This window comes from Thiemannella venezuelensis (genome assembly GCF_014203605.1).
GTDB classification, from domain to species: Bacteria; Actinomycetota; Actinomycetes; order Streptosporangiales; family Streptosporangiaceae; genus Planomonospora_A; species Planomonospora_A venezuelensis.
Window position 1 is genome coordinate 283,773 of sequence record NZ_JACHJJ010000006.1, and the last position, 41,544, is coordinate 325,316.

General features: G+C 72.4%; 28 protein-coding genes. 16 read left to right on the forward strand and 12 right to left on the reverse strand.

Features of this window, described 5'->3' with window-relative positions; genetic code table 11:
* The first annotated feature begins 9 nt into the window (after positions 1-9).
* The 3 genes from FHS22_RS12355 (at position 10) to FHS22_RS12365 (ending at position 2,673) form a co-directional block, all read left to right on the forward strand.
* A complete protein-coding gene (locus FHS22_RS12355; protein ID WP_184941185.1) occupies positions 10-909 on the forward strand; it encodes a universal stress protein in 900 nt (299 codons plus the stop codon).
* 152 nt (positions 910-1,061) lie between these two features.
* Positions 1,062-2,018, forward strand: coding sequence for a TIGR03885 family FMN-dependent LLM class oxidoreductase (locus tag FHS22_RS12360; RefSeq protein WP_184941188.1), 957 nt, complete (start codon positions 1,062-1,064; stop codon positions 2,016-2,018).
* Positions 2,019-2,124: 106 nt separating this feature from the next.
* Positions 2,125-2,673, forward strand: coding sequence for an ATP-binding protein (locus FHS22_RS12365; RefSeq protein ID WP_184941189.1), 549 nt, complete (start codon positions 2,125-2,127; stop codon positions 2,671-2,673).
* A 117-nt stretch (positions 2,674-2,790) separates the two neighbouring features.
* Here FHS22_RS12365 and FHS22_RS12370 read toward each other — a convergent pair whose 3' ends face one another.
* The 4 genes from FHS22_RS12370 to FHS22_RS12385 all read right to left on the reverse strand — a co-directional run bounded on the left by FHS22_RS12370 (position 2,791) and on the right by FHS22_RS12385 (position 7,403).
* The gene (locus FHS22_RS12370; RefSeq protein WP_184941191.1) at positions 2,791-3,606 is read right to left on the reverse strand and encodes a maleylpyruvate isomerase N-terminal domain-containing protein; all 816 of its coding nucleotides are present in this window, start codon (positions 3,604-3,606) and stop codon (positions 2,791-2,793) included.
* A gap of 107 nt (positions 3,607-3,713) precedes the next feature.
* Entirely contained in the window at positions 3,714-5,498 is a 1,785-nt protein-coding gene (locus tag FHS22_RS12375; protein WP_184941193.1) for a hypothetical protein, read from the reverse strand.
* Complete coding sequence (locus FHS22_RS12380; RefSeq protein WP_184941194.1) at positions 5,483-6,238, reverse strand: ABC transporter ATP-binding protein; 756 nt, start codon at positions 6,236-6,238, stop codon at positions 5,483-5,485. The genes FHS22_RS12375 and FHS22_RS12380 overlap by 16 nt, the downstream gene beginning before the upstream one ends.
* 187 nt (positions 6,239-6,425) lie before the next feature.
* The gene (locus FHS22_RS12385; protein WP_184941196.1) at positions 6,426-7,403 is read right to left on the reverse strand and encodes an aldo/keto reductase; all 978 of its coding nucleotides are present in this window, start codon (positions 7,401-7,403) and stop codon (positions 6,426-6,428) included.
* Between the two features lie 162 nt (positions 7,404-7,565).
* On the opposite strand from FHS22_RS12385, the gene FHS22_RS12390 reads away from it, so the two are divergent.
* Complete coding sequence (locus FHS22_RS12390; protein WP_184941198.1) at positions 7,566-8,105, forward strand: hypothetical protein; 540 nt, start codon at positions 7,566-7,568, stop codon at positions 8,103-8,105.
* A gap of 242 nt (positions 8,106-8,347) precedes the next feature.
* Positions 8,348-9,700, forward strand: a complete 1,353-nt coding sequence (locus FHS22_RS12395; RefSeq protein WP_184941200.1) for a PepSY-associated TM helix domain-containing protein — start codon at positions 8,348-8,350, stop codon at positions 9,698-9,700.
* A gap of 86 nt (positions 9,701-9,786) precedes the next feature.
* Here the strand turns inward: FHS22_RS12395 and FHS22_RS12400 are convergent, their stop codons facing one another.
* Positions 9,787-11,298 (reverse strand): golvesin C-terminal-like domain-containing protein, encoded by a 1,512-nt coding sequence (locus FHS22_RS12400; RefSeq protein ID WP_184941202.1) that lies wholly within the window; start codon positions 11,296-11,298, stop codon positions 9,787-9,789.
* A gap of 264 nt (positions 11,299-11,562) precedes the next feature.
* Between FHS22_RS12400 and FHS22_RS12405 the strand changes: the two genes are divergently transcribed.
* A complete protein-coding gene (locus tag FHS22_RS12405) occupies positions 11,563-13,920 on the forward strand; it encodes a hypothetical protein (protein WP_184941203.1) in 2,358 nt (785 codons plus the stop codon).
* 65 nt (positions 13,921-13,985) lie between these two features.
* On the forward strand, positions 13,986-18,158 hold the full coding sequence (pglW, locus tag FHS22_RS12410) for a BREX system serine/threonine kinase PglW (RefSeq protein ID WP_184941205.1): 4,173 nt from the start codon (positions 13,986-13,988) through the stop codon (positions 18,156-18,158).
* A gap of 21 nt (positions 18,159-18,179) precedes the next feature.
* Here the strand turns inward: pglW and FHS22_RS12415 are convergent, their stop codons facing one another.
* Entirely contained in the window at positions 18,180-19,811 is a 1,632-nt protein-coding gene (locus FHS22_RS12415) for an integrase (RefSeq protein WP_184941207.1), read from the reverse strand.
* 305 nt (positions 19,812-20,116) lie between these two features.
* Between FHS22_RS12415 and FHS22_RS12420 the strand changes: the two genes are divergently transcribed.
* On the forward strand, positions 20,117-22,120 hold the full coding sequence (locus FHS22_RS12420) for a DUF6571 family protein (protein WP_184941209.1): 2,004 nt from the start codon (positions 20,117-20,119) through the stop codon (positions 22,118-22,120).
* 91 nt (positions 22,121-22,211) lie between these two features.
* On the opposite strand, the gene FHS22_RS12425 is transcribed toward FHS22_RS12420, so the two are convergent.
* Complete coding sequence (locus FHS22_RS12425) at positions 22,212-22,655, reverse strand: hypothetical protein (RefSeq protein ID WP_184941211.1); 444 nt, start codon at positions 22,653-22,655, stop codon at positions 22,212-22,214.
* 90 nt (positions 22,656-22,745) lie between these two features.
* Here FHS22_RS12425 and FHS22_RS12430 point away from each other — a divergent pair, with 90 nt between their 5' ends.
* Positions 22,746-23,003, forward strand: coding sequence for a hypothetical protein (locus FHS22_RS12430; RefSeq protein WP_184941212.1), 258 nt, complete (start codon positions 22,746-22,748; stop codon positions 23,001-23,003).
* Between the two features lie 59 nt (positions 23,004-23,062).
* Here FHS22_RS12430 and FHS22_RS12435 read toward each other — a convergent pair whose 3' ends face one another.
* The 4 genes from FHS22_RS12435 to FHS22_RS12450 all read right to left on the reverse strand — a co-directional run bounded on the left by FHS22_RS12435 (position 23,063) and on the right by FHS22_RS12450 (position 24,635).
* On the reverse strand, positions 23,063-23,335 hold the full coding sequence (locus FHS22_RS12435) for a type II toxin-antitoxin system RelE family toxin (protein ID WP_184941214.1): 273 nt from the start codon (positions 23,333-23,335) through the stop codon (positions 23,063-23,065).
* A gap of 55 nt (positions 23,336-23,390) precedes the next feature.
* A complete protein-coding gene (locus FHS22_RS12440; protein ID WP_184941216.1) occupies positions 23,391-23,678 on the reverse strand; it encodes a type II toxin-antitoxin system Phd/YefM family antitoxin in 288 nt (95 codons plus the stop codon).
* An 82-nt stretch (positions 23,679-23,760) separates the two neighbouring features.
* On the reverse strand, positions 23,761-24,171 hold the full coding sequence (locus FHS22_RS12445) for an ATP-binding protein (protein WP_184941217.1): 411 nt from the start codon (positions 24,169-24,171) through the stop codon (positions 23,761-23,763).
* On the reverse strand, positions 24,168-24,635 hold the full coding sequence (locus FHS22_RS12450; RefSeq protein ID WP_184941219.1) for a hypothetical protein: 468 nt from the start codon (positions 24,633-24,635) through the stop codon (positions 24,168-24,170). Before FHS22_RS12450 ends, FHS22_RS12445 begins: the two co-directional genes overlap by 4 nt.
* Positions 24,636-24,791: 156 nt before the next feature.
* On the opposite strand from FHS22_RS12450, the gene FHS22_RS12455 reads away from it, so the two are divergent.
* From FHS22_RS12455 to FHS22_RS12485, 7 genes are all read left to right on the forward strand, one after another.
* The gene (locus tag FHS22_RS12455) at positions 24,792-25,688 is read left to right on the forward strand and encodes a helix-turn-helix domain-containing protein (RefSeq protein WP_184941220.1); all 897 of its coding nucleotides are present in this window, start codon (positions 24,792-24,794) and stop codon (positions 25,686-25,688) included.
* A gap of 23 nt (positions 25,689-25,711) precedes the next feature.
* Positions 25,712-26,014: a DUF397 domain-containing protein gene (locus FHS22_RS12460; protein ID WP_184941222.1), complete on the forward strand. Its 303-nt coding sequence runs from the start codon at positions 25,712-25,714 to the stop codon at positions 26,012-26,014.
* A 237-nt stretch (positions 26,015-26,251) separates the two neighbouring features.
* On the forward strand, positions 26,252-29,845 hold the full coding sequence (gene pglX, locus FHS22_RS12465) for a BREX-2 system adenine-specific DNA-methyltransferase PglX (RefSeq protein WP_184941224.1): 3,594 nt from the start codon (positions 26,252-26,254) through the stop codon (positions 29,843-29,845).
* A gap of 4 nt (positions 29,846-29,849) precedes the next feature.
* Positions 29,850-33,581 (forward strand): BREX-2 system ATPase PglY family protein, encoded by a 3,732-nt coding sequence (locus FHS22_RS12470; RefSeq protein ID WP_184941226.1) that lies wholly within the window; start codon positions 29,850-29,852, stop codon positions 33,579-33,581.
* Positions 33,578-36,382 carry a BREX-2 system phosphatase PglZ gene (gene pglZ / locus FHS22_RS12475; RefSeq protein WP_184941228.1) on the forward strand — a complete coding sequence of 935 codons (2,805 nt, stop codon included), beginning with the start codon at positions 33,578-33,580 and terminating at the stop codon, positions 36,380-36,382. Before FHS22_RS12470 ends, pglZ begins: the two co-directional genes overlap by 4 nt.
* Positions 36,379-37,683, forward strand: coding sequence for a BREX system ATP-binding protein BrxD (gene brxD, locus FHS22_RS12480; protein WP_184941230.1), 1,305 nt, complete (start codon positions 36,379-36,381; stop codon positions 37,681-37,683). Before pglZ ends, brxD begins: the two co-directional genes overlap by 4 nt.
* The gene (locus tag FHS22_RS12485; RefSeq protein WP_184941232.1) at positions 37,680-39,944 is read left to right on the forward strand and encodes a DEAD/DEAH box helicase; all 2,265 of its coding nucleotides are present in this window, start codon (positions 37,680-37,682) and stop codon (positions 39,942-39,944) included. The genes brxD and FHS22_RS12485 overlap by 4 nt, the downstream gene beginning before the upstream one ends.
* Before the next feature lie 31 nt (positions 39,945-39,975).
* On the opposite strand, the gene FHS22_RS12490 is transcribed toward FHS22_RS12485, so the two are convergent.
* Positions 39,976-41,373 (reverse strand): DUF2075 domain-containing protein, encoded by a 1,398-nt coding sequence (locus FHS22_RS12490; protein ID WP_184941234.1) that lies wholly within the window; start codon positions 41,371-41,373, stop codon positions 39,976-39,978.
* Positions 41,374-41,544: the final 171 nt, after the last annotated feature.

Consider the following 41,544-nt stretch of genomic DNA (forward strand, 5'->3'; position numbering starts at 1 on the left):
GGCCATCACATGAGACATGTGGTGGTGGGAGTGGACGGGTCCGCCGACAGCCTCCGGGCGGTGGAGTGGGCGGTGCGCGAGGCCGTACGGCGGGGCCTCCCGCTGCGCGTGGTGCACGCCGTGTACGCCTGGCTGCACTCACCGGCGGAGGCGGGGATCGAGGAGGTGCGCCAGTGGCTGCTCAACGGCGGCCGCGAGATCCTCGGCCAGGCCGTGGCGCACGCGCAGGAGTGCGAGCCCGGGGCGGAGGTCGCCGACGCCATCGTGACCGGTGACCCCGTCGGCGTGCTGGTCGCCGAGGCGGAGGACGCCGAGCTGCTCGTGGTCGCCGCGCGGGGCACGGGCCGGATCTCCGGCCTGCTGCTCGGCTCCGTGGCGCTGAAGATCGTCACCCAGTCTCCCTGCCCGGTGGTGGTGGTCCGCGGACCGGTGGAGCCGGAGAAGACGTTCGACGAGGTGGTGGTCGGGGTGGACGGCTCGCCGGCGAGCGCGGGGGCGCTGCGCTTCGCGGCGGCCGAGGCGTCGCTGCGCGGGGCCCGGCTCCGGGCGATCCTGGCGTGGAGCCTGGCCGCCCCGGCGGCCGAGACGATGCCGCCGATGCTCATCGAACTCGGTGAGATCGAGGCCGCCTGGACCCGCGTCCTCGACGAGGCGGTGCGCTCCGTGGAGAAGAGCCATCCGGAGCTCGAGGTCGTCCACCAGGTGGTGACCGGCCATCCGGTGCAGGCGCTCATCGACGCCTCGGAGGCGGCGGACCTGGTCGTGGTCGGCTCCCGGGGGCGGGGCGCGCTCGCCGGTTTCGTGCTCGGCTCGGTGAGTCACGGGGTGCTGCACCACTCCTGCTGCCCGGTGGCCGTGATCGGCTCGCACGTCCTCGCCGTCCGGCTGGAGGACGACCGGGCGGCGTGACCGGCGGGTTCCCGGTCCGGGAGCGGTGCCGGGCCCGCAGGAGCGCGGCTCCCCGGACCGGCGGGAGCCCCTCCGGCCGCCGGGCGCGATCCCGGCGGACGACGGGCGGGGTCCGCCTGTCTGGAGAGCCGTTCCACGGGTACCCGGTGGGTATGGCGATCTACGGTTTCCACTCCTCACACGAGCAGATCCACCCGGCCGAGCTGCTGAAGGCGGTCGTCCGGGCCGAGCAGGCGGGCTTCGCCGCGGCGATGTCCTCCGACCACTTCTCCCCGTGGAGCGCGCGGCAGGGCCACTCCGGGTTCGCCTGGTCCTGGCTGGGCGCGGCGCTGCAGGCCACGGAGCTGCCGTTCGGGGTGGTCAACGCCCCCGGGCAGCGCTACCACCCGGCGATCATCGCCCAGGCGATCGGCACCCTCGGCGCGATGTTCCCCGGCCGGTTCTGGGCCGCCCTCGGCACCGGGGAGGCGAGCAACGAGCACATCACCGGCGGGCGCTGGCCGCGCAAGGCCGTGCGGTCGGCCCGGCTGCGCGAGTGCGTCGACGTCATCCGGGCGCTGCTGGCGGGGGAGGAGGTGAGCCACGACGGCCTGGTGACCGTCGACCGGGCCCGGCTGTGGACCCGTCCGGAGGACCCGCCGGAGCTGATCGGCGCGGCGGTGAGCGCGGAGACCGCCCGGTGGTGCGCGGAGTGGGCCGACGGCCTGATCACCGTGAACGCGCCGGTCGAGACGTTGCGCGAGATCTCCGGGGCCTACCGGGAGGCGGGCGGACGGGGCAGGCTGGCGCTCCAGGTTCACCTCAGCTGGGCCGCCGACGACGAGACGGCCCTGGGGATCGCCTGTGACCAGTGGCGGAGCAACGTCTTCCGGCCGCCGGTCTGCTGGGATCTGGAGACGGCCGAGCTGTTCGACGCGGTCTCGGAGAACGTGCCGCCGTCCGCGGTGGCCGAGGCGGTCAACGTCTCCTCCGATCCCGGGTGGCACGCCGCCCGGCTGCACGAGTACGCCGAGCTGGGCTTCGAGGAGATCTACCTGCACCACGTGGGCCAGGAGCAGGAGGCGTTCGTCGACGTCTTCGGCGCGAAGGTGCTGCCGCAGTTGCGGTGATCCACCGGCTACCGGGAGGAGATGAAAGTTTCACGGGTGGTTCACGTGGTGGGTGGAATGTTCTACATTGGGATGTGGGAGCGCTCCCACGACCGAGGAGAATCCAGTGTCCCTCCAGCACGGCCCGCTCGCGGCCCCGCACCCCGGAACCCACGGGCGTCCCCGCTGCGCCGGGCACCTCGGTCACGCCGGACGCCTCCGGTCCCCCGAGTGCGTCGCCGGGCACGCGGGCCACGCCGCCGAGGGACTGCTGCCCGCCGTCCCGGCGAGCGTGCGCGAGGCCCGGTCACTGGTCCGCCGCAGGCTCGCCGAATGGGGAGCCGAGAGCCTGATAGACGACTGCGTGCTCGTCGTCAGCGAGCTGGTCACCAACGCGATCCGCCACGCGGGAGCCGCCTGCGCGCTCCGGCTGGGCGGTGGCGAGGGGCACGTGCACGGCGAGCTCTTCGACCCGGGCGCGGGCGCCCCCCGGATGCGCGGGGCCGGACCGGAGGCGACCGGAGGCAGGGGGCTGCAGATCGTCGACGCGCTCACCGCCGACTGGGGCGTCACCTGGCCGCCCTCCGGCGGCAAGATCATCTGGTTCGTCCTCGGCGCGGCCGTCCCCCACCAGCGCGTCCACGCCGCTCCCGCCGCCGGGCACGCCCGCCGCTGAGCACGCCCGCCGCGCGGTCCCGGCACCCGGCCGTCCGGGACGGCCTCTCCCGGCGGGGTCCGCCGGGTTCAGCCGATGGCGTCCGCAGGGAGGGGAACCCGTCCGCCCCGTCGGGCCTCAGCTCCAGGTGATCGCGGCCTTCTCCCGCCACAGGGCGAGCACGTCCCGGTCGCCCCGCACATCGAGGCCCTCGGCGTCCGCCCGGTTCCACAGCAGGAGGTACAGCCCGGCGGCGGGGCCCGAGACCACGCAGTCGGCGTCGTGCGCGCCCGGCGTGATCGTCCGGCCGCCGGGCTCCACCCGGATCGTCCAGGCGGTGGGGCGGTCGGTGGCCCGCACGGCCAGGCTGACCGGCGGGTCGGCGACCAGCCGGCCCCGGCGCCTGGCGAGGAAGCCGTCGAAGAGCTCGTCGACGCCGTCGGCGGCGAGGGCGGGGTCGACCGGCGCGCCGCCACCGGCGCCGCCCGGGGCGGTGCGGCCGGGAACGGTACCGCCGGGGGCCCCGGGCGGCAGGACTCCGGCGGCCGCGGACTCGGCGTCGATCCGGTGGACCGTGGTCTCGTGGGCCTGGCGGCGGGCCCAGAACGCCAGGGGAGTCGGCGCCCGGAGGAAGGTCCAGCACGTCACCGAGGGGTCGGCCTCCTCCAGCGTCCGCACCAGCGCGGCGTGGCCCGCACGGAACCAGTCGAGCAGCCCGTCGTCGCCCGGGGCGGTGAAGAACTGCGCCTGCTCGCCGTCCGTGAACGGCTCCGCCCGCGCGGCGGCGACGTGGGCGGCCGCCCAGCGGTGCACGCCGCCGGTGTGTCCGAGCAGGTCCCGCACCCGCCAGCCGGGGCAGGTCGGCACCGGAGCGTCCGGTCCGGCCAGGGCCGCCGCCTCCGCCAGCCGCAGCCCGGCGTCCCGCAGCGCGCTCACATGTTCTCTGATCTCCACGGTCGGATTGTCGCAGCCGCTCCGGCGCGGCGGTCGGCCGGGCGACCGGACCGGCCCCGCCGGAGCGGCCGGGCCGGGCAGAGGCCGCCGCACGCGCGGGGACGGGTTCAGGGCTTGCGGTGGCGGTAGGGGATCCACACCCCCAGGCCGTAGAGGCCGAGGCCGAGCAGGACCATGAAGGCGATCACCGGCCACTGGAACGCCTCGGGCAGGTGGAGCGCGAGGAACCAGCTCTTGCTCTCGACCTCGTTGACCTTGAAGAGGGCCGGGACGACCCCCTGCGGGAAGAGCGGGATCGCCCCGAAGGTCCAGCAGACGGCCATGATGATCCGCTCGCGCTTGGGCAGGTCGTCGAAGCGTGTCCAGCCGCCCGGCTCGGCGGGGGGCCGTTTGCCCGTGCGCATCAGCTGCAGCAGTTCGGGCCCGCGGTCGTGCAGCCGCCGCTGGGCGAGCAGGCCGAGCCCCCAGAGGAACAGCGCGCCGGTCAGCACGCCGACGGCCGCGCCCGCCCAGCCGTACAGCCAGACCGCCGCCGCGGCCGGGGCCCCGGTGAGCGCCACCAGCGCCAGCACGGCGTAGGCCATGCCGGTCATCGCGCCGTCGTCCTCGGTGAAGCGCAGCGGGTTGCCGCCGCGCCGGTGCGGGTCGGTGCCGGGGACGAGCGCGTAGACCGAGACCAGCGGCACGATCCCGGCGCCGCCGCCGAGCAGCGCGGCCGTGAGCGCGAGCACCATGGGGTCGGGGCCGCCCGCCACGGCGGAGAAGGCCAGGGTCAGCGCCACGGCGACCGGCCCGACGACCAGCAGCCAGGCCAGCTGCCTGCCCCGCACGTCGGCCGTGCCCGGGGCGACCAGGGTGAGCCAGAGCGCGGTGCCGTCGACGCCGTACATGTTGGCCGACATGGCGGCGGCCATCAGGACGAAGATCGGCCCGGCCCAGGGCAGCATGCCGTCCACGCCGAGGACGAGCGGGGCGGCGGCGAAGAACACGCCGTAGGCGAGGGCGAAGGTGAGCTGGTGGGTCCGGACCAGGTCACGCGACCAGATGCGCAGTTCCTTGGCGACCACCGCACCCGGCGCGGACGCGGCGGTGATGGGTCGCCGGCCCCGCGCCGACGCCCTGGCCGAGCCCGTGCGCCGGGTGAGCAGGGCCGCCCAGGCGGCCAGCAGCAGGGCGACGAGCAGCGCCAGCGCGCCCAGCGCGAGGCCCGCGCGGCCCCAGGACCCGGTCCCCGCGGCCTCGACCGCGGCCAGCCCCCACCCGGACGGCAGGTAGCGCAGCGCCGCCGAGGCCTCGGGTGTGATCCCACCCGCCTGGCCCAGCGCAACCGCGAAGACCCAGCCCTGGCCGAGGGCGGCCAGGATCGCGCCGTTGACGACGCCGGCGCCGACCGCGCCCACGCGCGAGCGCAGGGCGAGGCCCAGCACGGCCACCGCGACCCGGGAGAGCAGGACGAAGACCGCGAGCTGCAGGAACATCGCGGGAAGCGCCACCACGACGGCCACCGGGCTCTGCCGTACGCCGGCGACCGCGAGCCCGGCCAGGGCGAGCAGGCTGATCGCGGGGGCGACCCCGACGAAGGCCCCGACCAGCAGGCCCGCGGCCAGGCGGCGCGGGGGGAGGCCGAGGAGGGTGAAGTACTCGGGGCGGAGCGTCTCGTCGCCGCCCCCGGAGAAGACCGGGCCGAAGATCCAGCCGAGCATCCAGATCGCGTAGGCCGCGGCGAGCAGGTCGCCGCTCCGGAAGGCGGCGAACAGCGTGCCGCCCGCCAGCGCGAGCCCGAGCACGCCGCCGGTCAGGATGAGACCGGCCTTCTGGCCGCTCATCGAGTTGCGAAGTACGGCCAGCTTCATGCCGGCCATGGTCCCGGGGACGGTCAGCGCGACAGCCACGACAGCCCCTTGACCCCGGCGCCGGGCGTCCCGACGAGCTCGACGAAGGTGTCCTCCAGGGAGCGCTCGCCCCGGACCTCCTCCAGCGTCCCGGCGGCCGCCACCCGGCCGGCGTCGATCACGCCGACGTGGTCGCAGAGCTGCTCGACCAGCGCCATGACGTGGCTGGAGAGCACGATGGACCCGCCCCCGGCCACGAAGCCCCGCAGGATGGTCTTGATCGTGGCGGCCGAGACGGGGTCGACGGCCTCGAAGGGCTCGTCGAGCACGAGCAGCCGCGGGGCGTGCAGCAGCGCGACGGCCAGCCCGATCTTCTTGCGCATGCCCGTGGAGTACTCGATCACGAGGGTCTTCTCCGCCGCGTCGAGCTCCAGCACCGAGAGCAGCTCCTCCGCGCGCTCGGCGACGACCTCCCTGGGCAGGCCGCGCAGCAGGCCGAGGTAGGTCAGCACCTCGCGCCCGGTCAGCCGCTCCGGCATCGCCATGCCGTCGGGGAGCACGCCGACCATCGACAGGGCGCGGGACGGGTCGGACCAGACGTCGGCGCCGAAGATCCGGGCGCTGCCGCCGTCGGGGCGCAGCAGCCCGACGGCCATGGACAGGGTGGTGGTCTTGCCGGCGCCGTTCTGGCCGACCAGCCCGTAGAACGAGCCCTGGGGAACCGCCAGGTCGACGTGGTCGACCGCGATCTTCTCGCCGAAGGTCTTGGACAGGCCGGTGATCTCAAGTGCTGGGGTCACGGGGGTCTCCGGGCCGCGGACGTGCGGGCGTGCCGGGCCGAGTGGGGGGCAACGAGCGGACCAGGAGATTCGATCATGAAAAATGGCGTGCTGTCCATATCCACCCCCGGTGTCCCGGCCGTCCGCTTCCCGGCCGGCGCGCGGACGCCCGTGCCGGAAGCCAGCCGCGGGCACCCGCGCGCCGCCGTCACCAGCGGTGGTGGACCTGCGGGCGGATCAGCTCGTCGTAGACCTCCCGTACGGCGCGCAGCGACTCCTGCGGCAGCGGCTCCGCGGCGGCGGCCGCCGCGTTGGCGCGGGCCTGGCCGGGGTTGCGGGCACCGGGGATGACCACCGAGACGCCGGGCTGGTCGATGATCCAGCGCAGTGCGAACTGCGCCGTGGTCATGCCCTCGGGCACCAGCGGGGCCAGGCGGCGCACCGCTGCCAGGCCGGTGGTGTACTCGACGCCGGAGAAGGTCTCGCCCACGTCGAAGGCCTCGCCGTGCCGGTTGTAGGTGCGGTGGTCGTCGGCGGCGAAGACGGTGGACTCGTCGTACCTTCCGGACAGCAGGCCGCTGGCGAGCGGGACCCGGGCGATGATGCCGACCCCGGCCTCGGCCGCCGCCGGGAGCACCCGCTCCAGCGGCTTGAGCCGGAGGGCGTTGAGGATGATCTGCACGGTGGCCACCCCCGGCCGGGCGATGGCGGTCAGCGCCTCGTCGCAGGTCTCCACGCTCACCCCGTAGGCGGCCACCCGCCGCTCCTGGACCAGGGTGTCCAGGGCGTCGAAGACCGCGCCGGCGGAGTAGACCGGGGTGGGCGGGCAGTGCAGCTGCACCAGGTCGAGGGTGTCCACGCCCAGGTTGGCGCGGGACCGGTCCGTCCAGGCGCGGAAGTTGTCCAGGGTGTAGGCCGACGGCTCCTGGGGGACGCGGCGGCCCATCTTGGTGGCCACGGTCAGGCCGGGCCTGTCCTTGATCAACTGGCCGACGATCCGCTCGCTGCGGCCGTCGCCGTACACGTCGGCGGTGTCGATGAACGTCACGCCGGAGTCCACCGCGGCGGAGAGCACGGCCAGCGCCTCGTCCTCGCCGACCTCGCCCCAGTCGGCGCCCAGCTGCCAGGCGCCGAGTCCCACGACGCCGACCTTCTTACCAGTCCTGCCCAGTTTGCGCTGTTCCACGTGCCCGATCGTAGTCCGGCAGGCCGGACGGGACGGAGGCCGGGTCGATCGCCGGACCCGGCAGCGGACGCCGCCGCGCGGCCGGGCCGTACGGGTGAACCGCCTCCGGCAGGGGGGCTGACGGGTCTGGCGCGGCGGGCGATCTCTGTCATTATGAGGGGCATGTCTGCCCTCCGCCTCATGCGCGCCGCGGTGTTCGCGGTCGTCTGCGTGACGGCGTCGCTGGGCATGCACGTGCTGGCCGGCGGCTCCGCCGTCGACCCGGTGGTCCTGGCCGCCGCCGTGCCGCCGGTCCTGGCCGGGGCGTGCGTGCTGGCCCGGCGCCAGCGGGGCCTGGGCGCCCTGATGGGGGCGGCATTCGCCGCGCAGTACGGCCTGCACCACGCGTTCTCCGCGGCCGCCGCGCAGCCCCCGGTCCCCGGTCACGGACACGGGGGGCTGGCCGCGGACGTAGCCATGCTGCTGGCCCACACCGTGACGGCGCTGCTGTCGGCCTACTGGCTGGAGCGCGGGGAGACCGCGCTGGCCACGCTGCTGCGCCTGCTCGTCGCCTCCGTCCTCACCCTGCTCGTGCGGTGGGCGCCCGCGGCAGGGCGCGTCACCCCGCCGCCCGCCGAGCGGGACGGCCCCTCCTTCCTCTCCCGGCTGCTCGCCGCGGCCGTGTCCCGGCGCGGGCCGCCGGTGGGGTTCTCCGCCGCCTGATCCGGGCCGCCGCACGCGCCGACCGGGGTTCCGCCCCCGCCCGGCCCGAGCCCGCGCGCCCTTTGGCCGCCTTCCGCGCGGCCGCCGTCACCCGCCGCCTTCCGCGCGGCCGCCGCCACCCGCCGCGGTCCGACCGCCGTGCTCCCCGCACCGCCGGTCGCGGCTTTCCCGAACGGACGAACCCCACGCCGGAACGGCGCGTACCTCCTGACGAGTGCGCCGCTCCGTGAACGGAGAACCCCATGACGTCTGACGTCCGGATCCAGCCCGCCGTGGAGCCCTCCCGGCCCTCGACCCGGTCGGCGCTGCGCGCGCTGCTGCTGCGCCTGCACTTCTACGCGGGCATCCTCGTCGCGCCCTTCCTGCTCGTCGCGGCGACGACCGGCCTGCTGTACGCCGCCTCCTTCCAGATCGAGAAGGCCGTCCACTCCCACGAGCTCACCGTCGGCGCCGTGCCGCCCGGGCAGGAGCGGCTCCCGCTGTCGCGGCAGCTCGCCGCCGCCAGGGCCGCGCACCCGCAGGGCACGATCGGCGCCGTACGGCCCGCCGCCGAGCCGGAGGCGACCACCCGCGTCCTGCTGGATGTGCCGGACCTGCCGGAGAGCACCCGGCTGGCGGTCTTCGTCGACCCCTACACCGGCGAGGTCAGGGGAGCCCTGGAGAGCTACGGCAGCTCCGGCGCGCTCCCGGTGCGGGCCTGGATCTCCACCCTCCACCGCCACCTGCAGCTGGGCGAGGCGGGCCGCCTCTACAGCGAGCTGGCCGCCAGCTGGCTGTGGGTGGTCGCGCTCGGCGGGGTGGTGCTCTGGCTGAGCCACCGCCGCCGCGCGCTGAAGCCCGACCTGAAGGCCCGCGGCCTGCGGCGGACCCTGTCCTGGCACGGCTCGGTGGGGCTGTGGACCACGATCGGCCTGCTGTTCCTCTCGGCGACCGGGCTGACCTGGTCGGCGTACGCGGGCGGGAACATCGACAAGATCCAGACCGCGCTGGGCTGGACCACCCCGGCCCTGTCCGCCTCCGCCGGGGACCACTCGAGCCACGCCGGGCACTCCGGTGGCGCTCCCGCCGAGGCCGACGTGGACCGGATCACCCGGGCCGCGGCGGGCGCCGGGCTCTCCGGTCCGCTGGAGATCGCCTGGCCCGCCGAGCCCGGTGCCGCCTTCACGGTCAAGGAGATGGACCGCGAGTGGCCCCAGCGCAACGACCAGGTCGCGGTCGACGCGGCGAGCGGCCAGGTGGTCGGGGAGCTGCGGTTCGACGACTTCCCCCTCGTCGCCAAGCTCATCCGCTGGGGCATCGACGGGCACATGGGCGTGCTGTTCGGCCTGGCCAACCAGATCCTGCTGATGGCGCTGGCACTCGGCCTGATCTTCATGATCGTGTGGGGTTACCGGATGTGGTGGCAGCGCCGTCCGACCCGCGGCTTCGCCGCCCCCTACGAGCGCGGCGGCCTGCGGGCGGTTCCCCTGCCGGTGCTCCTGCCCGTCGGAGCGGCGACGGTCGCGGTCGGCGTGTTCGTCCCGCTGCTCGGCGTCTCCCTGCTCGCCTTCCTGGCCGTCGACGCGGTGCTCGGCAGGGTCAGGGCCTCGCGCTGATCCGGCGCCCCGGGGCCGCCGCGCCCCGGGGCGGCCCCGCCGCGCCCCGCCCGCCCCGGCGTGAGCGGGCGCGGGCCGTACGGGCGTCAGCCGCGGCTGATGCGGACGGCGTCCGCGATGACGTAGCCGGTGCCCGAGGTCTTCCGGCCGACGCCCACGGCGTCGTACGTCCCCGCCTTGAGCGTGAACGTGCCGAGGCTGCGCCAGACCCCGCCGCCCGAGCGCTGGTCGACGTAGACCGTCCTGCCGCCGCCGGAGGTCACGACGGTGTACGGCGCCGCGCTGCTGTATCCCGGATGCGCCGGATAGCGGACCTCGACCCGGTACCTGCCGGTGGCGGGGACCTTCATCCTGTACCAGGCGGGATCGGCGGTGGACGCCGGGACGGCGAACCGGTAGTCGGCCCCGAGGCGCTGGCCGGAGTAGGTGGAGACCTTCCAGTCCGCGCTCGCGGTGAACCGGCCGGCGGTGGCGTTGTCGGTGGTGGTCGACCACGCGGGCGTGGTCCCGGCGGTGACGTACTTCATGTACGTGGTCCAGTTCCAGTGCGGGCCCGGGTCGGTGTGGGTGGCCCCGGGCACCTCCTTGTGGGCGATGATGTGCTTGCGGTCCTTCGGGATGCCGTACTTCTCGCAGAGGTGGCGGGTCAGCGCGGCGGAGGCGCGGTACATCGCGTCGGTGAACCATGCGGCGTTGCCGACGTAGCCTTCGTGCTCGATGCCGATGGACCGGTGGTTGTAGTCGCTGTTGCCCGCGTGCCAGGCGACGTCCTTGTGGCGCACCATCTGGGTGACGGCGCCGTTCGACGACTTGATCACGTAGTGCGCCGAGACCTTGGCGGCGGGGTTCTGGAACCAGGAGATGGCGCCCGCGTACGAGCCCTGGGTGACGTGGACGACCACCTTGTCGATCTTCCGGCTCGACGGGCGGTCGGCGGTGGTGTAGTTGCTCGATCTCGCGGCCACCCAGGACGCGGACGGGTACTCGGCGCCGGGCGCCGCCGCCGCGCCGAGGTCGCGGGCCTGGGCGTAGCCTCCCCGGTCCGCGGTGACCACCTGCGGCGCGACCGTCACGCCGCGGGCGGTGAACCCGGTGCCGAGCAGCTCGTAGACGGCGTCGGCGTAGAGCCGGGCGGTCTCGGCGGAGGAGGCGTTGCCGTACCCGGCCACGGCCTGGTACCAGCGGCCCGGGTCCTTCCTGGCGGCCTCGTCGAGGCCCAGTCCGTCGGCGTGGGCGCGCAGCACCGCCGCGCCGCCGAGGATGTTCGACGCGGTGTCGGCGCGCAGCTTCCCGACCGGGAGCCCGGTGATCTCCGCGGCCTTCTCCAGCGCGTGCACGGTGGGGTTGCTGACCAGGTGCATCATGCCGTGGCCGCCGCTCGCGCTGGGCTCTCCGCCGTGGTCGTCGAGGCGGGTCTCGGCGTAGGCGAGGGCGGCGAGCAGGTCGCGGGGGACGCCGTACTCGGCTGCGGCGCGGTCGAACGCGGCGGGCAGGGACGGGTCCGGTTCCGGCTCCGCGAGGGCGGGCGGGCCGGCCAGGACCAGCAGGGCCGCGAGGGCGGAGGCGGCGAGAGCCGCCGGCCGTCTATGGGCGAACATTGCGGAGGTCTCCTTGTCCGGGGGGTGAGTGCAGAACGGTAGAGGAGCCCACCGAGATCATCGGTGAGGTTGTTACTACGGGTATGGGAGAAAATTTCCACTTGCTCCGAGACGGGTGATCCGTTCCCGGGGAGATCCCGTTCTGACCAGCGGCTTCCGGCGCGCCTCCGGCGGGAGGGCGGATGATCGAATCTGTCGGAGCGGCTCGCTAGGGTGAGCGGCGCTTCGTCCGATTTATCCTGTTCACCCCCCGAGGATGTCCCCGTGCGTCTCGTCCACCGCTACCGTTTCGGGCCGATCGCAGCGTTCGTCGCGGCCGGCTATGTGCTCACCCTCATCGTGGCCGCCGTCATCGCGCCGGCCGGCGGTGACGGGTTCCTCCGGCGGCTGGTGTTCCCCGCCGGCTGGTCGACGCCGGACGACGACCTGACGGGCTGGGCCGTGCTGCCCCTGGCCCTCGCCGGCGGGGTGCAGGGCTGGGCGCTCTGGCAGATCCTCCGCGGATGGGCGGCCGGGGAGCGGCCCCCGTCGGAGAGACGGGTCCGCCGGCTGCGCGGGCTGCTCTACGCCGACCTGCTCCTCGGCCTGACCCTCTCCCACCCCTTCGACCTGCTGGACATGTGGTGGGTGGACATCCTGTGGAGCCTCGGGCAACTGGCCATCGTCGTGCTGTTCCACCGGGTGCTGGCGGACGCCTCCCGGATGCTGAGGCTCACCGCGCTGGCGGCGGGGACGCTCACCACGGTGGCGTGGCAGGGCAGGGTGGTCTGCGGCGAGTTCGGCTTCGACGCCGCGGAGAGGATCTTCGACCTCGTCTCCCTGGACGGGCTGACCTGGGGGCTGTGGATGGTGACGCTCCTCGTCGCCCAGGCGGGGGACGGCCGGTGGGACAGGAGCACGGTGTGGATCGGGGCGACCGGTCTGGCGATGTCGTTGCTCGTCATGCCGGTGGTCTCCTCGGTGATCCTCTCCTCCTTCTCCTTCTCCGGGAACGGCCTCGCTCCGGCGCTGCTCTCCGGCCTCTACCTGGTGAGCAACCTGCTCATGCCCGTGTGGACGGCCCGGTCCGCCCACGACCTCGCGGGCACGCCCGCGGGAGCCGTACCGCGCCCGGAGCGACCGGCCCCGCTCCGGGCCCCGCTGGGGCCGTGGCCGCTCCCGGTCGCCGCCGTCCTGCTGCCGCTGCTGCCCGCGGCCGTCAACCTCGCCCACGGCGTCCCCTTCTGGCTCGGCCCGCAGGAGACGGTCGTCGAGCATCTCTCCGGTCCGCTCCCACGGCTCTGGCTGTGCGCCGACCTCCTCGCCGGAGCCGGCGGCCTCGGCGTCCTGGCCCTGGCCGCGGTGGTGCGCCGGACGCGCGGCCGGGTGCGGACGGCGGCGGGAGTCCTGCTCCTGGCCGCCGCGGCCGGGGCCGCCATGGTGCTGACCACCCCGGCGGCTCCGGCCGTTCCGGATCCCACCGGCTCCGGCGGGCCGAGCGTCAGCAACGTGATCTTCGGCTCCGGCGGTCCGGAGATGTACCCCGACTGGGTGTTCGCCCCCGGAGAGCAGGGCACCGAGGCCTTCCTCGGCATCTCACCGCTCTGGCACAGCGCCGCCTTCACCTTCTCCGCGCTCATCCTGCTCTTCCGGTACGGCCGGCGCCCGGCCCGGCGCTCGCCGTACCGGACGGCTCTGGCGGCCGCCGTGCCGGTCCTGGCGCTCGGCCTCCTGCCGGCGGCCGACCACGCGCGCGGCCCGCTGACCTCGAAGGAGGAGTGCGAACGGCTGCGCTCCACGAGCGGGCCGTACGGGCAGTACGTCGAGCCGCCCCCGCTCGGTCCGGAGCTGGCCTTCGTCTGCGACGTGCGCGCCTCCGAGGCCCTGCCGGGCACGCAGGACGAGCCCGACCCGGCGCTGGTGGCGTACGGGCGCCGGCTGTGCGGCGTCTACACGCGCGGCGAGGCGGGAGAGCTCGCCCGCGTCCGGGCCGCCGGAGGCGTCGACGTGCGCGGCCTGACCTACGTCATCGACGAGATCTGCCCGAGCGCCGACGAGGTCGTCAGGGCGGAGCAAGAGGAGGAGGAGCGCGAGCTCCAGGCGTGGGAGGCGGAGCAGCGGCGCATGTGCGACGAGGCGCCCCGGCACCGTCCCCGGATCAGGCCGGCGTCGGCGACGGTGGTCGGGGAACCCGTGTGGACCGACTACGGCGTCCTGGAGGCGTACGAGGAGGCCTCCGACAACGACCCCTTCGAGGACGGCCTGCTCGACCTCGCGCAGGAGAACGAGCTGACGGCCGCGCTCCCCGGCCACCTGATGGTCCTCGTCCACTCCGACGCGGTGACCTGCGTCACCACCGAGACCTACACCCGCCGCCCGCCCGTGGAGACCAAGGGCTGGCAGCACGTCGTCGAGGTCGGCTACCGCAGCCCGGGCGGCGAGATCGTGCTCGGGGACCCGATGGGCGGCTCCACGCTCCCCGACCTCGCGCTCCGCGGCAGGAGCGGCGACTACCGGATCCGCGTGCACTACGCCTGGCTCCCCTGGAAGGGCGAGAAGTACGGCGCGCAGCGCCTGCTGATCATGGCCTATCCCGGCCGCGGAGACGACGTCGTCGTCCACCGCGAGCGGACCAGGCCGTGATCCTGCCGGAGCCCCGCCGGGCCCGCGTCAATGACTAGACTCTGCGCCGAGGATCGGAGGGACGGGTGGATTCCGCAAGCACACGCTGGGTGGAGGTCGCGCCCTCCGCGCACGCCCACGAGCGGGGCGGGCTCGCCGCGATCCGGGCCGTTCTGCCCGACGAGGACCCCTACCGGGCGTGGAGCAACTTCAGCTTCACCACCCGCAGCGGCCGTCAGTACGAGGTCGACCTCCTGGTCATCGGCAAGGGCGGCATCTACCTCCTGGAGCTCAAGCACTGGTCCGGGCGGATCACCGGTGACCATCAGACCTGGTTGCACAACGGCACGGCAGAGGACCATCCCCGCATCCTCACCGACACCAAGGCCAAGCACTTCAAGCAGCTTCTCGAGGACGCGGGCGGGAAGGACCTGCCGTTCGTGCACGCGGGTGTGGTCCTGCACCAGCCGTCCACCGAGGTCAGGCTCACCGACCGGGGCGGGCACGGCGTCTACCGGATCGACGGCCGGGGTCCGGACGGCTTGGCCGAGCTGATCAAGGACCAGCTGGCCGTCACACCGAGGAACCCCCGCAACGCGGTCGACCGCAGGCGCTCGATCGAGCTGGCCAAGCTGATCGAGAGGGCGGGCGTCCGGCCGAGCGTCCGGCACCGCAAGGTCGGCAACCTGGAGCTGGCCGACAGCCCGCTGGCCGAGGGCCCCGGCTGGCAGGACTACCTGGCCCGGCACCCCCTGCTCGACGGCGTCCGGCGGGTCCGTTTCCACCTGGTCGACCGGAGCGTCTCCCAGGAGGAGCGCGCCGCGATCCTGCGGGCGGCCAAGCGCGAGTTCGTCACCCTGGAGAACGTCAACCACCCCGGCATCGCCCGCGCGATCGAGTTCGACGAGCACGAGCGCGGCCTCGCCGTCGTGTTCGAGCACGACGAGAGCGAGGTGCGGCTGGACCACTTCCTGCGGCAGAAGGCAGGAGAGCTCTCCCTGGACGCGCGGATCGACCTGGTCCGCACGCTGGCCAACACGCTGCGCTATGCCCACTCGCGGCGGCTGGTCCACCGCAGGCTCAGCCCGCTGTCCGTCTTCGTCCGCACCCTGGCCCAGGGCCGGTACGGCGTGCGGGTCCGCGACTGGCACACCGCCGGGCGCCCGCTGCCGGGCTCACCCGGGCACGGCAGCTACGCCGCGGGCACCCGCACGATGGAGGCGCTGACCGACCGGGCCGCACACGGGTACATCGCTCCCGAGACGTTCCGCGATCCCGACGCCGACTCGGTGCCGGCCGACGTCTTCGGGCTCGGCGCCGTCTCCTTCCTGATCTTCACGGACGTCGCCCCCGCGGGCACGGGCGAGGAGCTCCAGCAGCGGCTCACCCGCGAACGCGGTCTCGACGTCGGCGTCGAGCTGGACGGCGCCCCGCAGGCGATGATCGATCTGGTGCGGAACGCCACCGCCGGTGACGTCGACCTCCGTACGGAGTCGGCGGAGAGGTTCGCACAGGAGCTGGAGGCCCTGGTCCAGGAGATCCTTCTGCAGGAGGATCTCGCGCAGCAGGTCGATCCGCTGGACGCGGCCCCCGGCTCGGTGATCGGCACCAGGGAGCAGCCCGGCCGGTTCGAGGTGGTTCAGCGGCTCGGTCAGGGCTCCACCGCACTGGCGCTGCTCGTGAAGGACCCGCAGCACGGCCTGGCCGTGCTGAAGGTGGCACTGGATGAGGAGGGCGCGCGCCGGCGGCTGCTGGACGAGGCCGAGGTGCTCAAACTCGCCCGCGATCCGCGCATCGCCCGCGCCCTGGAGGGTCCGCTGGTCGCCGGTGGCCGTACGGCCCTGCTGCTGGAGGACGCCGGCCGGGAGAGCCTGGCCGCCGTGATCCGCCGGGAGGGGAGGCTCTCCCTCGACTTCCTCGCCCGCTGGGGCAAGGACCTGCTGGAGATCCTCGCCTCGCTGGACCTCGCCGGGATCAACCACCGCGACATCAAGCCCGACAACCTCGCCTTCCGCGAACAGGGCAAGAGCCGTGAGGTGCATCTCACGCTCTTCGACTTCTCGCTGTCGCGGGCGCCGCTGGAGCAGACCGGGGTCGGCACCCCGCCCTACCTCGACCCGTTCTTCGACCCCGTCCACCGGCCCCGCTACGACGCGGCGGCCGAGCGCTACGCGGCGGCGGTCACGCTGCACGAGATGGCCACGGGGAGGACTCCGTCCTACGGCGCCGGCGGCAGCCACCCCGCGGTGATCGACGGCGACGTCGCGATCGACCCGGACGCCTTCGAGCCGGGGCCCGCCCGCGACGCCCTCGTCGCGTTCCTGCGCTGTGCGCTCTCCCGGGACGTCAAGGCCCGGCACGACTCGATCGAGACCATGCGGATGGCTTGGCAGGCGGTCTGCGAGGCCATCCCTCCCGCCGCCGCCACGCCGACCAGCGTCAACCCGGTGACGGGAGAGGAACTCGACCAGGCGGCAAGTAAGGCGGGCCTCGACACGGCGATCGCCTCGGCCGGTCTCACTCCGCGGGCCGTCGACGCGCTGCACCGCATCGACGTCAGGACCGTCCGCGACCTGCTGGCCCGCTCGCCGTTCGAGCTCTCCCGCCTGTACGGCCTGGCGGACCCCACCAAGCGGGAGATCAGGCGCAGGGCCAAGCAGTGGCGCGGCCGGCTCCAGCCGGTCACCGACAGCCCGGGGGCGGCGGACCTCCAGGACGGCTCCGACCGGGGGATCGGCGCGGTCCTCGCCGCCCTGGTGCCGAAGAGCGTCCGCAAGGACTCCACGGAGGAACGGGTGCTCCGGCTCTACCTCGGGCTGGAGGACGGCACCCCCGACTGGCCGGGCAACGCCGAGCTGGCCCGGGCCGCCGGGGTCACCGCGGGCCGGGTCGGCCAGATCATCCCCACGGCGCGCAGGGGCTGGCGGTCGAAGCAGAGCCTCACCCAGGTCCGCGAGGAGATCGTCGAGATCGTCGGAGACGCCGGAGGGGTGATCGCCGCCACCGGCATCGCCGAGGCGCTGCTCGCCTCCCGCAGCCCCGGCGCGGTGGGGGAGCGGTGGATGCGCGGCGCGCTGGGCCTGGTGCGCGCGGCCGTCGAGGTCGAGGCCGAGCGCGGTGGAGCGGCCAGGCTCCTGCAGCGGCGCTCGCACCGCTCGGTGATCGTCGCGCTGGAGAAGCCCACCGACCCGGAGGCCGTGCCCGGCACGGACCTGCTGGACTACGCCGTACGGCTCGGCAAGGCCGCCGACCAGCTCGCCGCCGAGAGCCCGCTGCCCGGCGCCGCGCACACCGAGGCCAGGCTGCGTGCCGTACGGAGGCCGGAGGGGTGCGCGGAGCTGTCCGCCGAGCGGATGGCGCCGCTGGCCGCCGCCGCCTCGCGGACGGCCGCGGCCAACGGCCGGGGCGAGATCTACCCCGACGGGCTGGACCCTCGCCGGGCCCTGGAGCAGATGGCCTCCTCGCTCGGCGTGATCCGGCACGGCATGAACCCCGAGCAGCTCAAGGAGCGGGTGCGCGCCCGCTATCCGAAGGTCGGGGAGTTCCCGGAGGATCCGCCGGGGCGGGAGCCGCGCAGTCTCAACGCGCTCCTGAAGAAGGCGGGGGTCCCGCTCGTCTTCGAGAAGGGGACCTACGAGCCGCGCAAGGTGCAGGGCAACATCCTGCCCTCCTCCCGGAGCCGGGGGCTGACGAGCTTCAGCGGGAGCACGGACGGCAGGGAGTTCGCCGACTTCGAGCGGCGCATGGCGCTCGCCGCCCGCGAGCGAGGATTCGTCACGCTCAGCGTGGACTACCGCTTCTACACCGGCGCCGTCGCCGCGCTGAGCGCCCGCTTCGGCGCCGAAGTGCTCGACGTGACCGCGGAGCTGGTCACCGCGATGCGGGCGACCGCCGACAGCTTCAACGTCGACTGGTCGCTGGTGCTCCACTCCGACCGCCCCGACGCGGCCCCGCAGGACGCCGCGAACCTGCGCAGGCTGGTCGCGCTCGCGGCGGCGGACCTGGAGGAGCGCCTGGTCACCGGCCCGGAGCCGCTGCTGATCGTCGAGGCGGCGCCGCTGGCCCGCTACGACCGGCTCGGCGTGCTGGAGCGGCTGGCGGACAAGGCGACCGCCCGGCCCGCGGCCCGGTGGCTGCTGCTGCCCGTCGAGCGGGGCGGCGCGCCGTACATCGACGACCGGCCCGCCCCCGGCGCCCTCGATGCGCTGAGGGTCTCCACGAACTGGGTCGAGGCCCACCGCCACCTCGCGGCCTCGTGACCGGGCCGTCCGGGGACGGGCCTATTCGAGCAGATCGCAGAGGTCGGGGCCGAGGTCGTCGCCGACCATGCGCAGGGCGGTCTCGGCGCGGGAGGCGAGGGCGACCGGCCGGACCTTGGTGACCAGGTGCGCGTGGGTGAGCCGGTCCAGCGCCGCGCCCACGAGCGGGGCGGTCACGCGCAGGGCGGCGGGGAGCGCGACGCCTCCGGTGGAGCCGCCGTGCAGGACGATGTTGCGGCAGCGGTACATGCGGCGGAGCGACACCTCCACGTAGAAGCGCACCCGTTCCAGCACGCGCTGCTCGTCGGCGAACAGCTCACGCATGCGCAGGACGGAGGCGACGTCGCTGCCGGTCCGCCAGGAGCGGAGAAGCGGGAGGGCGCCCCTGCCGCGCAGCTCGGCGGAGACGACCGCCGCCCGTTCCCGGTTGGACCCGCACGCCGCCAGGCGTCCGGTGAGGTCGTCTCCCGTCACCTCGCGGATCCGGTAGGAGAGCGCGGTCAGCTCGGCCCGCGGCCACGAGCAGGCGACGAGCGCCGCGGCGCGGGCCGCCGCGACCACCTTCTCCCGCTCGTCGGGGTCGCGGGCCTCGGTGAGGAGCGACTCCAGCGCCGCCCACCCTCCGGCGAGCGCGGGCGCCAGCGGCCCGTGGTTGAGCGCGGAGGCGATCTCCAGGGCGTCGTCGACCGCGCTCCCGGTCTGCTCGCCGGAGTGCTGCACTTCGGCGCCGACCACGTAGAGCTGGCGCTCGGCGGCGAGGGAGAGGACCTGGGCGCCGCGGGCCGGCAGCAGCAGCGGGACGGGCTTGGCCTCACCGGTGACGTAGGCGTCGCCCAGCGGGGACATCGGGCCGCTGGCGGCGAACCGGGCGCGGGCCTGCATCCGCTCGACCAGGTCGGAGGCGACCTCCACCGCCCGTGCCGAGTCCCTGACCTTCACCGTGAAGGTCAGGGAGCCCACGATGTGCTCCGGCGGCTTGAGCCCCGTCCCGGCGATCAGCGCCTGCGTCTCGTCGGCGGTCCGCCAGTTCGCCAGGTGCCCGGCCAGCTCCTCATGCCGGTGCAGCGAGCGGAACGGGACGACCACGCTCCAGTCGCGCGGCGGCCGGGCGAGCAGGGCGGCGGCCTCGGCGACCAGGTCCGTGGCGGCGAGGCCGGAGCGCCCGTCGCGGAGCCACCGGTGCAGGCCGGAGAGGCTGTGCCCGCTGTCGAGCAGGTGCGCGGTGACGGCCCTGGCGACCCGTTCGGGCCGGGGCGGCTGCTCGGCGGCGGCGCAGGCGGCCCAGCGGTCGAGATAGCCGGGGCGGGCCAGGTCGATGAGGTGGCGCAGCTTGCGGCGCCCGTCGCTGGCGAGCGTCAGCGTGGTTTTGAGGGACTCCTGCAGCTGGCGGCGGTAGACCTTGGAGCCGAGCGCGGGGTCGTCGCCGAGCAGGCGCTCCAGGGCGTGGCGCTGCCAGTCCACCGCGGTCTGCGACAGGACCCTGCGGTCGACCCAGACTCCGGCCTCGTGCAGCTCCTCCAGGGCGAGGAAGGAACCCAGGTCCCAGAGCCGGACGTGCCACGGCGAGCCTGTCCGGGTGAAGTCGAGCAGGCGCGTCGCGATGTGCCGGGAGTAGGAGGACCGGGGGTCGCGACCTGGGTGGGGGTCGGGCATGGCGAAGAGACCTCGGGGGAAGACGGGGAAGAAAAAGAGGGCGCGGTCCGGGGACCGCGCCCTCGGGGGCATCTGCCCCTGTGAAGCGTGTGCTCGCTTGCGCGACTCCTCGACTATACCCCGATCTTCCGGCGGCCGAGCGTGGTTTTTCGGTAAAGCCCGGTCGCGGTCGGGCCGTCCGCGGCTCACGGCCGGTTGAGTCGGGTGGAATCGTCGCTTGATATCGGGCATGTTGGATTATTCGGGGTTGGATATCTTTGTTCGGCGTCTATGGTGAAATGATCGGTAATGCGATCAGGGGGATCATGGAACCGGCGCCATCGGGAACAGGATCGTCAGGAACGGGGCCGTCGGGGACGCCGCTCTCGCCGGACTTCGCCGGGATCGACCCCGGTCAGATGCTGGAGTTCGTCTCCGAGCTGGAACGCGGCCGGGACGTGATCGGCGAGCAGGCCGAGCGGATCCGGCAGCTGCTCGCGGCGGCCCAGGTGCCCGCCTCCGGCCTGCAGCCGGTCAGGGAGATCGCGGGATGGATCGACGGCGAGCTGCCGGGCCTGCGCCGGCGCCAGGAGATGGCGCGGGCGACCAACGCGCTGCCGACCTGGGGGATCGGCTCCCCGCTGGTCGCCTTCGACGAGAGCGCCTACCGCTCCCCCGAGGAGTCCCGGCGGCAGGGCACGGAGCTGGGCGAGCGGTTCAGGAAGCTCGGCCCGGCCGGGTTCTGGACCCACCACGCCGACTCCGACCAATACGCCGGGGTGCTCAAGGAGCTGGAGGCCGGCAAGCACGACGCCGAGTTCACCGCGGCCTTCTTCGCCGCGCTGGGTACGGCGGCGGCCCTGAAGCTTCCCCTGACGTTCCGGGAGAACCTGCACCGGCGCGGCAACCCCGCCACCCTCGGCCCGCCCGACCCTGATGATGCGATGTTGCGCACGCTGAGCCAGGCGTTCGGCAGCGCGGTCACGGCGGGGGCGCACGTGCCGGGCTTCGCGAAGATCGCCGATGCGGTACGGCGGGCGGACCTGTCCGGGGAGGAGCGGGCCGGGGCGGACCTGCTGCTGAGCGCGGGGGAGTTCCCGCCGGAGTGGCTGGCGGGGGTGGCGGCGGCCTGGGGGATGGCGAACCCGCGCAAGGTGCCCACGGGGCTGATGTACGCGCTGGGCAACAACCCGGCCGCCGCGCGGCTGGCGATCGAGAAGGCGGCCGGGCCGTTCACGAAGGATCAGAAGAAGCTGAAGGAGTACCTGAAGGAGTTCAACCAGCACGTTCTCAACAGCGGCTGGGACTCCAGAGGAGATGCGTTCGGGCGCATGCTGGCCGCTGCGGCGGGCGCCTACGACGAGCAGGACGGCGCGCACAGCAGGGAGGCGGCGGCGTTCGCGTTCACGGTGATGACGACGTTCGGGGATTTCAAGGTGGCGGAGTCGGCGCGGGTGCACCTGTCGGAGCTGGCGGGGGCGTACGCCACGGAGATCACCGAGGGCGCGAACATCGGGGACGGCAACATGACCGAGCCCAGCGCGCTGAAGCCGACGACCTCGGCCCTGGGGTTGAAGTCGGCGTTCACTCTGAGTCCGCAGGACACGTACACGTTCATGAAGCTGTTCGCCGACACGGATGAGAACCTGGCCCCGTTCGAGGAGGCCATGGGCCGCTTCTCCCAGAAGTTGATCGCCGACGCCGTTGCGGATGTCAAGAGGAGTGGGGACACCGAGCAACTGGACCGGGTGCTCAATGCTCTGGGCAACGTCCGGGGTTTCGAGGTGGCCGCCGCCGAGAAGGTCCGGGGCGAGCTGGACGCGCTCGACGAGCAGGCCAAGAAGCTCCAGGGGTTCGCCCTCGACCTGGGACTAGGCGTGGGCGGCCTGCTCATCGAGGGGGTGCCCGGTCAGCTCGCCTGGTTCGCGCTCAGTACGGGCTTCTCCGGCAAGGACGCCTTCTGGCCGGAGAGCGAGAAACGAACGGACAAGCTGGACAAGGCCGATGGGAACGCGACGCTCGGCCGCCAGCATGTGTTCGCGCAGATGCTCATGGCCAATGGGTTCACTCCGAAGGTCACCCCCGCCGAGTATCAGGCAACCTGTCCGCCGGGCGTGGCCATCGCTGACGCCGAAGGCAACCTCCGGCCCTTCCCTGAGCTGCTCAAGCAGGGCAACAAGGGTCTCGTGGCCTTTGAGAAGTGGGCCGATGCCAACGGCATGGGCGGTGACGACGAACTCGCGTTCGGGAGGCTGTCCAACGACATGGCGAGCTGGTTCGAGGGCGGTAGCGGGCGAGGCAGAGAACGAGCCCCGATTTTCGACAGCTAGGGTCCAGTTCCTTATATTGGCCGGAAAACCTCAACCCTGATGGATGGAGCACCTCGGCCTTCTGGCTGATATCCCGGAAAAAGCCGCTGAACTATGCGATTGGGAGGCATTCGGTCTCGCCCCGGACCCCGTACTGCCCATTGGCAGGGGACTCCAGAACGATCACTGTTCTGTGTTCGTTGTTGGCGAGTTTGATGGGGGCGTTGCCACGGTCTTCAACGATGTCATAGGTTGCGACCCGGGAGAGTGATCCCAGGAGAAGGGTGTTGAGCCCGTCAGGAGTGCGGTGTGACGCAGGGTCCGTCCCGGTGGCGGCAAAGGTCCGCTTGGCCTTGCCTTCACCGCAGGGGATGTCCCGGCCACCGGGGTCGGTGATCTTGACGTCCAGGGCGTGGCGTTCTTTCATCAGTTCGGTGATGTGGAGCTTCAGGGTCTCTCCGGCTTCGGCGGCGGTGGGGTCTTTTTCGGCGCAGCCGGAAACCGTCAATAACGCCACCGCGCACATCGCGACGCTCCGCCGTACGGGACGTGCCATGAAGTCCTCCAAGAGCTGGCCGACTTGCGCTAGATCCCATAATGTCCAATAGATCGGTTCGGTGGACCCGCATATAGGGGAGACGTTCTCATGGGTCATCCCTCTGACGGAGCGGCTGACGCGCGACGCCGGATCCTGGAGCAGACGCTGGCGGAGGTCAAGGCGCGGGTGGAGATCCTGGAGGCGGCGCTCGATCCCGCCCATCGGCGGTTCACCGGCCAGGCCGTCTGGGTCGGCCCGACCGCCCGGCGCTTCGCCGAGGACCTCGTCGCCCGCCGCGCACGGCTCCGCCAGGCGGGCCAGGCCCTCGTCACCACGGTCGAGGAAGAACTCGCCTCCACCCGCTGAGCGTCCGTCCCTCGGCGTTCGAGTCTTCTGGCCGGGCAGGCGCCATGCCTTCGGAGTCGTTACGGATGGTAGGCGTCTCGGCGGCGTTTGATGGTCTGGATCGTCACGCTGCGTTTGTCCTCGTCGATCCGGTAGATCACACGGTAGGTCCCACGCCGGGCGACATGCAGGCCCTCGTATGGTTCCTGGAGGGGTTTGCCCACGCGCCATGGCTCCTGGGCGATGGCGCCCGTGACCAGCTCCCAGGCGGCGGCGGCCACACTCTCGGGTAGTTCTGCGGTGAGGGCGCGACGGGCGGGCGGGCTGAGGAGGACCGTATAGCGGTCGCTCACCTGGCCTCCCTCGTCGGCCGCGCTCGCAACGTCGCCGTGCTCATGGTTCGCCCGCTCACGCGCTCGCCCTGCCGAGCCGGGCGGCCATGATGGCGGCCATCTCCTCCTCGGTGGTCAGGTCGCCTCCCGCCTCGGCGGCTGCGGCCTCGACCAGGTCGGCGCGTGTCTCCGGATCGGCGAGGATCTCCAGGGTCTCCTGCAGGGACTCCCACTCGGCCACGGAAACAATCATGGCATGCGGTCGTCCGTTCCGCGTCAGGGTGAAGTGGTCATGCTCACGGGCGGCCCGGTCGGCCAGCTCGGTCAGCCGGTCCTTCGCTTCGCTGATCGGGATGATCTCCATAAGACAATGGTACGTGAATGGCCGATATTCCAGCCAGAGTTCCGGCCATCTCAGCTCGAGAGGCCGGAACTGGTACGGGGTGTCACTGTCCGGTGAGCTGGAACCAGACCACGCGTCCGGCCGGGGTGTCGTGCCAGCCCCAGGCGGAGGCGATCTCGTCGACCAGCCAGAGGCCCCGGCCCGTACAGCTTCCGATGCACGTGTCCGCGCGCAGGGAGGGGCGGTGTTCGGGGGATCCGGCGTCGATGACGTCGATGTGGAGCGTTCCATCGCAGTTCGCGACGGCCACGTGCACCTGCCCGCCGGGGCGGCGGCCGGAGTCGGAGTGGCGGACGGCGTTGGCGACCAGTTCGCTGACGAGCAGGAGCGCGTCGTCGGCCTGTGCGTGTCCGGCGGCGTCCAGCAGGTCGCGGACGTAGCGCCGCGCCTTGGGCACGGAGGAGAGCTCGCCGGGGAACTCGCCCTGTCCCAGCAGTCCCGGTGTCATCGTCATCGCACGGCCTCCAGGATCCGCTCCGCCGCCGCCCGCATCCCGCTACGGCTCCATCGGTCGCGTTCGGGCTGCCCGTGCCCGGACCGTTCTGGATCTGGCCGGTCGTACCCCGCCCGGTCGTGTTCGGGCCGTCCGGGGTCTGGCGGCCCGGGTTCGGGCCGGCCGGGGTCCGGTCGGTCGTGCCCGGACCGGTCGTACCCCGGCCGGTCATGTCCGGGGCGTTCGGGATTCGGCCGGGTGCGGCCGTGCCGGGTATGGGGTGGCCGGTCACGGCTCCGGTTCCAGGTGAACACCGAGGTGCGGCCCCGCTGCTCGGTGGTGGCCCGCGGCCGGCCGGGCGGGAGGAAGATCTCCACGCTCGGCCTCCCGGCGGGCGGGAGCCGGACCACGGAGTCGAACCCCAGCTCGTTCAACTCCCAGGCCAGCTCCACCAGGTGGCCGCTCCACCCTCGAAGTTCACGCACCCTCATCTCCTCGCCGCCTTCCATCAGTTCAAGTCGCATCGGACATTTCTAGCTACTGACAGTGATTGAGCGTGTGCCTAGAGCATGCAATGAAGCGGGGTGCCATGCAACAGGAATGGCAAATTGCTCGGAAGCTAACTCCAACACTTTCTGTTCATGAGTCGCTACCCTGGGTTCCGGGTCAAGGGAGGGTTGATCGTGAGACAAGCTGCGAGTCCTACAGTCCGCAGGCGACGCCTGGCGTCCGAATTGCGTCGTCTACGAGAGCGCGCTCAGTTGACGATGGAGGAGGTCGGCGAGCAGTTGGGCTGGTCCGCGACGAAGATCTCGCGGATCGAGACGGCCCGGGTCAGGGTGGGGCTCAAGGACACCGAGTGCCTTCTCGATCTCTATGCGGTTGATCCCGCCAAGCAAGGTGAGCTGATCGACCTCGCGAAGGATGCCCGGAAGAAGGGCTGGTGGCAGGCTTATGGCGATCTTCCGGCGGAGTACACCACCTACATCGGGCTCGAAGCCGAGGCCGCCTCGATGCGGAGCTTCGCACCCACTGTCCTACCGGGCATCCTCCAAACCGAGGATTACGCTCGCGCCGTCATCCGTTCGGCCCTGTTCGTCTCATCTCCGGGCGAGATCGAGCGCCGAGTCGAGGTTCGCATGGCCCGGCAGGGACTTCTCGTCCGAGACGAGCCTCTGCGGCTCTGGGTGGTGCTGGACGAAGCCGTCGTTCGACGCCCGGTCGGAGGGTCTGCCGTGATGAGGTCTCAGCTTGAACGGCTCCTCGATGCGGCGGACCTGCCCAACGTCACCGTTCAGGTGCTGCCTTTCGCTGTAGGGGTCCATCCAGGCACGAACGGCGCGTTCGCGATCATGGAGTTCCCTGAGCCCGCCGATCCCGACGTGGTGTTCATGGAGAACTTTACAGGAAGCCTCTACATAGAACGAGAAAAGGATGTCCATCAATATACGATGATATTCGACCATCTTCGGGCTAAAGCGCTGGATCCGGATGACTCTCGCCGCTTCATCGCGGATACAGTCGTCCAGTTCGAGTGATCGCTTCCGGAAGGAGCTGTGGAATGTCCACACCGGAGCTGTCCCAGGTGGGGTGGCGGAAGAGTTCTCTCAGTGGAAACGGGCAGGACTGCGTCGAGGTCGGTGTCTGGCGCAAGAGCAGTCGCAGCGGTGCGGCTCAGGACTGCGTCGAAGTCAGGGTCGTTGACGAAGCTTCGGCTGCGGTCGGGCACAAGGCGGACATGGAGCGGGTCTTCCTGGTTCGGGACTCCAAGGATCCTGGGGGGCCGGTGCTGGCCTTCGCTCCGGCCGGGTGGGACGCCTTCGTCGGCGCCGTCAAGGGCGGGGAGTTCGGCGATCTGAGCTGATCGTCGGAGATGGGCGGTGTCCGCCGTTTTTCCTTCGGTTGCACGGCCTTGGTGATGATGTGAACGGAGCCTGGTTTCGCTGACCGTTCGCGTGCTTTCGCTGTGCGCCCGTATTGTTATCAGGCTGGCCGGGCTTGTGGCGCCGGACTCGTCAGACTGGTGGTGCATCGCGCGTGCCGTGATGCGTCCGGTGCGCAGGGGGCCGGCGACCGGTGACGGGACGGGAGGGGTGGTCAGGTGTCGGTTATCTCCGCCGCGCTGCTCAAGGATCTTCAGAAGCAGGCGAAGCGCGTCGCCGACGACCTGCGGGAGCAGGCGGACCGGATCCCCGGGATCGGCGACCGGCTGAAGGAGATGCACCGCACCGCCGGTGGCGTCGGCCGGACCGGGGAGAGCTGGAACGACTGGCTTCTCGCGCAGAGCGCCCAGGCCGCCAGCTCGTGGGTGATCGCCTGCGCGTTCATCCGCTTCTGCGAGGACAACGACCTCGCCGGCCACCGCTGGATCGCCTCCCGTGACGCGGCCGGTCACGCCACCTCCGAGGCCGCCGACGCCGAGGCCGCCTGGATCCAGCGCAACCCCCGGCTGACCGCCCGCGAGTGGCTGCGCGAGTCCTTCACCTGGCTCCGCTCCACCCGCGCCGGGCACGCGCTCTTCCCCGACACCGACTTCGTCTGGTGGTGGGACCTCTCCGCCGACCAGGCCGAGGAACTGATCGCCGCCTTCCGCCGCCGGGACCCGGACGGCATAAGGCTCGCGCACGACGAGTTCTGCAGCCCGGACCTGGACACCCGGTTCCTCGGCGATCTCTACCAGGACCTGTCCGAGCACATCCGCAAGCGCTACGCCCTGCTCCAGACCCCGGTCTTCGTTGAGGAGTTCATCCTGGAGCGGGTCCTCGACCCGGCGCTGGACGATTTCGGGCTGGAGAAGCTCAGGCTGATCGACCCGACGTGCGGCTCGGGGCACTTCCTGCTGGGCGCGTTCGACCGCCTGCTGGAGGAGTGGAACGCGTACAAGCCGGGGATGGACGAGCGGGTCCGGGTGCAGAAGGTGCTCGACGCGATTCACGGCGTCGACATCAACCCGACCGCGACGGCGATCACCAAGTTCCGCCTCATGGTCGCGGCGCTGAAGGCATGCGAAGCAACCAGCCTGGACGGCCACGACGCACCCGCGCTCAATCTCAACATCGCGACCGGCGACGCACTGTTGCACGGTCCTGGAGAATTCCATGGTCGCCAGACCGAGCTGATCCTGGAAGGCGACCAGCTAGCGGAATACGCGTATGACTGGGAGGATGTCTACCGCTTTCCTGAAATCCTCGATCGTGGCCGTTATCATGTGGTCGTCGGAAATCCGCCCTACATCACGGTCAAGGACAAGGAGCTCAATCAGGCATACCGGGATCGCTATAAGACGTGTGCCGGCGCATATGCTCTCTCGGTGCCGTTCGCGGAGCTGTTCTTCCGGCTTGCGATCAAGGATAACGAGCGGCCGGGATATGTCGGGCAGATCACCGCTAACTCGTTCATGAAACGAGAGTTCGGCAAGAAGCTGATCGAGGATTTCTTCGCTCACAAAATTGACCTCACACATGTCATTGATGCATCAGGTGCTTACATCCCCGGCCATGGTACGCCGACGGTCATCCTGATCGGCAAGAACCGCGACAGGAATCGCCTCGGTGAGATTCGTGCTGTCCTTGGTGTTCACGGCGAGCCTTCGCAACCTGAGAACCCGGCTCGAGGCCTGGTCTGGCGCTCCATCGTTGAAGGCATCGACCGGGTCGGGTATCCGTCGCAGTTCGTCTCTATCGCGGATCTTCCTCGTGAACGGCTCGGTATCCATCCATGGTCGCTCTCCGGTGGTGGTGCCCCGGAGTTGAGGGAGGTCCTGGAAAGCAGATGCTCAGGGCTTCTTGAGTCGAAAGTCGGGGAGATCGGCTCCGGGGCTGTCACTCGGGAAGACAGTGCATACATGTTGGGAGAAGGGGCCCTGCGGAGGGCTCGGATTGAACCATCCAAGGGTAGGCCGCTTGTCGAAGGTGATGTGACCAGAGACTGGAAAATCGATGACCCGGTGCTTTCGATTTGGCCTTATGATGCAGAGAGCCTGGCGGCTTCCAGTAGCCAGGCTGTAGATGCTGTTCTGTGGCCCTATCGTTCGATTCTCCGCGATCGAGTCGCTTTCGGGAAAACCCAGGTGGGGCGTGGGCTCACTTGGTTTGAATACTCCATGTTCTTTGCGAAGCGCTATGTTGTGCCGTTGTCGATTGCTTATGCGGAGATCTCTACGCACAACCACTTCGTGCTGGATCGGGGTGGGAAGGTCTTCAACCGTACTGCTCCAGTAATCAAGCTGTCGGAAATGGCAACGGAAGACGATCATCTGCGGCTGCTCGGGTTGCTCAACTCCTCCACGGCCTGCTTCTGGCTCAAACAGGTCTGCTTCCCCAAGGGAGGAAGTGGGATGGGGCGAGGAATTCAGCCTGAGGACTGGATGGAGCGCTTCGCGTTCAACGCCACCAACGTGGCCGAATTCCCCCTGCCCGAAGGTGCCCCGCTGGAGAAGGCCCGACGCCTCGACGCCCTCGCCCAGGAACTCGCCACCCTCACCCCTCAGGCCGCCTGCGCGCAGGCCGTACCCTCCCGTGACGCCCTCGCCGAGGCTCGGAAGCGCCACGACGCCGTCCGGGCCGAGATGATCGCCGTCCAGGAGGAGCTGGACTGGGAGGTCTACCGGCTCTACGGCCTCCTGGACGAGGACCTGACCTATCCCGGTGACGACCTGCCCGGCCTGGCGCTCGGCGAGCGGGCCTTCGAGATCGTCCTCGGGGCCAGGGTCCTCGACGGCGAGACCGAGACCCAGTGGTTCGCCCGGCACGGCTCCACCCCGATCCGGGACGTGCCCGCCGACTGGCCGCGGCCGTACCGGGACCTGGTCCGCCGCCGGATCGAGGTCATCCGGGACAGGCCGCTGCTCAAGCTGGTCGAGGCGCCCGAGTGCAAGCGGCGCTGGTCCGCGGAGCCGTACGAGAAGACCCGCGCCGAGGCGTTGCGCACCTGGCTGCTGGACCGGCTGGAGGACGAGGACCTCTGGTTCGACGGCGGCCGGGAGCACGGCGCGCCCCGCACGCTGAGCGTGTCGCAGCTCGCCGACCCGGTCCGCACCGACGCCGAATTCCGGCAGGTCATGGACCTCTACGCCGGCCGCCAGGACTACGACCTCACCGCCGAGCTGGTCGCCCTCCTGAAGGACGAGCACGTCCCCTACCTCGCCGCGCACCGCCACACCGCCACCGGCCTGCTCAAGCGGCAGGACTGGGAGGAGGTCTGGGCGAAGCAGCGCAAGGAGGACGCGGGGGAGAAGGTCGCGATCGAGGTCCCGCCGAAGTACACCCCCAAGGACTTCGCGAACGGCTCCTACTGGCGGCACCGCGGCAAGCTCGACGTGCCCAAGGAGCGGTTCACCGGCTACCCGGGCGCGCAGCGGGAGAACGACGCCACCCCCGTCTACGGCTGGGCGGGCTGGGACCACCTGCAGCGGGCCACCGCGCTGGCGAACCTGCTGATCGAGCGCGGCTACCCGGAGGGCGACGAGCGGGCCACGCCGCTGCTCGCGGGCCTGGCGGAGCTGGAGCCGTGGCTGCACCAGTGGCACCACGAGTACGAGGACCTCTACGCCGGCTCGCCGGCCGACTACTTCACCGAGTGGCTGGAGAGCCGGCTCGCCGAGCGGGGGCTCACCCGCGAGGCGCTCGCCGCCTGGCGGCCCGAGGCCGGACGACGCGGCGGGAGAGCCGCGGGCACTGCGAAGAAGGAGAGCTGACGACATGGCGACCCCCCTCAGGGACGTCCTCCACATCCCCGAGGAGCTGAGCGCGAACGACTTCGTGCTCAAGCTCAGCGACGGTGTCTCCGAGGTCAGGGCGACCCTGGACAGCTACGTCGTCACGCCGCAGCTCGCCGACAGCTTCGACGAGGCGCTCTCGCTGGTCAAGGGCGCGCTGGAGAAGAACCGGAGCGACGCGGCCTTCCTGCACGGCTCCTTCGGCTCCGGCAAGAGCCACTTCATGTCGGTCCTGCACGCCGTGCTCAGGCACGACCCGGACGCCCGGGGGCTGCGGGACCTGGCGCCGACGCTCGCCAAGCACGACCCGTGGCTGTCCGGCCGGAGGATCCTCTGCCTCACCTATCATCTGGTCGGCGCCGAGACGATCGAGGCGGCCGTGCTCGGCGGCTACCTCGAGCAGGTCCGCCGCCTGCACCCGGACACGCCGCTGCCCGAGGTGCACAGCACCGACAGTCTCTTCGCCGACGCCGACAACCTGCGGGCCCGCCTCGGGGACGAGGCGTTCTTCGCCGGGCTCGGAAAGATGTCCGACCCCCGGTGGGGCGGCCTGGCCGGGAACTGGGACACCGCCTCCTACGGGCAGGCCCGCCGGGCCGAGGTCGGCGACCCCACGCGCGGCAGCCTGGTCTCCGCGCTCGTCGGGGCCTACTTCACCGGCTACACGCGCGGCGCGGCCTACCTCCCGCTCGACGAGGGGCTGGAGGCGGTCAGCGCCCACGCCAGGCGGCTCGGCTACGACTGCGTCGTGCTCTTCCTCGACGAGCTGGTGCTCTGGCTCGCCTCGCGCAGCTCCGACCCGGCCTTCGTCGGCCGGGAGGGCTCCAAGGTCGCCAAGCTGGTCGAGTCGGCCTCCACGCACCGCGCCGTCCCGCTGGTCTCCTTCGTCGCCCGCCAGCGCGACCTGCGCGACTTCCTCGGCACGAACATCCCCGGCGCGGAGAAGTACGCCATCGGCGAGACGTTCCGCTGGTGGGAGGACCGCTTCAACCAGATCACGCTGGAGGACCGGAACCTCCCGGTGATCGTCAAGCGCCGGCTGCTGAAGGAGAGGCCCGGGGCGCAGGGCGCGCTGGCGGCGGCCTTCGTCAAGGTGACCCGCGAGCCGAAGGTGTGGAACGTCCTGCTGGAGGGGCCGGACGGCTCCTCCGACGCGGCGGCCTTCCAGGCCACCTACCCCTTCTCCCCGGCGCTGGTCGCCACGATGGTGGCGCTGTCCGGGCTGCTCCAGCGGGAGCGTACGGCGCTGCGCACCATGGCCGAGCTGCTGCGCCGCGGCCGGGACGAGCTGACCGTCGACGACATCATCCCCGTCGGCGACGTCTACGACGTGCTGATGGACTCCGGCGTGGTGCCGTTCACCGACGAGATGAAGCGGCACTTCGCCAACGCGCGCTCGCTGTACGACGAGAAGCTGCTGCCCCGGCTGCTCGGCAGGCACCGGTTCGCCTCCGTCGAGGAGACCAGGGGCCTGCCGCGCACGCACGCTTTCGTCACCGACGCCCGCCTGGTGAAGACCGCCCTGCTGGCCGCCCTCGCGCCCGGCGTCCCGGCGCTCGCCACGCTCACCTCGCGCAAGCTGGCCGCGCTCAACCACGGCACCATCGTGACCCCGCTCAAGGGGGAGGAGGACAAGCGGGTCCTGGCGCTCTTCCGCGGCCTGGCCGCCTCCGGCGTCAGCGAGATCCACCTCGCCGACGACGAGGCCGACCCGCTGATCAGCGTCCAGCTCGCCGGGGTCGACTACGAGAGCGTGCTGGAGCGGGTCCGCAACCAGGACACCAAGGGCGAGCGCCAGCGCCTGCTGCGCGAGCTCGTCTTCGAGTCGCTCGGCGTGACCGTGCCGGCCGAGACGCTCGGCGGCGCCTACACGCACTCGTTCGTCTGGCGGGGCAGCCGGCGGGTCGTCGACATCGTCTACGGCAACATCCGCAACGAGGAGCTGGTGGGCCGGGACGCCCTGCTCGCCGACGGCGACCGCTGGAAGCTGGTCATCGACTTCCCGTTCGACGACGCCGGGTACGGCCCCGAGCACGACCTCGCCCGCTTCGAGAAGCTGGAGCGCGAGGGCGTCGAGAGCCGGAGCGTGGCCTGGGTCCCCGCCTTCTTCACCGAGGAGCGGGAGAAGGACCTCGGCGAGCTGGTCGCGCTGCGCCACCTGCTGGCCTCCGCCGACCGCTACGAGCAGAACGCCAGCCACCTCTCGGTCCAGGACCGCGCCACCGCCAAGGCGCTGCTGAGCAACCGGAAGACCGCTCTGGAGGCCAAGCTCCGGCAGGTCGTCCAGCAGGCGTACGGCGCGGCCTCGCGCAACTCCGCCGACATCGACGCCGCCCGCGGGCACAGTGCCTGCTTCGCCACCCTCGAACCCCGGCTCAACCTCGGGGCCCCGGTCGGCGCGCGGCTCGCGGACTGCCTCACCCACCTGCTCGACCAGCTGCTCGGCTCGCAGTACCCCGACCACCCGAAGTTCGCGGGCGAGGTCCGCCGGGCCGAGGCCGCCGTCGTGCTGCAGTATCTCGACAGCGCCGCCGCCGAGGAGTCGGGACGGGTCCCGATGGCCGCCAGGGACCGCGACGTGCTCCGCAAGGTCGCCAACCCGCTCGGGGTCGGCGAGGCGCTGGAGAACGCCTTCCTGTTCAGCGCCGAGACCTTCCCGCTGCGCAGGCACTTCACCCAGCGGGCCGCGCAGGAGGGACTCGACGAGGTCATCGGCGTCGGCCGGCTGATCGAGTGGCTCGACCGGCCGCAGCCGCGCGGGCTCGACCCGCTGACCCGGGGACTGGTCATCGCGGCCTTCGCGCTCGCCCAGGACCGCGAGTGGTACTCCAACGGCAGCGGGCCCGTCGCCCGGCCGCCGCTGGAGCGCATCGACGGAAGCTACGAGCTGCGCCTGCCCCGGCTGCCCGGCGAGTCCACCTGGCGGCGGGCCGTGGAGCGGGCGGCGAAGCTCTTCGGCGTGCACGTCACCCCGCTGCGGACGGCGGCCAACGTCAACCGCCTCGCCGCCGACGTCCGGGAGCGCGCCCGCGAGCTGCAGGCCCCCGCCCGCGAGCTCGTCACCGCGCTCGGCGCCCACCGCGACCTCCTCGGACTGGCGGAGGACTCGGGCAGGCTCTCCACCGCGCAGGACGCGGCGGGGCTGGTCTCCCGGCTGCTCGCCGAGCACGAGGCGGCCGACCTCGCGGAGGTCCTCGCGGACGCGCCGGTGTCCGTCATGGAGGAGGTCCTCGCCAAGTCGCTCAGCACCGCCCGGGAGGTCGCGGCGCGGCTGGAGGACATGGACTGGGGCCTGCTGGAGGCCGTCGCCTCCATGGCCCACGACCCGCAGGCCGTCGCGGCGCTGGCCAGGCTCCGCGAGGCGGCGGCCCGAAATGAGTTCCAGGAGCCGCTGGGGACCGTGCTGCTGCACACGCGGCGCACCGCCCAACTGATCCTGGCCGGACAGGTCCGGCCCGATCCGGCCCCTCCCGGCCCTCCGGCTCCGCCGGTCGTCCCCGGGCCCGTGGACCGGCCCGGAGCGGGGACGGTGCCCGCCGGGCGGGACGGCGGGGAACACGGGGGCGGGACGGCGCCCGCCCCGGGCGGATCGGCCGTGAGCGGATCGGTCACGGTCGAGGCCGCGCGGATCGCCGACGTCGTGGCGGAACTGCGGGCCTTCGCCGCGGCCCACCCCGACGCGGAGATCACCGTCGGCTGGAGCGTGCGACCGTGACCGCGCTCTCGCCGCAGGCCCATCGGCCCCAGCCGCCGTCCGGCGCCTCCCTGATCCCCGCGACGCCGCCGGTGGTCCGCCAGGCCGTCGCCGAACTCCAGGAGCACGGCCGCAGCAGGGGCGTGATCGGCATCCAGACGCGCCCCGAGTGGACGGGGGAGCGGGAGTTCTCCGTGCACGGCAGCCCCGTCCGGGTCGAGGTCTGCCCGTCCCCGCTCGCCGTACGGGAGGCGATGCTCCGGCACGGCGACGGCTACCTGGTGATCCTCACCGATCTCGACGACGACGACCTCGGCATCGGGATCCGCGCGCACTTCACCAAGGGACGGCTGACCACGCTGCGCCCCTGGGACATGCTCAAGCAGTCCTTCCGGGCGCGGGACATCGACCCGCGGCTGCTGGACGAGGGCTGGGCCGCCGGAGCCCTGGCCCGCTGGGAGCCCGCCGAGGGCTGGCCGAAGGCCCCCGGCGGGACGCTCACCCTCGACCACGCCCTCGGCCACCTGGCCTCGGCCGTGCTGGGCGTGTCCCGGGACGGCGACCGCTACGTCCCCCCGGCCCACGCCGACGCGCCCGGGTTGCTGCGCTGGAGTCTCGACCCGGTCGCCGTCCACCGGCTGACGTCCCTGCCCGTCGACGTCCGGGAAGGACTCACCGGCTGGCTCAGCGGGACCACCGGGGTGGCCGGAACCTGGACCCTGCGCGCGGTGGAGGCCGGGCACGGGGGCGACGCCGTACCGCTCGCGCTGGTCGCCGGCCTGCTCTGGAAGGACGGCACGCGCGACGCCGCGGAGGCCCGCGGGCTGCTCAGGGCCAGGGTCGGCGGCGCGGACCTGCCCGCCGACCAGGCGCGGACCTGGTCGAGGGCGGCGGAGGCGCTGATCGGCCGGCTCGACCGCCCCGACAGCCTGCTGGAACGGGCCGAGGCGCTGCTGCGGGAGTTCAACGCCGAGAAGCTCCTGGCCGACTCAACGCTCCTGCCCGGCTCCTACGAGCTGCGGCTGCGCGCGTTCGCCACGGCGGTGCGGCGCTGCCTCCCGGTCCCGGACGCGGCGGCGCTGGGCGAGGCGGAGACGGCGCACGGCCGGATCGTCGCACACGAGCTGGCCGGGCTCAACGCGCGCGCGGACGCCGCGGGCACGGCAGCGGCGCGTGCGGACGCCGCGCGGATGGCGCTGCGGCTGGTCCGGTGGCTGGCGGTGCCCGGCGGAGCGGCCGCCACCCTCGCCGACGCGCTGCACGACCAGGTCCGCACCGGCGCCTACGTGGAGTGGGCCTTCCGGGGGGTGCGCGACCCCGACGGCACGGTCGCCGCCGTCTACCGGGACCTGCTGGCCGCCGTCGCGGCCCGCCGCGCCGAACGCGACCGCGGGCTCGCCGGACACCTGGCCGCCGCGGTCGGCGCCGACAGCGACCCCGGCAGCCTGGTCCCGATCGAGTCGGCACTGGCCGTGCTCGTGCGCCCGCTCGGCAGGTCGCTCCTCGTCGTCCTCGACGGGATGTCCGCGGGCGTGCTCGCCGAGCTGGCCGAGAGCCTCGCCGCGAGACGCTGGACCGAACTGGTCGACTCCTCCCTCGGGCACCGGCGAGTGCTGCTCCCGGCCCTGCCCACCGTCACCGAGACCTGCCGTACCAGCCTGCTCACCGGGGTGCTGCACGCCGGCGGGCAGCACGACGAGAAGACCGCCTTCCCCGGCGCCGCCGGCGACCCGCAGGCACGGGTGTTCCACAAGGACGACCTGCGCGCCCCCGGCGGGCACGCCCTCGCTCCCGCGGTGAGGTCGGCGGTAGAGGGATCGGCCAAGGTGGTCGGCGTCGTGCTCAACACGGTCGACGACTCGCTGGACAAGGCGGACCCGGCCATCGCGTGGACCGCCGACCGGGTGACGCACCTGGAGGCGCTGCTGGACGCCGCCCGGATCTCCGGGCGTCTGCTCGTCCTCACCGCCGACCACGGCCACGTGGTGGAACGCGACAGTGAGCTGCGCTCCGGCACCGGCTCGGAGTCCGGGCGCTGGCGGCCGGCGAAGAGGCCGCCGGAGGACGGGGAGGTCCTCGTCAGGGGACGGCGGGTGCTCCTCGGCGGCGGCGCCGTCGTGCTGCCCTGGCGGGAGGACGTCCGCTACGGGTACAAACGCGCCGGGTACCACGGCGGCGCGTCCGGAGCCGAGGTCGCGGTGCCGTTCGCGGTGTTCAGCGCCACCCCGGTGGACGAGGTGGCCGGATGGCGGCCCGCCCCGGCCCAGGAGCCCGCCTGGTGGCACAGCGCGGTCACCCCGGGGAGCACGGCGGGAATCGCGGCGCCGGGGACGGCGGCGCCCGCCGGTACGGCGCGGGCGAAGGCCGGGTCCCGGTCGAAGACCCTCGAGGGGCAGGCCGAGCTGATCGCGATCGAGGAGGTGTCCGCCCCGTCCGCCCCGTCCGCCCCGTCCGCCCCGTCCGCCCCGTCCGCTCCGGCCGGTCCCGGCTGGGAACGCTTCCTCGACGACCTGCTCGGATCGGAGCTGTACGCGGCGCAGCGGGCCCGCGCGGGCCGGGCCGCCCCCGACGACGCCCGGGTCCGCGCCGTGCTGGGCGCCCTGCTCGAGGGCGGCGGCCGGTTGCATGAGAGCACCCTCTCGGCCGTCGCGGAGGTCCCCGCCGCGCGACTGCGCAACGTGCTGGCCGCGGTGCGGAGAGTGCTCAGCGTCGACGGCTACGATCCGGTGGGTTACGACCCCGACGAGGTGACGGTGGAGCTCGACACCGTCCTGCTGGCCGAGCAGTTCGGAGTCGCGAAGCCGTTCGGGGGCAGGCAGTGAAGGTCAGTGAACGCCGCCGCCGCGAGGTGATCGACGCCCTGCGGCGCGGAACCGTCCCCTCCGCCGGGCTCGACCTGCTGGCGGTGGGCCTCGACCGCTTCACCGCCGCGCTCGACGCCGAGCTCGACACGGCGGCCCGGGGCGGCGCGGTCTTCAAAGCGGTCCGCGGAGAGTACGGCTCCGGCAAGACGTTCTTCGCCCGGTGGCTCGCCGAGCGGGCCAAGCGGCACGGCCTGGCCGTCGCCGAGGTGCAGATCTCCGAGACCGAGACGCCGTTGCACCGGCTGGAGACCGTCTACCGGCGGCTCTGCGAGAACCTGTCCACGGCCGAGTTCCCGCCCAGCGCGCTGCGCTCGGTCATCGACGCGTGGATGTTCACTCTGGAGGAGGACGCGCTGGCCGCCGGCGTCCCCGAGTCCGACGCCGAGGCGCTCAACGGAGCGGTCGAGTCGCTGCTGGAGAAACGGCTGACCGAGGTCAGCCGTTCGGCGCCCACCTTCGCCGCCGCGCTGCGCGGCTACCGGGCCGCCGTCGCCGGGGGAGACCCGGCGACCGCCGAAGGGGTGCTCGCCTGGCTGGGCGGGCAGCCGCACGTGTCGGCGGCGGCCAAGCGCGCCGCGGGAGTGCGCGGAGACCTGGACCACTTCGGCGCGCTCGGCTTCCTGCAGGGGCTGCTGACGGTCCTGCGCGACTCCGGGCACCGGGGCCTGCTGCTCGTCCTCGACGAGGTCGAGACGTTGCAGCGGGTCCGCTCCGACGTGCGGGACAAGGCGCTGAACGCGCTGCGGCAACTCGTCGACGAGATCGACTCCGGGCGCTTCCCCGGACTGTACGTGCTCGTCACCGGCACCCCGGCCTTCTTCGAAGGCCACCAGGGCCTGCAGCGGCTGCCCCCGCTGGCCTCCCGGCTGGCGGCCGACTTCACCACCGACCCACGCTTCGACAACCCGCGCGCCGTGCAGATCCGGCTGCCCGGCTTCACCCGCGACGGCCTGCTGGAACTCGGCGGCCGGGTCCGCGACCTGTACGCGGCCGGAGCCTCCCCCCGCGTGCCCGAGCTGGTCGACGACGCCTACGTCGCGCTGCTGGCCGAGGCGGTCGCGGGCTCGCTCGGCGGCAGGGCGGGGGTCGCGCCCCGGGTCTTCCTGAAGAAGCTCGTCGGCGACGTCCTGGACCGGGTCGACCAGTTCGCCGACTTCGACCCCCGCGAGCACTACCGGCTCACCGTGCGCTCCGCGGAGCTCAACGAGATCGAGCGGAACGCGCTCACCACCGACGACGTCGAGCTGGACCTGCCGTGAGCGCAGGGCCCCCGGACGCAGGGCCCCCGGACGGCGGGTCCTCGTGCGCCGGGCCCTCCCGGGCCGCGGACGCCCTTCACCCCGTCGTCCTGCACCACATCGTCAACACGCTCTGCTGGCCGGGACTGCGCCCCCTGCAGGAGGCCGCCGTCGGGCCGCTGCTCGCCGGATCGGACGCCCTGCTGCTGGCGCCCACCGCGGGCGGCAAGACCGAGGCGGCGATGTTCCCCCTGATCAGCCGGATGACCACCGCGGGCTGGCGCGGACTGTCCGTGCTCTACGTCTGCCCGATCAAGGCCCTGCTCAACAACCTCCTCCCGCGGCTGGAGGGCTACGCAGGCTGGACCGGCCGCCGCGCCGCGCTCTGGCACGGCGACGTCTCCGCCGCGCAGCGCGGGCGGATCCTGCGCGGCCCGCCGGACATCCTGCTCACCACGCCCGAGTCCATCGAGTCGATGCTGGTCAGCATGAAAGTGGACCACCGGCGGTTCTTCGCGGGGCTCCGGGCGGTCGTGGTCGACGAGGTGCACGCCTTCGCGGGCGACGATCGGGGCTGGCACCTGCTGGCCGTACTGGAACGGCTCACCCGCCTCGCCGGGCGGCCGATCCAGCGCGTCGGCCTCTCGGCGACCGTGGGCAACCCGCGGGAGCTGCTCGGCTGGTTGCAGGGTTCGGGAGCGGGGAACAGGCCGGGGAAGGTCGTGGCCCCGGAGACGGAGACGCCGTCCGTGCCCGTGCCGGGCCGCACGGCCCGCGGCGGGACGGCCGTGTCCCCGACGGTGTCCCCGGCCGTGTCCCCGACGGTGTCCCCGATGACGCCCCCGGCGGTGCCGCCGGGGGACGTCGAGCTCGACTACGTCGGATCCGTCTCCAACGCCGCGATGATCCTCGCCACGCTGCACCGCGGGGAGAAGCGGCTGGTGTTCTGCGACTCCAAGCGGCTGGTCGAGGAGATCGGGCACGCGCTGCGCGCCCGGGGCGTCACCGTGTTCCTGTCCCACGCCTCGCTCTCCGCCGACGAGCGGCGCCGGTCCGAGCAGGCGTTCGCCGAGGCGCGCGACTGCGTCATCGTCGCCACCTCCACCCTGGAGCTCGGCATCGACGTCGGCGACCTCGACCGGGTGGTCCAGATCGACGCGCCGGCCACGGTCGCCTCGTTCCTGCAGCGGATCGGCCGCACCGGCCGCAGGCCCGGGTCCGTCCGCAACTGCCTGTTCCTGACCCTGGACGAGGACGCACTGCTGCAGGCCGCGGGGCTTCTGCACCTGTGGGGGCAGGGGTACGTCGAGCCGGTCACCGCGCCACCCGAACCCCGGCACGTCGCCGCCCAGCAGATCCTTGCCCTCTGCCTGCAGGAGCACCGGATCGGCGACCGCACCTGGCAGGAGTGGTGGAACGGGCTCGGCCCCTTCGGCGCCCCGGCCGCGCCGATCCTCCGGCACCTGCTGGCCTGCGGATACCTCGACGAGGACGGCGGCATGCTCTTCATCGGCCCCGAGGCCGAACGCCGGTTCGGACGCCGCCACTTCATGGACATGACCGCGGTCTTCACCGCCGCGCCCGAGTTCACCGTGCTGTCCGGGCGCAAGGAGATCGGGCGGACCGATCCGGCGCTCCTCACCGAGGAGGTCGAAGGCCCCCGTCTGCTGCTGCTCGCCGGACGCACCTGGCGGGTCACCTACATCGACTGGCCGCGGCGGCGCTGCTTCGTCGAGCCCGCGGACGGGCACGGCAGGGCCCGCTGGGGCGGGACCGGGTACGGCGGGCTCTCCTTCGCGCTCTCCCGGGCGATGCGCTCGGTCCTGCTCGGCGTCGACCCGCCGGTACGGCTCAGCCGCCGCGCGGCCGAGCGGCTCGCCGCCGTCAGGGAGGACGCGCCCGGCGTCGTCCACCCCGGCGGCACGGTCGTCACCCGGAATCCCGGGACAGGCGACGTCCGCTGGTGGACCTGGGCGGGCTTCCGTACCAACACCACGCTGGCCGCCACCCTGGAGGGTGTCGCGGTCCCCGGCCAGCGCGTCGACCACGGCTCCGTCCGCCTGCGCGACGACCTCACCTCCGAGATGTGGAGGACCGGAACGGCCGGCGCCGCCGGGCGGCTCTGCCTTCCCGACGTGGATGAGAAGGCCCTGAACGGCCTGAAGTTCAGCGCGGCGCTCCCCGAACGCCTCGCCGTCGCCACCCTCGCCGCCCGGCTGGCCGACCTCGACGGCGCCGCCGCCGTACTCGCCGAGCCGGTGCGCTGGTCGGTCCGCTCATAGAAGTGGTTTGCCGCAACTCGCATCGGCCGGTTCACTTGATCAGTTCGGCGAGGAACTCTCGAGTCTCGTCGTCGACGGCGTAGATGACGACACCGGCCAGCCCTCTGGTCAGGAGCACCTTGTAGGTGTTGCGGACGAGCAGGTTGAACTTCGGGTCCTCCACAGAGCGCGCGCTGACCTTTGGATCACGATTGCCGTCCCGCTTCGTCCGGAGATATCCGCTTCGGGCGACGAGGTCGGGGCCGATGATGACACCGGCCCAGTCGAACTCGAATCCCTGGGCGGTGTAGACGCATCCGACCTGATCGAAGCCGCCCTCCGCCAGCGCCCAGAAGGACTGGGCGGGGGCGTTGCCGACCTTCCGTTCGCCTTTGACGTTCCACGGGCGTTCCCACCCGTTGATGCGGATGTCGGGCACCAGCCTGTCGTCGACCGGTTTGCTCCACGGCCAGCAGAACCCGGCTGAGATGCGGGCGCTGTATCCCATCCGCATCTTCTCCCGGAGAATCGCCTCCATCTCCGCCGGAGTCCCGGCCAGGGTGACCTCGAAGCGTTCGTCGCCCGGCCAGGCCCCGGGCGTGCGAGCGGGATCGTTGAGAGGAAGGCCCAGAAGGTCGCGTACCCACTGGTCGTACAGGTCGCTGCCGCCGCAACGGAACTGCTCGGACAGGTGCACGTGGGTGAACGCGAGTCCTTCCGCGTCGGCGTAGCCGCGGATCGCGGCCAGACTTCCCACCTCGTCCGGCCTGACGACCTGGTGCTCGTCGAGAAGGAAAACCGGCACGTAGGCCGCGTTCACCAACTCCTCGATCTGAGGACGGCCCGTCTCGAGGTGCTTCTGCGAGAAATGAAGTCTGGACGTGGTGCGGAGACGGTGGGCTTCGTCGCAGAGGAGAACTATCTGCCGGGGGCCTTTGTCCTCGACGAAACTGTTGAAGTACTGGAAGAGTTGCTGCGGTCGGCCGTTCCCCCCACCGGCGAACCGGCGCAGGCTCTGGGTGAACGACTGGGAACCGGTTGCGATGGAGGCGGTGATTCCTCTGGCACCAAGGTCACTGAGCAATTGCAGGGCAACGGCGCTCTTGCCGCTCCCCGGGCCTCCGGTGACGGCGACGACCCATCGTAGCTTCGCCCTCCGGGCGTCCTCGACCGCGTTCATCACCTGGTTGTAGGCGACCCGCTGTTCGGGACTCAGGACGAAATGATCGCGCTTTTTCACGATGTCCGCCGCGTAGAGCATCAAAGGTTTCGCGGGGCCTTCGGAACCTTTCAGCAACCGATCAGCGGCGTCTCTTCCGGGCTTCGGAGAAAACCTGTTCCTGAGGTATTCGATAAATTCGCCGCGTGTGCTCTGGGTGAAAATCCTGGTGTGCTCGTCCACCGCGAGGGGGAAGAGGTCGACGACCGCTGACTCCTCGGCGTTGTGCAAGTAGGCGACACCGCCGATACGGTTGGCGTCTCCGCGCAGCGGACCGATGAGAGAGACCAGGCGGTCGCAGTAACCCCACGGCCCCGGCGTTGGTGAGATTCGTGATGGTTTGACCGGTTGCTGATGGCGAGTTGCGAACGAGCGCGACCCTGCTGACCATTCAGGTGTCTA

Excerpts from the sequence above, each read along its gene's own strand:
- FHS22_RS12440 (WP_184941216.1), bottom strand. The coding sequence starts at position 23,678 with ATGGAGATCATCCCGATCAGCGAAGCGAAGGACCGGCTGACCGAGCTG.
- FHS22_RS12390 (WP_184941198.1), top strand. The coding sequence starts at position 7,566 with ATGTCTGCCCTCCGCCTCATGCGCGCCGCGGTGTTCGCGGTCGTCTGC.
- FHS22_RS12425 (WP_184941211.1), bottom strand. The coding sequence starts at position 22,655 with ATGGCACGTCCCGTACGGCGGAGCGTCGCGATGTGCGCGGTGGCGTTA.
- FHS22_RS12420 (WP_184941209.1), top strand. The coding sequence starts at position 20,117 with ATGGAACCGGCGCCATCGGGAACAGGATCGTCAGGAACGGGGCCGTCG.
- FHS22_RS12360 (WP_184941188.1), top strand. The coding sequence starts at position 1,062 with ATGGCGATCTACGGTTTCCACTCCTCACACGAGCAGATCCACCCGGCC.
- FHS22_RS12400 (WP_184941202.1), bottom strand. The coding sequence starts at position 11,298 with ATGTTCGCCCATAGACGGCCGGCGGCTCTCGCCGCCTCCGCCCTCGCG.
- FHS22_RS12430 (WP_184941212.1), top strand. The coding sequence starts at position 22,746 with ATGGGTCATCCCTCTGACGGAGCGGCTGACGCGCGACGCCGGATCCTG.
- FHS22_RS12415 (WP_184941207.1), bottom strand. The coding sequence starts at position 19,811 with ATGCCCGACCCCCACCCAGGTCGCGACCCCCGGTCCTCCTACTCCCGG.
- FHS22_RS12355 (WP_184941185.1), top strand. The coding sequence starts at position 10 with ATGAGACATGTGGTGGTGGGAGTGGACGGGTCCGCCGACAGCCTCCGG.
- FHS22_RS12470 (WP_184941226.1), top strand. The coding sequence starts at position 29,850 with ATGGCGACCCCCCTCAGGGACGTCCTCCACATCCCCGAGGAGCTGAGC.
- FHS22_RS12395 (WP_184941200.1), top strand. The coding sequence starts at position 8,348 with ATGACGTCTGACGTCCGGATCCAGCCCGCCGTGGAGCCCTCCCGGCCC.
- FHS22_RS12445 (WP_184941217.1), bottom strand. The coding sequence starts at position 24,171 with ATGACGATGACACCGGGACTGCTGGGACAGGGCGAGTTCCCCGGCGAG.
- FHS22_RS12460 (WP_184941222.1), top strand. The coding sequence starts at position 25,712 with ATGTCCACACCGGAGCTGTCCCAGGTGGGGTGGCGGAAGAGTTCTCTC.
- FHS22_RS12455 (WP_184941220.1), top strand. The coding sequence starts at position 24,792 with ATGAGTCGCTACCCTGGGTTCCGGGTCAAGGGAGGGTTGATCGTGAGA.